Origin of the sequence: Clostridium sp. AM34-9AC (assembly GCF_003480225.1) — a bacterium.
Classification (GTDB): Bacteria; Bacillota; Clostridia; order Lachnospirales; family Lachnospiraceae; genus Acetatifactor; species Acetatifactor acetigignens.
Map to the genome: position 1 here is coordinate 115704 of NZ_QUIU01000004.1, position 57671 is coordinate 173374.

The following is a 57671-nucleotide window of genomic DNA, read 5'->3' on the forward strand; positions in this document are numbered from 1 at the left end:
CATGGGAAATACTCATGGCCAGGGCATCATCTCCGCTGGGGGCTCCGCCGATGCGCACGCACAGTCCGGCACCGACACCGACGAACAATGCTCCCACCAGTGCTGCCAGAAGGGGCATATTTGCCAGTTCCGGCCACAGATGAGGAAATTGCTCGCAGATTTTATAGGTTCCTGAGAATCCTGCGGTAGCCAGAGCCGAATAGGCGATAAATTCCTTGCCTAACAGCTTCCATCCCAGGATATAACATAAAATATTCATAATCCCTCCGGTAAACGCCGGAGAGATTCCTGTCCAATGCTCCAACAGCAACGTGGCTCCCAGCACACCACCCTCCGTCACTCCGGAGATGGAGTGCACGTTATATAATCCAAATGCCAGAATAAAACTTCCCAACAAAGTTATGGCACAATTTTTTAAGGTAATATTTTTCAGTGCCTGTCTCCATTCGTAAATCTGTGTTTTCATTTTTGTACTGCTATTCCTTCTATATTTTTATAATTTTTATCCATATTTTTATATTATAATCCATAACTTCCGAGTGGTGTCAAGCATTATCGGAAACTATTTTGCTTTTCCAGACATCGGAAAGCCCCAGGCTGTTGCGCCTGAGGCTTTCCGATTTTCTTATGAGGGGGGGGAGATAGTGAGTTCATCAACTATCTGAAATACATATTACAGGGTAAATGTGTACAGAGTGTGTACGAATTCTAACTTAATTCTAAAATGTGTCTTGAGGTTTTATAAACTGCGGTAAGTTTCTCTCCGGACACCAAAAAGCCTCAGGCATCGTACCTAAGGCTTTTCGGTTTCTTATGAGGGGGGGAGATAGTGAGTTCATCAACTATCTGAAATACATATTACAGAGAAAATGTGTACATTTTGTGTTCAAAAAATAAAAAATTTAACAATAGTTCTGCATGACGAACTGTACTTCTGTTTTCCCCTTATAGGTATTCTGGCTGACCTGATATACCACGGACAATGGGAAATTCCCTTTCCCGGCATAAAGTACCTCTTCACTTCCAACACCGTATTTTTCATCCAGGAAAGCTCCCAGTTTCTCCAGATCTCCAAAAAATACCACCGTCTGTGTCGTACCCTCCGGTGTCTTCACCCGGAATCTGGCACAGGTCTTGTTGGCACCCATTTTAAAGCCCGCCTGAAAAACCAGCCCCTTCTGGGCAAACAAAGGACGTGGATTCCCGGTGCCGAAAGGCTCCAACAGGGCAAACTCTCCCGCCAGCGCATCATCCGCATACCCCATGGGCATTGCCACATCGATATGTACTTTCGGAATAAAATCATCCTCCGTCAAAGTGCATTTTTTATTCAAAGCAGCTCTCAGCGGTTCAATATCCTCTTCTCGCATGGAAAGGCCTGCTGCCAGCTTATGACCGCCATACTTGGTAAAATACTCTTTTACCTGCGTCATGGCATCATACATGTGATAGGCTTCTATGGATCGTCCGGAACCCTTAACTCCATCTTCTCCCTTGGTCAGAATGAAGACCGGATGATGGTATTTTTCTCTGACTTTTCCGGCAATAATACCGGCAATGCTCTCATGTACCTCCGGCAGATAGATCACCATAACTTTATCTTCTGCAATATGATGTTCCTGAATATACTCATCCGCTCTCTGAATTCCCTGTACTGTCAGGTGCTTGCGGCTCTCATTCAGGTCTTTCAGCTCTCTCGCCGCAGTCATGGCATCCGCCCTGGTAAAGCTCTGCAGCAGTTCCAATGCCCGTTTGGCAGTATCCAGTCTTCCCGTGGCATTCAGGCAGGGTCCCAGCACAAATCCCAGATGATAGGCGCTCAGCCGATCTGGCGCAATATCATTCACTTCCATCAGCGCCTTCAAGCCTTCGTTATATCCCTTCTGGATACGCTTCAACCCTTCCTTCACCAGAATGCGATTCTCATCTTTTAACTCCATAACATCGCATACGGTAGACAGTGCCGCAAATTCCAGTAACTCCTCCTGAATATTTACAAGTCCCGGATTTCCTGTCTTTTCCTTGATCGCCTGGATCAGTTTCAGTGCTACCACGCCACCACAAATGCCGGAAAAAGGATACGTATCGTCTGCTCTCTTGGGATCCATCACTGCCAGCGCCGGAGGCAGCTGTTCCTTCCGCTCTCCGTTTTCTTCTATATATGGAACTTCATGATGATCCGTAACGATCACCCGCATGCCCAGAGAATTTGCCATTGCGATCTGGGGTGCCGCTGCAATTCCGTTATCGCAGGTCACGATCATACCGACACCTTCTCTTTTGGCCTCTTCGATCAGATGCTCGTTCAATCCATAGCCGTCATGGATTCTGTGGGGAATAGCCGTGTCCACCTGAGCCCCCAGCATCTGAAAACCTTTGGTCAGAATATAGGAAGAACAGATTCCATCCACATCATAATCCCCGATGACCCGGATATGCAGCCCTTCCCTTACCGCTTTTAGAATTTCCTCCACTGCCTTATCCATATCCTTTAACAGCCAGGGAGAATAACAATCTTCCAGTTTCCCGTAGAGGAACTTCTGTATCTCACTCTCTTCCGTCAGATCCCGGTTTCTTAGGATTCTCGCCGTCACCGGACTGATATGAAATTCCTTCGCCCATTTATCAAAATCTGCCTTTTTTGCGGCTACATACCATTTTTCCATAGATTCTCCTGCTTTGTAACATTTGGAAATATTTATGCCTATAAGAATCTTTCATTCTATACAGACACATGGCTTATTATAGCATGAAAAAAAGCCTTGTGCATCTTCTCTTTTTATGCTATAGTCAATCCAATTTCTATATTAAATTTCTGATATCTGGCGTTTCGCCATTTTTTCAAGTAACTTTTAATTACACTAAGGAGGATTCTGCCTATGAAACACAAACAAGTATTTTCCATGAACCTTACCGGTCCTATTGACTACGGTTTCCGCAATGACTATATGTTCCGCGCAGCCCTGCAGCTAAGTCAAAAAGCTCTGACCGGTCTCATCAGTTCTCTGCTCCATCTGCCACCGTCCGCAATTAAGTCCGTCACCATTACCAATCCAATCGCCTTAGGTGCAACCATTGAAGACAAAGATTTTATTCTTGATACCAATGTCTTGTTGAACAATAATGCTCTCATAAATTTGGAAATGCAGGTAAATAACCTCTACAACTGGCCGGAGCGTTCTCTGAGTTATCTGTGCCGTAACTTTGATCAACTAAATAAAGGGCAAAATTATTCTGAATTAAAACCTGTGATACACATTGGTTTTTTAGACTACACCCTGTTCCCGGAACGCCCTGAGTTCTATGCTACATATCGGTTACTGAATCTTAAGGATCATTTTGAATATAGTGACAAACTCACACTATCTGTGGTAGACTTAAAGCATATAGAATTGGCTACCGATGCTGACAAAGCATATGGTATTGACAAATGGGCTGCTTTATTCCGGTCTATTTCATGGGAGGAAATTCTTATGACTGCTAAAAATGATGAATACCTGATGGAAGCGACAAAGACTTTATATAATCTGAATGCGGATGACATGGTCAGACAACGTTGTCAGGCACGAATGGACGCAGAGCTTCAGGAACAGTATCTGTTGAAAAAGATTGATACTTTGACGACTGATAATGATAAGTTGACTGCCGATAATGCCGCCAAAGACGCTGAGATCGAAGCTCTGAAAAAGGAACTTGCCAGTTTGCAGCAGAATGTATAACCATAACTTAACTTTAAAAGGAGCCGGAACATTTCGTTCCGACTCCTTTTTTGATTCCATTCTACTATCTGAAATCTTATTTTGCCTTCGGCGCAAACTTCTTTCTCAGTACATACCACAGGGCACCTGCAATACATACGGAAGAATAAGCACCACAGATGATACCTACCATCAGAGGCAGTGCGAAATCGCGGATACTGGTCACGCCCCAGATATACAGCGCACCTACCATTACCAGAGTGGTCAGGGAGGTAAATAAGCTTCGGGACAGTGTCTGGGTGATGCTGTGGTTTACAACATCCTGCAGGTCATCCTTTTTGGTCATGACTGCCATGTTCTCACGTACACGATCGAAGATTACGATGGTGGCGTTGATAGAGTAACCTACGATGGTCAGCAGACACGCGATAAAAGTATTGCTGACGGATACTCTTGCCAGTGCGTAGAAGGTGATCACTACCAGCACATCGTGAAGCAGACAGGCAATACTGCTGACACCGAAACGGATGTCGCTGAAACGGAAGCGGATATAGATCAGCATGCAGATGATTGCTACTGCTACTGCCAGGATCGTATCGGACTTCATTTCATTACTGATGGTGGAACTGATGGTCTCGGAGGTGATCAGCGTCTCATCCACGCCAAAATTATCCACGAACATCTGATTCAGTGCCTGTCTCTGATCCACATCCAGAGAACCGGTCTTGAAGATAACTTCGTTGGAGCCCTGTACGGTCTGGATCTGAACTGCACTGCCGGTGGTGCTCTCGATCAGAGGTACCATCTCGCTGTTGATCTCTTCCAGCGTATAGCTCTTATCAAAAGTGACAGTAGTTGCGGTACCACCCTTGAACTCCAGGCTGTAATTCAGTGCATCTCCGGTGTTCATCTTGTAGACACCCATGGTGATAAATCCAACAGCGATCACTGCCAGAGACAATCCGAAGAAAATACCCTTCTTGCCGAGGAAATTCACAGTCTTGTGTTCCTTACCTACACCATACCACTTAGGATCCTTTAATCCCAGTGCATAGAAAGCTTTCATAATGTACTTGGTCACTACCAGTGCAGTGAACATGGATAAAACGATACCCAGTGCCAGGGTCTGTGCAAATCCCTTGACAGTACCGGGACCTAACAGCCACAGCACTGCTGCTGCGATCAGGGTAGTCACATTACCGTCAATGATAGCGGACAGCGCCTTGTCATAACCGATCTGCATGGCACTCTTAACAGTCTTGCCTGTTGCCAGTTCCTCACGGATACGGGCAAATACGATAACGTTGGCATCCACTGCCATACCGATGGACAGGATGATACCTGCGATACCGGACAGGGTCAGGGTCAGGTCAAAGCCGTTCAGCAGCAATACTACCAATGCCACATAAATACCCAGTGCAATGACAGAAGCAAATCCGGGCAGAAAATATACTGCGATCATGAAAACAGCCACTACGATAAATCCGATCACAGCTGCTTTTAAACTGGTGGAGATTGCTTCCACACCCAACTGTGCGCCAACTACCTTGGAATGCAGCTCTTCCAGCTCCAGCTTCAGTCCACCGATACGGATGGTGGAAGCCAGGCTCTCTGCCTCTTCATAGGAGTTCATAGGAGAGATCTGTGCATTACCATCGGAGAACACACCTTTTACGGAAGGAACACTTACAAAGGATCCATCATAGTAGATACCCAGGGTCTCGCCCTTCTCGTAAGCATTTCTGGTAGCCTCTTCAAACTTCTTAGTGCCTTCCTCCGTCATCACCAGATCTACCGCATAAGTGGAATTGCCCATCGTCTGGTCCTTGATAGATCCTGCGGTAGCAGTCTTGACATCTGTACCCTCCAGCATGATGGATCCATCTGCCTTCAGTTCATCGATGGTCTTATTCAGAGCGTACGCATAGCTTACATTGCCCTGTGCATCGGTTACTGCCTGCATAGAGTAGTTCGCATTGCCGTCCTTGTCTGTCTCTGCAATGAAATACAGGGAACCGGGACGTCCCAGCTCTTCCAGGATCTTGTTGGCATCTGTTACACCGGGAATCTCGATATTGATACGATCGGTACCCTCCTGGTATACAATAGCCTCTTTACTGTAGTTCTCAACACGCTTCTGCAGCTTGGCAATAGTATCTGCCATGTCCGTTGCATCCGGCTCTTCATCGCCTACCACCTGATAAGTGATACTGACACCACCGGCCAGATCCAGTCCCAGACTGATGTCTGAAGCACTGGCAGTTCCTTCCGCATCTACGCCATAAAGATCCACATAGCCGACACCCAGCAGGACCAGAAGGGCGCAGAGCAGAATGATGATTGCTTTACTTTTTTTCATCTTTCCTTTGTCCTTTCTATTCTTCTGAAGCTTCTGCTGCTTCCGCAGCCTTCAGCATGATAGCACATTCGATACGCTTTCTCTGCAGCTCACAGCCGATGTCATACGCATCATTGATATTGCCATGGAAATTATAGGAGTTCGCAGCACATCCGCCGCTGCAATAGAACTTGGCAAAACACTTCTTACACTTGTCCTTTGCATAGACATTACAGCATTTGAACTCGTCACGGATATCATCTCTTACCACACCGGTATCCACATTGCCCATGAGGAACTTCTCGTTACCCACGAACTGATGGCAGGGATACAAGTCTCCCCAGGGAGTAACCGCCAGATATTCGGTACCGGATCCGCAGCCGGAGAGTCTCTTGGCTACGCAGGGACCGCCCTGCAGATCGATCATAAAGTGGAAGAAATTGAAAGCCTTGCCCTCTTTCTTACGCTTGATCATTTCTACTGCCAGTTTATCGTATTCTTCCTTTAAGATCGGAAGATCCTCTTCTCTGATGGCATAATCATCCGTAGGCTGTGCCACAACGGGCTCCACGGAGATCTGTTTGAATCCCAGATCTGCCAGATGCAGAACGTCCTTGGAGAAATCGAGATTATTGTGGGTGAACGTACCACGCACATAATAGTTCATCTGGTCTCTGCTCTCCGCTACCTTCTGGAACTTGGGAACAATGATGTCATAGCTGCCCTGTCCGCCACGGAAAGGACGCATCTTGTCGTTGATCTCCTTACGTCCATCGATACTCAGCACGATATTACCCATTTCCTTATTCACGAACTCCAGGATCTCATCATTTAATAAGATACCATTGGTAGTCAGGGTAAAACGGAACTTTTTATTGTTGGACTTCTCTAAGCTTCTGCCGTATTCTACCAGCTGCTTTACCACATCCCAGTTCATCAGTGGTTCACCGCCGAAGAAATCCACTTCCAGGTTCACACGGTTGCCGGAATTGGCTACCAGGAAATCCAGTGCCTTTTTGCCGACCTCAAAGCTCATCAGCGCTCTTCTGCCGTGGTACTCACCCTCTTCCGCAAAGCAATATCTGCAGGCAAGGTTACAGTCATGGGCAATGTGCAGGCACAGTGCCTTGACTACGGTCTGGCGCTTCTTAAAATCAAAAATGTAATTCTCATAAATATCGGGAGCAAACAGCTGTCCTGCCTTCTCCAGCTCCAGGACCTCGTCCACCGCTTCGGTGATCTCTTCCTGGGGATAGGGGATATTTGCAAGATTCAGTACGGCGGCCTTGATAGTATCCGCATCCTTGATGCCTTCCGTTACCAGAGGCTCTACCAGCGGGATCATATCATACACAATATCATCTACCACATGGACAGAACCACTGTTCACATCCATAACGATATTATAGCCGTTGCTCTTATACTGGTGTATCACAGTTCTATTCCTCTTCTTTCTACTTCTTATTGCTTAAAACACATTAACATTAACTATTCGGAACCCCATTCGTAAAATCGTCCTCCGGACTTTCCTGAATAACATGCCTGCATGTTATTTGCTCATGTGGTTACTTCGCCGTATTTTGCCGGACGTATCCTCTTACGTATGCAAGCATCCGACGAAGAATACGCTGTCAAATTCGGCTCCGAATAGTTAACAGAGAATAAGCAGCGACCTGAATCGCTGCTTACGTTAGTCTCTTCTCAATTTCTTAGATTATTTAATCTTTTCACAACTCTGGTTTCCTACAGTGCAGGAAGTCTTACATGCAGACTGGCAGGAAGTCTGGCACTCACCGCAGCCGCCCTTTTTCATAGATTCCTTTAAATCTCTGGTTGTTAAAGTCTTAATATGCTTCATTAAAAATAGCCTCCTTATGATTTCAAAGCGCCTATAGACGCCAGCGTGTATATAAACATACAGACACGCAACTCATTTTTGCTCATTATATCATGTATTTGGCATTTGTAAAAGCTTTTTTTCTCAAAAACCGTTAAATTCCTGTCCATTTCTGTATTTTACCCCAGCATACCGCCCAGTGTCCCCCCGGCCACACACAATACCATTGTGGTCCAGAAGGAATTGCCCAATGCAGTTTCCGGCGTTTTGATCAATACGGATACCACCGCCAGTATCACGAAATATGCTGCCCCTAGCAGTGCTCCCCAAAGAAACTTCTGCGTCTCCATCTTTTTTCCTGCCAAAAATCCCGCCATAAAGGTAGTTACGACATAAATAGCCGAGATTGCAATGGTCACCATTCCTTCCGTCAAATGCAATTTATACAATAAAAGTGCCAACAGACATAAAAGCAACAGTGTCAGCACATAGGATGCCAGCAGACATTTTGCCAGTGCAAGCACCGGAACCCCTTCTTTTCTCTCGCCTCTTTTTTCCATGTTGCTCCTCCTTTTTACCTATGTAAAATATATATTCAAATCATTCGGAAAACTTGACAACTATTCCTGTCCTATTGTATATTGTTGCTTAATAACTTATAAATGGGGCTTATGCCTACTACTATTATTTAAGAAGGAGTGAACTTTTTTGGATACCTCTGGTGTCATACAACTTGTTTCTATCGTAATTCTGATTTTTCTATCCGGCTTTTTCTCTTCTGCCGAGACTGCGCTGTCCACGGTCAACCGTGTACGGATGCGTACCCTGGAAGAGGAAGGCAGCAAGCGTGCTGCACGCGTCAACAAAGTCCTGGACAATTACAGTAAAATGATCAGTACCATTCTGATCGGCAACAATATTGTCAATCTGACTGCATCTTCCCTGGCAACAACATTAGCTATGCGAATCAATCTGGCTGTAGGTATCGCAACCGGTGTTCTGACCATTGTCGTGCTGCTCTGCGGCGAAATCGTACCCAAGACCTGGGCAATACTGTATTCTGAGAAGCTGGCCCTGACATATTGCAATGTAATCTATTTTCTGATGCAGGTGCTCACGCCAGTCATCTTCATTGTGGATCTGCTGTCCCACGGTATCATGAAGCTGTTACATATCGATCCCAACAAAAAAGCCAGCACCATGACTGAAAGCGAGCTGAAAACCTACGTGGACGTCAGTCATGAGGACGGTGTCATCGAATCCGAGGAACGCAAGCTGATCTACAACGTGTTCGATTTCTCCGATGCCCACGCCAAGGATATCATGATTCCACGCATCAATATGGTGACCGTCAGCCTGGATGCCAGCTATGACGATGTTCTGGAAGTCTTCCGGGATTCCATGTATACGAGACTTCCGGTCTATGAGGATGACAAGGACAATATTATCGGTCTGATCAATATCAAGGACTTTATCCTGACGGAGGATCAGAGTGCTTTCCATGTGGGAAACATTTTGCGTGATGCTTACTATACTTACGAGTACAAGAAAATCGCAGACCTCATGTATGAGATGCGGGAAAAGACCACCAATGTCTCTTTCGTATTGAATGAATACGGTGCTACCGTTGGTATGATCACTCTGGAGGATCTGTTAGAAGAAATCGTCGGTGAGATCCGTGACGAATACGATGAGGACGAGGAAGAACTGATCCAGAAGATGTCAGAAGATACTTATCTGGTGGAAGGCAGCATGAAGTTGGATGACATCAACGACGTTCTTGGAACAAATCTGACCAGTGAAGATTATGACTCCATCGGCGGTCTGATCATCGACTGTCTGGATCGTCTGCCGGAGGATGGTGAGGAAGTTACCCTGGAGAACGGTATTCACTTGAAGGTACAGGGTATCGACCAGAACCGTATCATCAAGGTACTGATGACGATTCCAGAACCCAACGAAGAACATGTGGAACACAGTTCCGAGACCTCTGAGAATCACGAATAACTCTGACGGTTCCGCAGTCCCTGAGGCACACGGACAGTTCTGGCACTCCCGCAGCTTTTGAGATCCACGAACCGCACCGGCACTTCCGCTCTTTTGAGGTCCACGAACTTCACCGGCACTTCCGCTCTTTTGAGATCCACAAACCGCACTGGCACTTACGCTCTTTTGTGAATTATGAATGGGAATAACGAAAGGAATACAAATGTCACAGGATAAAAATACACAAAACAAGAAAACAAAAATGACTTCCAAACAGATCTTCGCGATCATTGGAATTATTCTGCTGGTGCTTTTATATGTCGTGACGCTTTTTGCGGCGATCTTCGACAGCTCCGCCAGCCACGCGCTATTCGCCACCTGCCTGCTAGCCACCGTGGCCATCCCTCTTCTCATCTGGATCTACACCTGGATGTTTGGAAAACTGACAAACCGCTCCACCTTCGCAGACTTCCATCCGGAAGAAAAGGAGAACGAAAATAAATAGCAAGTTAGTTTGGTGCAAAAAGCCCCAAAACAACGAATTCCGTACAAAAAAGTTCCGAAATCAGGATTTTTTGTACGGAATTTCTTTATTTTGCTTGTGTAGCGAAAATAGAGACTTTTTACATAGCAAAATCTTATGTTTTTGTATTTTTTTCGTAGAAATTGGCGTTTTGAATACAAACAGAACTCCCGAAGTGGCAGAAAGCCCTCAGGCAGATATCTGCCTGAGGGCCTTCTGCCGCTCTGGGAGTTCGTCCGGTCTAAGGCTCCCTCCGCTACGAACCATTTAGCAGTCCACGCCGAGCTTACGCAGTTCCTCTTCCGCCTGCTCTTTGGCCAGGAAGTGGATGCCGTTGATACCCTGTTCTTCGGCCGCCTTCACATTCATCAGCGTATCATCCAGGAAAACGCTCTCATCTGCCTTTAATCCATAGCGTTTCAGAAGCAGCTGGTAGATCTCCGGTTCGGGCTTGATCAGCTGATCCTTGTAGGACAGGATGCCACCTTCCATCTCCGGCAGAAAATTCAACGCTTCCGCACATTCTGTCTCTGCCTTGTGTGAGAAGTTGGACAGATAATACACATGGTATCCCTTTGCTTTCAGTTCCTGTAACCAGGGAATAGCGTAAGCTCTGGGGGTTACCATGCCAGCGATATTCTCGAACGCCTGATGCAGTTCTTTCTCCAGTTCCGGTGCATCCTTTACAAATGCAGCCAGAACCTGCTCGTCCGTCCAGGTACCGCGGTCATACTCTGCCCACAGCGGATGCATAATAGATGCCTTTGCGATTTTTTTGATCATTTCCGCATCAAATCCCTTGTCCGCCAGAAATCCCTCCCAGCGATAGTCTGTCAACACATTGCCAATGTCAAAAATTATATTGCGTATCATAACTCTTCTCTCCTATTCGTTTTACTAGTCAAAGCAGTTCCGTTTCCGCCGGTATATCCTCTTTTTGCCGTCACTTTTATATCTTCGCTTCTTCCTGTCTGTCCAGCTCCATGATCTCCAACAGTTTCTCCGCCGCCGGAGCCATAGGCATCTTCGTGTTCCTAACGACACAGAATTGACGCTTCGGTATTATTTTATTGAATCTAAGTTCGAAAAGCAAGCCGGATTCCACATAATCTCTGGCAAAATCCCGCATCACACAGCCAACACCCAGATTTCGTCTCACAAACTGTACGATCATATCGCTGGTGGCCAGTTCGAACTCCGGCTGCACATATACCCCGTTTCCCGCCAGAAATTCATCCATGTAGCTGCGGCTGCTGGTATTTTTCTCCAGGAAAATAAGAGGCAGACTTTCCAGTTTCTGAAAATCCAGCGTCCGGTTCTTGTAGCTGAAAAATCTTCTTCCCGCCACGAAGACATCCTCAATCTCCCGCACCGGTATCATCTGAATATCAGGTCTCTCCGGAAACGGCGTACTGACAATTCCGAAGTCAATGTGTCCCTCTCTTAAATAATTCAATGTCTCCGGTGTCGGCGCATTGGTGACGATCACCTTGATCCCGGGGTACTGTTCATGGAACTTTTCCAGATAGGGAAGCAGATAAAACTGCAATGTCATATCGCTGGCACCGATGCGGACTTCTCCCAGTTCCATATTCTGCATCTGGTGAACCTTCTTCACACCCATTTCGATCTGTTCGTACCCTTTTGCCACATAGGAATACAACAGTTCTCCCTCACTGGTCAGCCGTACTCCCTTGGCCGCCCGGTGGAACAGGGCGGCATCCAGGGTATTTTCCAGCTGCTTGATGGCCTGACTGACTGCCGGCTGTGAAATTGACAGTTCCCCGGCCGCTTTGGTCACACTCCCACATTTTGCCACATAATAAAATACTTTATACGCTTCCAGATTATTGATCATATCTCGCTGTCTCCATCTCTAAATTACTATCAGACACTGGTTTTTGTTCCTTCACAGTAAAAATCTGTAACTATTCAGAGCCATGCAAAACTGCGTTCTGCGAATGCTTGCATTCAGCCAGATACTGTGTAATCAAAATTCCTGCCGGATTCATCGTATACTAAAAAGGACACGGGCTGATCTCATACCAGCACCATGCCCTTTCCATTCTCATTCACATTTTACAGATTTTTTTCCATCAAAGATTATCCTATCTCTCCGCATTTGACAGCATTTATTTCTTCAAAGGACTCTCACGATAGATGATATCTTCCCTTCCCGGGCCGTTGCTGACCATGGTGATAGGGAATCCGATCTGCTCCTCAATGAATTCCACATACTTTCTGCAGTTCTCCGGCAGTTCATCGAAGTTGCGGATACCGCGGATATCGCACTTCCAGCCAGGGAGCTTTTTCAGTACGGGCTTTGCCTTTTCCAGCTTGTAGGTAACAGGGAAATCAGTGGTAACTTCACCGTCGATCTCATACCCTACACATACAGGGATCTCATCCAGATATCCCAGTGCATCCAGTACGGTAAATGCCACATCGGTAGCGCCCTGCAGACGACAGCCGTACTTGGTGGCAACACAGTCGAACCATCCCATACGTCTGGGACGTCCGGTAGTTGCACCGAATTCACCACCGTCACCGCCGCGGTGACGTAATTCATCTGCTTCGTCACCGAAGATCTCAGATACGAAAGCACCTGCTCCTACGGAAGAGGAATATGCCTTACTTACGGTAACGATCTGCTTGATCTCATAAGGAGGGATACCTGCACCGATGGCGCCGTAAGCTGCCAACGTGGAGGAAGAAGTTACCATGGGGTAAATTCCGTGATCCGGATCCTTCATGGTTCCTAACTGGCCCTCTAACAGAATGGTCTTGCCCTCTTTCAGTGCCTTATCTAAGAATGCGGATACATCGCATACAAAAGGTGCGATCATATCGCGATACTCATGCAGGGTATTTAACAGCTCTGCGGGATCGATCATGGGCTTGTGATACAGATGCTCTAAGATGACATTCTTCATCTCACTGACACGCTGTACTTTTTCCTGCAGCAGTTCTTCATCAAACAGCTCACTTACCTGGAAACCGATCTTCGCATACTTATCAGAATAGAAAGGTGCGATACCGGACTTGGTAGATCCGAAGGACTTACCGCCCAGTCTCTCCTCTTCATACTGATCAAATAAAATATGGTAAGGCATTACCATCTGTGCACGATCAGACACCAGAATCTTGGGCATGGGAACATTTCTGTCTGTGATAGACTTGATCTCTTTCATCAGGATCGGAATGTTTAATGCCACACCGTTACCAATCACGCTGGTGGTATGATTGTAAAATACACCGGAAGGAAGGGTGTGCAGAGCAAATTTACCATAATTGTTCACGATGGTATGTCCTGCATTTGCGCCGCCCTGAAAACGTACGATAATGTCCGCTTTCTCTGCCAGCATATCTGTGATCTTTCCTTTTCCTTCGTCGCCCCAGTTGGCTCCTACAACTGCCTTTACCATGTTTTCCTCCATTCTTTACCACAGTTTCTGTGATAAATCTACATCCAATATCTTGTTCCGGGTGATCCAAAGAAACTCCTGCTTCTCTTTCTCACACCGTTTTACAGTATACAACACTTTGTGGTATAAGTAAAATCAATATTTATTATATTTTATATAACCTACATCTATATTCAAAACGCGTAGCGTTTTGCCATGCGAAACTTAGAACTTCTTCACGAAAGAGCCTATGCTCTGAGTGATTAGAAGTTCTTTTCGCATTATTCTCTGCCGTCCCAACAGTAGGTGCACAGCTTCTCTCTGCCGATGCCCACGGACTCAATCATATCATCCAATCTCTGAAACTGCAATGTGGTGAACTTCAGCTGTTTGCAGATCCGTCCTACCATCTCCTCGTATTCCGGAGTATCGGGATTCACATAGTTCTTCAGATCGATTTCTCTGCCCTCCTGCTCAATCTCCTTGATCACACGGCGGGTGATCAGATCCATCTCGGAAGAAGATCTGGAAAAGTTCAGGTACTTGCAGCCATATAACAGAGGCGGACAGGCCGGACGGATATGTACTTCCTTTGCACCGCTCTGGTACAGGAATTCCGTGGTCTCTCTTAACTGTGTGCCGCGGACAATAGAATCGTCGATCAACAACAGACTCTGATCCTGGATCAGATCATGTACCGGGATCAGTTTCATCTTTGCGATCAGATTTCTCTGGGTCTGGATCGTCGGCATAAAGGACCTGGGCCAGGTGGGGGTATACTTAATAAACGGACGGGAAAAAGGAATTCCCGAACGGTTGGCATATCCCACTGCATGAGCGGTACCGGAATCCGGCACTCCTGCTACGATATCCGGTTTTACATTATCACGCTCCGCCAGCTTGGCACCGCATTGATAACGCATCTTCTCTACACTGATGCCTTCATAGGATGAGGACGGATATCCGTAATAGACCCACAAAAACGTACAGATCTTCATATCCTTGCCGGGCTTCACCAGGGTTCGTACACCTTCCGGTGTCACCACGGCGATCTCTCCCGGTCCCAGCTCTCTCACGGGCTGGTATCCCAGATTCAGATAAGCGAAGCTCTCAAAGGAGACGCAATAAGCCCCCTCCTTTTTGCCTACTGCCACCGGAGTACGGCCCATCTTATCTCTGGCCGCATAGATTCCCTTGGGTGTCATGATCAGTAAGGTCATGGAACCGTCGATGATCTCCTGGGCGTACTGAATGCCCTCCACCAGATTGTCCTTCTGGTTGACAATGGCCGCCACCAGCTCCGTGGCATTGATGTCACCGCCGCTCATCTCCAGAAAATGAGAATGCCCCTTCGCAAACAGATCCTTGATGATGGCATCCGTATTGTTGATCTTGCCCACGGTGGTAATAGCATAAGTTCCGTGATGGGAACGCACCATCAGCGGCTGGGGCTCAAAATCGGAAATACAGCCGATGCCCAGATGTCCGTGCATCTCATTGACATCCTTGTCGAACTTCGTACGGAACGGTGCATTCTCTATGTTGTGAATGGCTCTGTTGTAACCTTCTTCTTTGCTGTAGACTGCCATGCCGGCACGTCTGGTTCCCAGATGGGAATGATAATCCGTTCCAAAGAACAGATCAAACACACAGTCTTCTTTTGCTGCGACTCCAAAAAATCCACCCATTTTCGTCTCCTGCTTTCTTATCATTCTGTAACGATTCAGAGCCATGTAAACATCAAAAGATCACCGATGAATGAGGTTCTGAATAGTTTTCGTTTCCACAAATTACTTCAGCAGAAAACGTTTATACGTTGATCTCGGCCTTTACACCCAGTAAGTCCTTGTTGGCCTCTAAGATCGGGCTGATCACATTTTTCAGGAAAGCTTCCACCTGCTCTTTGGAACGTCCGATATACTTGGACGGATCCATGGATGCTTTCAGTTCCTCCAGTCCCATGGGGAATGCGGGATCTGCGGCGATCAGCTCCAAGAGGTTATTCTCTTTTCCTTCTACCTTCACATTGCGTCCGGCCTCCATGGAAAGCTCACGGATACGCTCATGCAGTTCCTGACGGTTGCCGCCTAACTTTACGGCATCCATCATAATATTCTCGGTAGCCATGAAAGGAAGCTCGCTCATCATGTGTTTTTCAATTACCTTCGGATATACTACCAGTCCGTCTACCACATTCAGGCACAGATCCAGAATACCATCGATGGCAAGAAAGCCTTCGGGAATAGACAGTCTCTTGTTGGCAGAATCATCCAGCGTTCTCTCGAACCACTGGGTTGCGGAAGTAATGGCGGGATTCAGTGCATCCACCATCACATAACGGGACAGGGAAGCAATACGCTCACTTCTCATGGGATTACGCTTATATGCCATTGCGGAGGAACCGATCTGATTCTTCTCAAACGGCTCTTCCACTTCCTTCAGATGCTGTAACAGGCGGATGTCATTGCTCATCTTATGAGCGGATGCCGCAATACCGGCCAGCACGTTTGCTACTCTGGTATCCACCTTGCGGGAATAAGTCTGGCCGGATACAGGATAGCACTCCTTGAATCCCATCTTGGCTGCGATCATGGGATCGATCTTGTCGATGGTCTCCTGATCTCCGTTGAACAGTTCCAGGAAAGAAGCCTGGGTTCCGGTGGTTCCCTTAGAGCCTAACAGCTTCATGGTACCCAGAACGTGATCCAGATCCTCCAGATCCAGTGAGAACTCCTGTAACCACAGCGTTGCTCTCTTGCCTACGGTTGTAGGCTGTGCAGGCTGAAAATGAGTAAATGCCAGGGTAGGCTGTGCCTTATACTTATCAGCGAAATCCGCCAGTTCCTTCATAACATTGATCAGCTTTTTTCTGACAAGCTTCAGTGCCTCGGTCATCACAATAATGTCGGTGTTGTCACCCACATAGCAGGAGGTTGCGCCCAGATGGATGATTCCGGCTGCCTTGGGGCACTGCTGTCCGTATGCATACACATGGCTCATAACGTCATGACGTACCAGTTTTTCACGCTCTTTTGCCACATCGTAATTAATGTCCTCAGCATGGGCCTTCAGTTCCTCGATCTGCTCATCTGTGATAACGGGCTTACCGTCCTGGGACAGTCCCAGCTCTTTCTCCGTCTCTGCCAGTGCAATCCACAGCTTTCTCCATGTACGGAATTTCATATCCGGGGAGAAAATATACTGCATCTCCTTGCTTGCATAGCGTTCGGATAACGGGCTCTGATATCTGTCTGTACCTGTACTCATTTGTCTGCTCCTCTTATTTTCTAATTTATTGCAACCATTCAAAACCCATCCCTCACATTCACAAAACCGTATGCTTCTCATACTTTCCCGCTGCTTCGCAGCTAATTTTGTTCATGTGTGGGATGGTGACTCTACTCGAGTCACCTTACAAATAAGAAAACTGCTACTTACATGCAGGCATGACGTATCAGTTTTTCTTATTCTGCGGTTTTCTGAATAGTTATTGTTTATTTGTCAAATTCTCCGCGGATATCTTCCGCAGGCGGTTCCATCGGGTATTTTCCGGTAAAGCAGCCCTTGCAGATGCCAAGATTACCGCCCACCAGTTCTTCCAGTCTCTCAATCTTCAGATAATCCAGGCTGTCCGTGCCGATCAGATCACTGATCTCCTTGATGGAACGGTTATATGCGATCAGCTGGTCTCTCGCCGGAACGTCTGTGCCGAAATAGCAGGGCCACAGAAACGGCGGTGAACTGACTCTCATATGTACCTCTTTGGCTCCGGCTTCCCGTAACATCTTTACGATACGGTCGGAGGTGGTGCCGCGGACAATGGAATCATCGATCATGATGACACGCTTGCCCTCCACGGCTTCCCGGATAGGGTTCAGTTTGACCTGAACGCTGCTTTCTCTGCTCTTCTGCTTCGGTTTGATGAAGGTTCTGCCCACATAGGCATTTTTCACGAAGCCCATGCCGTAAGGGATTCCCGACTGCATGGAATATCCCATGGCTGCGCAGTTGCCGGATTCCGGTACGCCGATGACCAGATCCGCATCCACCGGGGAATCCATAGCCAGGAACTTTCCGGCCAGAATACGGGAATCGTATACGCTGACGCCGTCGATAAAGCTGTCGGGTCTGGCGAAATAAATATACTCAAAAATACATCTGGCGGTCTCCGCAGGCTTTAATACATGGGTGGTATCGGACTCAATTCCTTTCTCCGGGGAAATGGTCACGATCTCGCCGGGAAGCACATCCCGGACGAACTCGGCACCTACCGTATCCAGAGCGCAGGTCTCGCTGGACAGAAAATACGCATTGTCTCTCTTGCCGATGCATAACGGCTTAAATCCATAAGGATCTCTGGCGCCGATCAGCTTTCTGGGAGACATCACCACCAGGGAATAGGCTCCCTTGATCTTCGTCATGGCTCTGCCCACAGCTTCCTCTACCGATTTGGAATTCAAACGCTCTCTGGCAATATGATAAGCAATCACCTCGGAATCAATGGTGGTCTGGAAAATAGCACCGGTATACTCCAGTTCTCTTCGAAGCTCCGGCGCATTGATCAGGTTACCGTTATGGGCCAGTCCCAGAGTACCCTTTACATAATTCAGTACCAGAGGCTGTGCATTCTCTCTGGTGGATCCTCCCGCTGTAGAATAGCGGACATGTCCCACACCGATGTCACCTTTTAACTTCTCCAGCTGTTCCGGTGTAAATGCCTCATTGACCAGTCCCATGTCTTTGCTGCTTAAGACTTTGCCCTTGGGCCCATTCGTGTCACTGACGGCAATACCGCAGCTTTCCTGGCCTCTGTGCTGCAATGCCAGAAGGCCGTAATAAATCGTGGATGCCACGTCGTGTCCGTCGAAATCATACACGCCGAAAACGCCACATTCTTCCTTTAATTTGTCATTATTTTCTGTCTGAATATAAATGTTGTCCGTCACTTGTAAGCCTTACCTTTCCTGCCTGCCCCGTGAAAAAAAACTAAAAAACCGTCCCCTACAGATCCTTGCCTGTCAGCATCTTGTAAGCCTGAAGGTATTTGTCAATGGTCTTCTCCACGATGTCCTCCGGCAGCTTCCAGCCTTTTTCAGGGTTGGCTTTCAGCCAGTCACGGGCGAACTGTTTGTCAAAGGAAGGCTGGCCATGTCCGGGCTCGTAGCCGTCTACCGGCCAGAAACGGGAGCTGTCGGGAGTCAATACTTCATCCCCCAGTACCATGTTGCCGTTCTCATCCAGTCCGAACTCGAACTTGGTATCTGCGATAATGATTCCTTTGGTCAGTGCATAATCCGCACATTTTTTATAAATAGCGATGGTATAGTCACGAAGCTTGGCCGCATATTCTGCGCCCTTGCCGGGGAAACGCTTCTCCAGATATTCCACACTCTGCTCATAGGAGATATTCTCATCATGATCTCCGATCTCTGCCTTGGTGGAAGGGGTATAGATGGGCTCGGGAAGCTTATCTGCCTCCTTCAGACCTTCCGGAAGCTTGATACCGCATACGGTACCATTCTTCTTGTAGCTTTCCCAGCCGCTTCCGGTAATGTATCCACGAACGATGCACTCGATGGGAAGCATGTTCAGCTTCTTGCACATCATGCTGTTGCCGTCGAATTTCGGCTGTCTGAAAAATTCGGGCATATCCTTAACATCAGCGGATACCATATGATTGGGAATCACATCCTCAGTCATATCAAACCAGAATTTCGACATCTGGGTCAATACAGTTCCTTTCTTTGTTACTGTGTTGTCCAAGATCACATCAAAGCAGCTGATACGGTCAGTTGCCACCATGATCAGGGTGTCTCCGTTGTCATAGATCTCACGAACTTTGCCTTCCTTGATCGGTTTCATTTCCTGTACGCTCATACCATCAGTCCTCGCATTCTTATGTTTTTCAGTCTTTTATTGAAACAGGTGTGGGCAAGATACACCCACACCTAATAGATAAACAGATTTGCGAAAAAAAATCAATATATTTTTACTGCAACTTTCCGATAAATTCCCGAACCCGGGCATTTTCCGTTGTAAAAAGTGCTTCGGGAGAACCTTCCTCCACGATCACACCCTGTTCCATGAAAATAATGCGGTCGGATACTTCTCTGGCAAACTGCATCTCATGGGTTACGATGATCATGGTCATATGTTCACTTGCCAGCTGTCTGATCACCTTTAATACTTCTGCCGTCAATTCCGGATCCAGTGCCGAGGTCGGCTCATCGAAGAACAGGATCCTGGGCTGCAGTGCCAGTGCCCTGGCTATGGATACTCTCTGCTGCTGTCCGCCGGACAGCTGGTAAGGGTAGGCATCTGCCTTATCCGACAGTCCCAACTGTGCTAAAAGCTTCTCCGCCCTCGCCACGGCTTCTGTACGGCTTACCTTATCCACATGGATCGGCGCATCGATGATATTTTTCATCACCGTATAATGGGGAAAAAGGTTAAAATTCTGGAACACCAGTCCGAAACATTTCCGGATCTTATGTAATTCTGCCTTGGACGCATATTCGCACTGTATTCTGCCGTTTTTATCCGTTTTCTCCGAAGCTGCCGTCTGCCCTAAATAGATCAGCTCACCACCGTCCATTTTCTCCAGAAGCGTTGCACAGCGAAGCAATGTGGATTTGCCGGAACCGGAGGGGCCGATGATGGAGACAACTTCTCCTTCGTTGACCTTCAGGGATATATCCTTCAGCACCCCATTGCCGTCAAAACTTTTTTTCACATGATTCATTTCCAAAAGGACCATATTTCCGCACTGCTCCTATCTGTAATAAGATGTCTTCTTCTCCAGATACTCCATGAAAGAAGCCACCACGAGATTGAAGATATAATAGAACACACCTGCTGCCAACAGGGGAAGCACACTGGTCTGTGCCGCTCCGATCTGCTTTGCCACCGTGAACATTTCCGCAATGGAAATGGTAAATGCCATGGATGTATCTTTGACCAGCGTAATGGTCTCATTGGTCACTGGCGGGAGAACCCGCTTCACCACCTGCGGCAGAATGATCTTCACGAAAGTCTGTGCCTTGCTGTAGCCCAGCACCTCCGCAGCCTCATACTGCCCCACCGGTATGGACTCAATGCCCGCACGGTAGATCTCTGCAAAATATGCTGCATAATTGATCACGAATGCCAGTATCACCGCCGGGAAACGATACCCCGTTCCCACCTGCATGCGGAATACATAAAAGGGGGCAAAATACACCACGATGATCTGTAACATCAGAGGGGTTCCTCTCATGATGGATATGTATATTTTGGATATAATGCGGATCACCTTACATCCTGACATTCTTCCGAAGGCTACGATCAGCCCCAGAGGAAGGGAAAACAAAAGGGTCAGTACAAATATTTCCACCGTTATCAGAAAGCCCTCTGCCAGTTGGGCACTCATGGTCAGCAAACTCATGAATTCTACTCCTTAACTATCCTTAGTTGATTATTTACCGAGACATACGCTGTCGGTCAGTCCCCATTTTTCAGCGATCTGTGCGAAGGTACCATCCGCTGCCATTTCGTCCAGTGTCTTCTGTACGGTATCTCTCAGTTCATCATTACCCTTCAGGAAACCTACTGCATACTGCTCTACAGCCAGCTTGTTGTCCTCGCCCTGCAGCATAACGAATTTTCCTTCTTCTCTCTGCGCAATCTGATACTGTGCCACACCGATATCAATGGCTACGGCATCTACCGCACCCTGCTCCAGATCCATGAAAGCGGTATTGTAGTCCGCATATTCGATCAGCTGGGAGAAGGAATCACGCAGTGCAATGTTGTCTGCATTTTCTTCATCGTTCAGAGCAGCCAGCGCAGAGGAATCCTTCTGTACTGCTACCACCTTGCCTGCCAGTTCTTCCTTGTTCTGTACACCGGAAGCAGACGCTACGACGAATACCTGACTGTTGTCGATATAGGGCTCTGTCCAGGTGTAGGCATCTTCTCTGCCGTTCATGGTGAAACCGTTCCAGATACAGTCAATGGCTCCGGAAGAAAGCTCCATATCCTTGGCATCCCAGTCGATAGGCTGCTTTACCAGCTCCCAACCCTGTCTCTTGCATACTTCTGCTGCCAGATCCAGGTCAAAGCCTACATATTCTCCACTGTCATCACGATATCCGTAAGGGGGAAATTCCGCATCGAAACCTACGGTAAATGTTTTCTCAGATTCTTTAGAACCACAGCCGGTAAGAACACCTGCTGCCATGCTGATTGCCAGTAATGCCACTAATACTCTTTTCATAATGCATCCTCCCGTTCTGCCACTCACTGTTGGCCGCGTCGTATGCTTTAGCATGGTAAATTGCTAACACGGTGTCATAGTAACACAACGAGAGGTGTCTTGTCAATTCTTTATCGGTCGTACCGCTCCACCATGGCCAGGATCTCCTGGGCATATTTCGGATAGGTGGCTGCGATGTCTTTTACTTCGTTTCTTGCACTCTCCGCTACTTCCTGATTGTAGTCCATCTGTTTACGGAGCACCTGTCTTCTCTGGATCAGTTCGTGACGGATTTCCACCATTTCCCGCTTGTCCAAAAGCGCAGCTGTCTGGCTGATCCAGCGCTCCGGCATCTGCACACGGTAACCGGCCAGCTGCTGTACCAGCTGCTTCTGGTAGTACTCGATCTTAGCTTCCGCCTCTGCGAACTGCTTCCGCTCTTCCTTTTCGTCCTGATACATTTTCCACTGTTTTTCCAGCTTTGCTGCACTGTCCGTATTGTACTTCAGATACAGATATTCCATCAGCTGACAGTTGTTCACATAGCGGATCTTGACTTTATTCTGCAGCTGGATGATCTTGTTGATGGTCTTCTCCACCCGCTGCAGTTCCCGTCCTGCATCCATGTACCGGATGCAGACATAGGAGATGGCTACAGCTCCTGCACCTACTGCCAGAAAAAGTCCCACATAGACATCCATTTCAAAAGCATACTGCAGGATCACCAGCATGATCACACAGACGATCAATGCCGTAAGGAAAATGACAGCCATGCCCCGTTGGTTGTTCATCAGATTCTCCAGCTCATTTCTCCGGTATTCGTAGGCATGTCGTTCTCCGTCCAGTCTGTGCAGATCCTGCCTTATCAGATTGCCGTATTTCTCGCCGTCCCGAATCTTCTGAATGCCTTCTTCAATCTCGTTCTCTCTTTTGCGGATCGCATAGAAGTCCGCATCACGCATACGGTTCTTCTTTTCCCGGTATCTGCTGCGTTCCTGTTCCAGCCCGGCCAGCTTGCCGGCCACCCGGTTGACCTCTTCTCTCTGCTCTGCTGGCAGGGCCTCAATCTCATCCGTATCCGTCAGATAAGAAGTCACCAGCGTATACTCTCCCGTCAGGAGGTCGATCTCCTTGGAAGCCTCTGCGATCTGCTCCAGGCAATTTACAATGTAACGTTTTCTCTGGTCTTCCTCATCAAAATTCACACCGTTGCGGGTATAGACCAGCTGTTCCCAGTCCTCTTCCTGCTGTATCGGTTCTTTTTTCTTAAATAAACGGTTCCACCACGCCATAATTCTCTCCTGCTGTCTTCTCTATACGCTGACACTTGTCCGGTAACTGTTTTTCAGTGCCTGAGTCAGTCTCTCATTTTCCGCATCGTATCTCACCCTGTCGTTCACCCGCCAGTCACCACGCAGCCGTAGCTGTCGGTACTCTGGCTGCTGTTCCCATTCCCATTCAAATTGCTCGATCCGCTTTTCCAGTTCCAGGGACTCCGTATAATTTTCCGGATTCTGCGCTGCAAATGCCACATAGGCATCCTCCGTCAGTTCCATTCTCTTTGCCGCCAGATAGGCATCCAGGTGTTCTCTGTCCGGATCGGTCTTCCAGGCTTCGTTAAAGTAATATGCCGCCTTGCCATAAAACATCAGCCCTGTCAGCGCCACACCCTTATTGTGCAGGATCGCCGCCCGGACTTTTCCCGCCGGAAGTTCCTTGCCTTCCTGTTCCAGATGGTTCCAGGTCTCCAGCAGCATATCATATCCGCGGATGGCTGCCGCATATTTTCTTTTTTCCACCATATAGTCGATCTGGCTCTTGCGTTTCTCCAGATTGCTGAGTCCGGCTCCTTGCTTCAGTACCTGCTCCACCTGCAGGATTTCTTCCGGATCGTACATCCCCACATATTGCAGGATCGTCACCACGAACACACTTAAAGATCCCTGCTTATGTACCATGGGGTAGAGCTGTTTTGCCAGTTCCCACACTTTACATTCTTCTCCGATCCAGTCCACCAGCTTATCGTTCATGATGGACAGGTCTAACAGGAATGCATTCTCCTTTAGGCAATAGCACAACTCTTCCATACTATAGACCCGGATATCCAGGCCTTCCACATTATAGGCATTCTCGCAATATTCTCCTACACACAGACTTGCCTTCATTTTTCATCCTCATTTTCTCTGCCCCGGGCAGATCTACAACTCTATTTCTTCCTTCCAGATATGATGCGTAGCTGTTCGGAAGCTGCCAAAACCAAGATCCTCCAGTTCCACCTGCAGATGTGTTTCATCCTTCATCTCCACCTGAATCCGCAGTCTGGTGATTCCTTCCTGCAATTCTTCCGGCACGATTCTGGCGATCCGGCTGCCCTTTCCCGTCAGGGACGTGATCAGGATCTCCACCGCTCTTCCTTCCAACAGGTAAAACTCCATGGTATTCTGCGCCTCATACCAGTTGATTCCGGCGTCTAACAGTGCCTGATAGGATTCCTCTCCCTGTCTGCGCACTTTCATACCGATATTGGATTTCAATTTATCCTGTCCCAGATAGACATGATTTTGTCCGTTTTCACTGGGATGCAGTCGCTCCATCATGCTGTAGCAGGCACCCTTGCTGAACAGGTTGTTCCCCTGAAAGACTCTCCGTCCACGGCACAGATAGCGTAGCGATTCTTTCATCCATTCTTGAGAAAACTCTTCCCCGATCAGATATACCGAGGACACCATCCGGTTCTCACATAGCTGTGTGGCGATCTCCAGGAACTTTTCATCCGATTTTTCCACCGGAAAAGGGAATTCCCGCTCTTCGATGTACGTTACCACCGGCGTCGTATGGCGGTTGCATTCCATATAATAAGTCTGGATGGAACTGTCCCTATACTCGCACAGCACGCTCCCCTGCTTCCACAGATTTTCCGGCTGATACAGATTGTAATAATAAAAGCTCTCCCGATGGCTCTGAAAACAGACAGCATCCGTCTTCAGGTGTAATGCCTCCACTGCCTGCGTCAGCACCTCCAGCATTCCTGCATCCAGTTCCTCGCAGGTGATCATCAGGGCCCCGATCCGCTCTGTGGAAGTCATCTGGGACAGCATTCCCAGACTACGCTTGAGAAAAAGAGTCAGTAGTGCCACCGGATCCAGAGTCGTTCCATCGATCTGCACCGGTTCCCCATCTTTTGCCAGCTTCAGAAGATGCTCCACCAGGATTCCCTCTTCTTCCTCCGCATGCCGGAGGGCTTCACTTCCATAGAACCACTGGTTGACTCCCTGTCTCTTGCTCAGGACCAGGGGAATCGTATAGACCTGTGAGCCTGCAACGGAAGACAATGTGGTGATCTCTTCTTCCTTGCCTGTGACATAGCAGCTGATCTGCGCATAATCCTTCCCCAGGTCATAACCCACTATAACTTTATCACTTCCCGGCAGTCGCATGTTCTTCCGCCTCCTCTCCTGCTGTCTTTTTTTATTTTTACTGCAATGTGAACAATCTGTGATCCAGATATTCCCTGCGGTAATATTCCTCGATCAGATGATCCAGTGTCGTATCGTCCTGCAGTGTCATGCTGATCATCATATCATTGATGATCTCGTATTTGCTGTCCGGACTTTCATTCATAATATCGCTCTTCTGCAGGCTTCCGCTTTCTGTCAGCTGTTCTTCGTTCTCTGATTCTTCCATAATGTAATATTGAAGATTCTCCCCGAAAAACAGGACGAATTCCTTGAAAAATACACCGCTGTATACTTCCTGCATATATTCCGACAGGTAATCCTCCGCCTGCCCGTTCTCATGCATCATCACATAATGAATCCTTGCACGGACGCCGCCTCTTGTGTGATACTCCACGATAGTCTTGTCCTTCATCTCCTGCAGCTGTGGCAGGCAGTCCTGATATTCCCTGAAAAAGTTCAGATGAATGTGGTCCTTCATCATTTCCTCCAGGAAATTCCGGACCAGAGTTTCATCTTCCCGCTCCAGCTTGTCCTTATTCTCCGCATAGAATTTCAGATAAGCCAGCTTGCAGATCCGCTGGGTCTCTTCTCCCCGCAGATAGCAGTTACGGATCTCCCGGAATACATATTCCTCCGTGATCTTCTCCCGGCAGAAATAATCATAAGAGCTCTGTACAAGCACAGCTTCCTCGATCTCCTGTCTGGCTCCCTGGGATACATAATAACGGAAAATATCCATCCGCTCTCCCACAAATGCCCCGGAGAACAGCATCTGCAGCAATATCTTTTCACTTAAGCTGTAGCAGTCTATCTCAAAGGATCTTGCCGCTTTCCAGATGTCACGCAATTCCTTCGTGGTACCGGTGGCATAACGCACCAGATACTCTAAAATTCCACCGTTGTATTTTCCCTTACGGAACGCCGTCAATGCCGCCGCATACAGGACTGCCTCTCCCTCATGGACCGACTGCGTGATCACACCGTCCGTAAGCCGCAACAGGATCTTGGCCTCCACAAAATAAGGGGTATATGCTTCGATCCAGGCATATGCCTTCTCATAATTTCCCCGCAACACCAGAAAACGCAGGATCAGTTCCCGCTGTTCCTCCGTAAAGCCGTCCCCCTGCAGCTCCTGCAGGTATTCATCCAGTGCCTGCAAATTATCCGCGTCGAAATAGGCCTGTACCAGCTGTACCGCAATCTCACTGCGCAGCTTCGGCTCCACGGCATCGCTTTCCACCAGTCTTGCCATCCGCATCAGCTTTGTGGAAGATATGGTCTCTTCTGTTCTGCCGTTCTCCATAAAATACAGATCCAGTTCCGCCGTATCCGGCACATAATGTTCCAGAAGTCTGAGATATTTCCCCGGTACCAGCAGTTTTTCCAGGATATATTCCACATTTTTAAGGAACCTGTTACCATATGCATCCTCAAAAGCAATGGTATAATCATTCCCGTAGACTGCCACCCAGGCCGTGCCGTTTTGCAGAGGCGTCTCGGACAGTATCAGATTCCCCGGCTGGCTGACGATCACCTTACGCATTCTGCTGTCATCCACTCTTACCATATGGGCAAACAACAGACGGGACAGAGGCTTCGCCATAGTTTCCGTTACAATGGCCGGAGACAGGAATTCCTGATACAGTATTGCCAGATGTCTGTTAATATGCTGCTTCTGGATCTGGTCAATGACGAACCGCTCCATTCTCGGCTCGTAATGTTCGTACAGTTCCTCATAATCTTTCCGGTGTTTTAACAGATACGCATACAGGAACGCACTATGTTCATAATCCAGATTGCTCTGGAAAGAAAAATACATCAGAATCACTTTCGGAAGCTCCAGCACAGCATCCAGATCTACCGACGCCATATAATATTCATAGAGATTCGTGATCCTCAGATGGCTTTCCACACCCATATGATACCACGTGAAGGCATCCGGTCCCGTCTTACTTCCCTTGATCAGAAGGCTGCACACCTCCTGCAGGATCCGCACATCCTTCTTTTTCTCATACAGTCTTCGTAAAATTCTGCCCAGTAGTGGAGAATACTCTCTGACTCTTCCCGACAGATACAACAGCTGTTCGATCAGGCTGTCGTTTACCGCATCCTGACGGACACCGAAGTTCAACACCTGCAGTTCAAAACTGTTCAATTTACGTAGCAGCGCCGGATTGCCGTTCAAAAGGGCCAGTGCTTCCAGGTAGATTACCGGACTGGTGCAGCCGTACTGGTACTGTTTTTCTAAGAACATCCATTTCCCGGAGGTTGAACGATTGTATTCCTCCGACAGATACAACAGCAGCCATGCCACACGCCAGCGGGTCCTGTCATAGCGGTAGATCTGTTCCACCTGCTCCGCCATTTGCAGTGTATACTGGGGATCCCTGTGGATCAGTGTGGTCAGATACAGATAGTAAGCCCACTGTTCTCCGCCGGTAGCTCCCTGGGCTTCCAACATGTCCGCCGCGTGATCCAGGATCCATCCGGCTTCATTGTAGCGTTCCTCTGTGATCAGAAGCTGTGCCTGGAACAGTCTCGCCGGCACATCCTTCTCATCCATGGTCACCATGCGCTCCACCAGTTTGCCGGTCTCCGCGAGCCAGGTTCCCGTACCGATCTTTTTCAGTCTCGATTCTTCATAATATTTCATGATCTGGGTGATGCACTGCATATGACTGTGATCTGCATGCCGGGCCACTACACCGTCTCCCAGCTGTACCATGACCGGGATCTCCAGTGAAGTATAAGCATTATATATGTAGACTTTACCGAAATTTTTGCCAGATCTGCACAGGCTGCTGTCGATGTAGACCGGCAGGCGGCAACGGTTTCCCAGAAAATCATCGTCTGTAATGTTTTCCTTTTCCGTAAAGACAAATTCACCCTCACACTCGATCTGGAGATTCGTATATCCCCAGCCGTTCCTCACGATGGTCAGATTGTTCTCCGTAACGCCGTAATTATCTGCGCTGCGAGGCAGTTTTTTCACCAGTTCTTTCTCTTCCGTCAGGAATTCCAGCTGTTGCTTTTTATTGATACAGATCAGGAATTCTTCCACATTCTGTTCGTTGCCCTCATAAGTGGACAGGATCCGGTAACTGTCATAGAAATGGGCATCGTTTCCCTGGAACAGCCGCAGAAATTCCGGATCATAGAACAGCCGCACAGCTTCCTTCCAGTTGCTCTTCGCCAGGTTGGCAAAATGGAACAGATTCCGGATAGCCCCGATGGAAGAATTCAACATCCCATGCTCCACCGTCACCACAAAAGGAAGATTGTATTCTCCTCTGTTGCTGACTACGGAAAAAGAGCCCTTGATCACATCCCCTTCCTCCAGATCTTCTCCGTGGAAGCAGTAAAAAATTTCTGCATCGGAGCCGGTAAACTGATCCGTCATACATTCCATCCGAAGATGGTCCGAGATCACGGATCCTTTTACATAGCCTTCCGACGCAGAAAGAATGTGAAAAGAGCCCTCATATATTGTCCCCTGTGACAGGGAAATCTCTATTTTAGCGCAGGAGAATTCCAAAGAACCGTTCTCATAATCGAAGTTTCCTCCTAAAATTCTATCAATAATCTCCTGCATGTACCTTCACCCGTTCCCTGTTGTCATTTGGATTTATTATACCAAATTTACCAGTTGAGAGCAAGGTGTAGACCCGGTTAGTCCAGGTTTAATTTTCGGTTCATGATGTAATAAGATACGCCGTACATGATGGCCGCAATGAGCAGACTGGTGATCACGTTAATATCATAGGCCGAATTGGTGCTCACGGAAATTCCGTTGGCACTGCTCATGACATTTGTACCGAACATGAAGACGCTCTGTACGGTGCTGCCGATGATGGAAGACAGGATCGTCAGGCCGGCATATGCCAGGATTCCCATCAGGCCTTTATGTTTGGAGGAAAGCTGTCCGATGGTCAGCGCTCCGAACAGGGTGACCATGGTAATGAACGGTCCTGCCACATAGGTTAAGAGTAGTGTAATCCCATAATGCAGCAGATTGATTCCCATCTCTTCTTCGTATGTTCTGCCAAGTTCATAAAAAGCATCTGCCAGAAATTCCCAGATATTCCCATTATATTGTGTCAGTACACTACTCAGTTCACCGATATTTAAAAGGCCTGTCATCAGAGACACGTTCAGTGCCACCACTGAAATACCGATGCCTATCGTAATGAACAGATACCAGACACCGGAGACCAGTACCTTGCTTAAAAACAGCTGGTTAGCTGTTACCGGCAGGGTGTGGGACAGATAGCCTTCATCGGTATACATACTGCGGTAGAAACGGATGCCCAGAAAGATCAACATGCCCCAGGTGGACGCCAGCAGCATGATCACATACAGGATCAGTGTTGCCACAAAGGAAGAGAGTACAAACCAGCTCTGTGTCGCATTCATGTTATTGCCGTCCGCAATCTCCGTTACCAGTCCTCCCGGCATGCGTAATACCACGCAGCCGATCACGGTGACCACAAGCATTCCCAGAAGCATCAGTGTACCGGCTTTCCAGATATTTTTCCATTCATATTTCATTAACTTTCCTAACATGCGAACACCTCCCTGAAGTAAGCATCTACAGACTTACCTTTCTCTTCTCTGATATTGTCAACGGATGTATATAACACCAGCTGACCATAACGCATGAAGATGACTTCATCCAGTACCTGTTCCACATCCTCGATCAGATGGGTAGAGATCAGTACCGTTGCTTCCGGATTGTAGTTGTTGATAATGGTGCGCAGGATGTAATCTCTCGCTGCCGGATCCACACCGGCAATCGGCTCATCCAAAATATACAGGCTGGCATTCCTGCTCATCACTAAGATCAACTGTACCTTCTCCTTCGTACCTTTGGACAATGTCCGCATTTTCACTGCAGGATCGATCCCCAGACTCTTTAACATCTCTTCCGCACGTTCCCTGGAAAAGTCTGTATAAAAGTCCTGAAAGAAATCCAGAATCTCCCGGATTGTCTGATTCATGGTCAGATACGTGCGGTCCGGCAGATAAGCTACCTTGCTCTTGGTCACCGGTCCTACATAATTTCCGTCGATCATAATAGTGCCTTCCGTCGGTGTCAGCAGACCGTTCAGCATTTTGATCAGTGTCGTCTTACCGCTGCCGTTGGGTCCCAACAGGCCAATGATCTTCCCCTTGGGGAGACTTACGGTCAGATTGTTCACAGCCACATTGGCACCATATTTCTTGGTCAGATTTACAATTTCTACCAGATTATTCATTTCTATTTCCGCCTCTCTTTATTTTCATCATAAATTTGCACCCCTGTCAGGCCTGTACCTTATCGAAGAGATTCCGGATCTCCTCTCTCTGATATCCCAGTTCCTGCATGTTGTTGATAAAATTCCGGACATGCCCGGCTGCCAGCTGTTCTCTGGTATTCCCGATCAGCTCAGTGTCCTCCGTCACGGTTCTGCCGCTGGTGCGCTGTGTCACGATCAGGCCGCTCCGCTCCAGTTCCGCAAAAGCTTTCTGCATCGTATTCGGGTTCACCGCCGCCACGGCCGCAAGATCTCTGACACTCGGCAGCTTCTCTCCCGGCTGATATTTGCCGGACACGATCTCTTTCTGGATCTGCTCCACCAGCTGCGCATATATGGGTCTGTCAGCATCCAATTCCCACGCCATTCCTATCATCCTTTCTTGTTTCTTATTTTCTGTTTCTTATTACCTGTCACGCATCGTTTCTATCGATGCCTCCCCGGGTCCCTCATTGTCTTGTTGTTTTACTGTATTATTTATTTAATACAATAATACGTTATTTATTTTTATCTGTCAAGCGGATTTTATCCTTGTCCGGGAAAATTGTTGGAATTACACTTGTTACAACATGGTAAATGGGAAGTTACGCGGCTCATTGCTCGCGTAACTTCCCATTTACTACGCATCCGGCTCCGAAATACGTGTCACCCCCACATAAATATCCGAGATTTCAAACCATGTAGGATAATCCACGATTCCGGTCTGAGGAAGATTAAATATCTTCTGGAACGTCCGGACAGCCTCCGCAGTACCGGAGCCATAGATTCCGTCGGGTGTCAACGTAGGAATCGCCGGATAATTTCTGGCGATCCGGTTCAACTGCTGTTGCAGCTGACGGACTTTTTCCCCGGAAGAACCGATAGTCAGATCATACCCCGGCCAGGAAGAAGGCACTCCCGAAATAATATCTGCGGAATTGATATACATATCATTGCCGTAATAATAATGAATGATATCAATAGCGGAATATCCCTGATCCGCCAATGACTTGGAGCCCCACTGGCTCAGCCCCCGGCAGGTAGTCCGATTACCGTCACAATACGATGTGAAAATGGGCTGTCGTACACCGGGCCTTGACAAATAGTTGGTAAAAATGGAATCTACCAGATAGTCGATCTCTTCGAACACATTTCTGCCATAGATCCATTTTTGATCATACGCCGTAGAAGAAGTTATCGTAAAATCGTATCCACGTCCCCTGTACCACTCCGTATATATACGGTTTAACGTAAATGATTGAATGACCAGAATATTAGCATAAATTGCACTCTCCGGCCAGGTGGAATAAATCTCGCTGGAGGCCACATTTTTAATGTAATCCTTATAGCGCACCCAGTAATTCCGGGCAGTGGGATCCTCCGGGACACCGTCATGTACGATCACATATTCCGGAATCACCACACGGCTCAGTACGATCTCCCCGGTCTCGTTCATAGGTTTGATTTCTTCTTCCGGAATCTTCGGAGGATACTCTCCGAAAAGCGTATGTGCAGGTATTACTACTACTTTTTCTTCCTCCTCTGTTACATTCAGCGGATTCATGCGGATCGGTTGTAGGGAAAATTCGCCTGCCAGAATTTCGGAACCAGATACCAGTACCGGTTCAAAGCCTTCTGCAGTCACCTGAATGTTGTACTCCGAATAGGGCTGTGCCGTAATATCCGGAGATAAAGAAAGCTCTCTCGGCGGCGCATCCAGTGTTATCGTAGGGGTTTGCCCGGATTCGTCAGTAGTCATCGTCTCCAGCGGGGAATCCGGATCCCCGGTATAGGAGACGGTGACGGTCGCGCCGGGTATCGGTGTCATCCTCAGAGCGGAGACAACGCTGATCTGAAGTGTTCCTGTATAAGTAGTGTCCATGGACAGAGGTCCTTTCTGCCTATGCCGTTTTGTCTGTCTTGATCCGGTCAGGCAACAAATGTTCCTTACAGAATATGCAAAGTCAGAAAAATATGTGCATGTTCCCATATACTAAGTAGACTAACTTCTATCCGTTTTGTCTTCATCATACATCTACTTGATTAACAGACGGGTGATATGCATTCACTAAATACTAATTCCGGTACCGGTCTGCATCTGTCCCCGAGCCGCCGTGTAGCCCAAAAAAGGAACCACAAACCGTTCCCAGATTGTGATTCCCTTTGTTTTTAATCCGTCATTTTTATTTGGTCAACAGCATCATAATGTCATTGCTTCTTGCCACGAACTTGGTCATGGCATCGGCGGACAAGGGTGCATGCTGGAGCTTTGCCAGATCGTACAGCTGCTCGCAGATCATTTCTGCGTTCTCGCCGTCCTGGTGCTCGGTGATGTACTGTACCAGAGGATGGTTGGCATTCAGAATCAGGGTCTCGCCCTCACCGCCGAAAGCACTCATATCCATGCCGGGCATGGAGTACATCTTCATCATATCCTGCATACGTCTGCTCTCTTCGGACAGAGTGATCATGGAAGAGATCTTCTTGTTCTTCAGCTCCTCTACCTTGACAGTGATCTTGTCGTTCTTCAGAGCTTTCTTCATCAGCTTGCTGATGCTCTCTGCCTGCTCTTCCATCTCTTTTTCAGCCTTCTTGGAAGTCTTGGACTTCAGGGCATCGGTCACATCCGCATCGATACGCTGGAACTTGATTCCCTCATTCTTCTGCTCTAACTGGGAGATGAAGGGCTGATCGATATTGTGGGTCAGGATCACAGCATCCATCTTGGCAGCCTTGAACATATTGATGTACTGGCTCTGCTGCTGTTCATCCGTTACATAGTAGATGGTCTTTTCCTTCTTCTCTTCCCCGGCATTCTCCTCAGAAGCCTCATCTTCAGATTTATCCCCTACGACCTCAGCTTCTACCTTGTTGCCGTTCTCATCTACAGCATTTTCCTTATTCTCTTCCTCGTCCTGAGGCTTGATCTCCAGACACTCGGGCAGAGTCAGATATTTGCCGTCCAGATTCTTGAAGAGGATATAATCATTCATCTTCTCACAGAACTTGTCATCCTTCAGGCAGCCGAACTTGATGAAGGGACTGATGTCATCCCAGTATTTGTCATACTCTTCCTTATCCGTCTTGCACATACCAGCCAGCTTGTCCGCTACCTTCTTGGTAATGTACTCGGCGATCTTCTTGACAAATCCATCATTCTGCAATGCACTTCTGGATACGTTCAGAGGCAGATCCGGGCAGTCGATGACACCCTTTAACAGCAGCAGGAACTCAGGAATGACTTCCTTGATGTTATCTGCGATAAATACCTGATTGTTGTACAGCTTGATGGTACCCTCGATGGACTCATACTCCATGTTGATCTTCGGGAAGTACAGGATACCTTTCAGATTAAAAGGATAATCCATATTCAGGTGGATCCAGAACAGAGGCTCCTTGTAATCCTGAAATACCTTGCGGTAGAAGTCCAGATACTCTTCCTTCGTGCACTCATTGGGATGCTTGGTCCACAGAGGCTGTGTCTCGTTGATCAATTCAGGACGCTTTCTGATCTTCAGCTTCTTAGGCTCTTCTGTTCCCTCGGCAGCTTCAGCGTTTTCACCTTCTGCCGCTTCCTTCTTCTCCGGCTCGATCTCTTCCAGGACTTCATCATCGGGAAGCTTTTCCTCTTCCTTGATGATCTGGGTCTCCTTGGTGTTCGCCTTGGACAGATAGATCTCGGTAGGCATGAAGGAACAATACTTCTTCACGACCTCACGAGCCTTGTACTCATTACAGAACTCCAGACAATCTTCATTTAAAAACAGGGTAATGGTCGTACCGACATCCGTCTTGTCTCCGTCTTCCATGGAGAACTCGGTGCCGCCGTCGCACTCCCAGTGCACTGCCTTGGCGCCGTCCTTGTAAGATAACGTATCAATATGTACTTCATCCGCTACCATGAATGCGGAATAGAAGCCCAGTCCGAAATGACCGATGATCTGGTCGGAATTGCTCTTGTCCTTATATTTCTCAATGAAATCCGTAGCACCGGAAAATGCGATCTGGTTGATATACTCTTCCACTTCGTCGGCGGTCATGCCCAGACCGTTATCCTTGAAGGTCAGTGTCTTCTTCTCAGGATCCACGATGACATCCACACGTCCCTTATAACCTTCCGGAAGAGAATATTCTCCCATCATGTCCAGTTTTTTCAGCTTGGTCACGGCATCACAGCCGTTGGAGATCAACTCTCTGTAGAAAATATCGTGATCGGAATACAACCACTTTTTAATGATCGGAAAAATGTTTTCACTGTTAATTGACAAACTGCCGCTTTTTGCTGCCATTATTACCACATCCTTTTCTAAAATTGCACAGCCATGGCTGACTGTTTCCTAACTGATTCTAAGTGTAGGACTGTAAAATTGAAAAGTCAAGACAAATTTAGCACTCATTATAAATGAGTGCTAACAATCAGTCAAAAATCCAGTATTTATCAATATTTCCGTAATTCTAAAATTTTAATAAAGCGTGTAAAAAACCAGAAATTACTCCTCCGGAAAGTACTTTGCATACACATCAAAAAAGTTGTCCGTAGTCACCTGTTCGTCCATGATCAGCGTGATCTCGTCCCACAGCTTGTCATTGAGCTGACGCACCAGTGTATTCACAAAGCTGTCATACTCCTGCCCGAAGACTTCCCGTTTCCGCTCTTCTACAATCTTTAATTTATTAGCGTCCGTCTCTTCCCGATCCAGCGTATTGATGCATTTGATAATGTAATAGCCTCGTTCACATTTCACAACCTGGCTCACCTCGTCTGTTGCCAAATTGAAAGCCGCTTCCTCATAAGCGCTCTCCGCTTCTCCTTTGCCAAAGGAATAGGTGATCTCGGAATCGTCGCTGTATTTGGATGCCAGTTCCGTGAAATCGTGTTCTCCGTCCACCGCCAAGTCTCTTACCTCGCAGGCTTTCTCATAGGCACTCTGAATGGAGCTTTCCGAATAAGGCTTCAGGTTTCCGTCCATATCCGTGGATGCTGTTGCAAAAAAGATCTGCTGCACCGTAATTTTGCGAGCCTCGTCATCACTGATCTCCGGATTGATGTCCTGTATAATCAACTGATAGACCTTGTCTGCCATGGCATATTCCCGATACAGATTCTCCACAATCTCCTCCGTGGCACCCATAGCCTCGATCTCCGTATCATTTAAGGAAGAATAATACTCCTGTGCCGCCTGGACGACCTTTGCCTCCTCGGCTTCATCCAACGTGACCTCTTTCTCTTTTGCCAGCAGGTACATGGTCTTGATCTGAGCAATCCTTGCCAGCACTGTCTCCTTGACATTATCCTCCAGAGTCACTCCGTTCAGGGAAGTATTCCAGATCTCCGTCCCGTAGACATTCTCATATTGATTCTGGGTCGTGGTCAGGTAGATCATGATCTCCGCCTTAGAGCAGGACTCGTCCCCGATCCGAAATACCTCATTTTTCCCAAATCCTGTGGTAAATACCACTTTTGTGCCGTCACTGCTGCCGCAGGCGGTCAGTCCCGTCACCATACTTATTCCCAGCACTCCCGCCACCAATACCGCGGTGATATGACATCTATTTTTTAAAAACATAACATTTCCTACTTTCTCAAAGTCTCTAAATTCTGATTATACCCTATTTTTTTCTTCTGTGCCACGGTTTCTTGGAAGTTCAGAAAAATCTAAGAATTCTACAGATAAAAAAATGCGTGCGGATATTCTCCACACGCATTTTTAATATTATTCAATTTTGATACCAGATTACTCAATTACATGGATCCAGCCCTTAGGAGCTTCGATCCTGCCCATCTGGATACCGGTCAGAGTCTCATACAGTTTCTTGGTGACAGGTCCCATCTCGGTCATGCCGCTGGGCAGGCAGATTTCTTTGCCGTGGTCAACGATCTTGCCTACAGGGGAGATCACTGCTGCGGTACCACACAGACCAGCCTCTGCGAAGTCTTTTACTTCATCCAGGTATACTTCTCTCTCTTCTACTTCCAGTCCCAGATATTCCTTGGCAACATATACCAGAGAGCGACGGGTGATGGAAGGAAGGATACTGTCGGACTTGGGAGTTACAACCTTGTTATCCTTGGTAACGAACAGGAAGTTCGCACCGCCGGTCTCCTCTACCTTGGTACGGGTAGCAGCATCCAGATACATATTCTCATCGTAGCCTTCCTTGTGAGCGGATACGATTGCATGTAAGCTCATAGCATAGTTCAGGCCAGCCTTGATGTGACCGGTTCCGTGAGGTGCCGCACGGTCAAAGTCGGTGACACGGATGGTCAGAGGCTTAACGCCGCCCTTGAAGTAAGGTCCTACAGGAGTGCACAGGATACGGAACTGATATTCGTCCGCAGGCTTTACACCGATGACAGGATTGCTGCCGAACATATAAGGACGAATGTACAGAGTTGCACCGCTGCCGTAAGGAGGTACGAAAGCATCGTTGGCCTTAACCGTCTCGGTAACAGCCTCCACGAAACGCTCCTTGGGGAAAATGGGCATCTCCAGTCTTGCTGCGGAAGACTCCAGACGTTCACCGTTTAAGTCAGGACGGAAGGTTACGATATGTCCATCTTCTGTGGTGTAGGCCTTCAGACCCTCGAATACGGTCTGTGCATACTGCAATACACCTGCACACTCATTTAATACGATGTTGGGATCCTGGGTCAGCTGACCGTCATCCCATTTGCCGTCCTTGTAATTGGACACATATCTGTAATCCGTAGGGATATAACCGAAACCGATGTTACCCCAGTCAATGTTCTTCTTTTCCATTTTGTATTCCTTCTTTCCTCGGTTTACCACTCTGCCTGTTGATTTCTCTTAACAGAATTTATTGATTTTCATTATTATACCATTTGTAATAAAAGTCAATATACACATTTATGCTTTCCAGTGCTTTTTTCAGCGAAAATGTGGCTCATTTCTCCTTTTAGCTGAAAACTCAAATTAAATTCACTACAATTATTTTTCTCCGGTAGCTTCCTGATATGCACTGTTCGCTACCACTGACCATCCGGTCTTATCCCCCGCAATGACCTGCAGATCTTCACTGCGGACCGCATAAAACTCCACGATCTGTGCTGCCTCTGTGGACAGATTCTCTTCCGGATTCCGGTACAGCACGAAAATCTCACATTTTCCGTTCTGCGAGGTACGATTGTAGACCAGCGTGTATGCATAGGTCTTTCCCGCCTGCTCCTGTTCTCCCAGCTGCAGATAGAAATTGCCTTTGGCATTGTAGCAGACTTCGAAGGAAAAGCCCTGTTGTTGCAGCACAGCATCATATACTGCCTGTGCGTAAGGCTCTAAGGGATCCTGTACATCTTCCGCGTTTTCCGTCTCCGACGCATAGTATTCCGCAAGCCACTGTTCTTCCATCGCCTGCTTTGCTACCGTTTCTGCATCCTCCGGGTGGGTATTTTCTTCCTTGTCCATCAATTCCGTCAGATAAGTAATGTAATCCTCACCGGCAAGCTCCGTCTCTCTCCGAAACAGCACGCCCTCTGGACGCCAGTAGGAATACCAGTGCCTGTCCGGGAACTCCATCTCTTCCACACTGATCAGATTCTCTGTGAGCCGCGTCTCCGAAGGGATGTCATTTTCAAACCAAATCCAGGCAATTCCGGCAAACGTGACGATCAGGCACAGCACTGCCCACAAAGCAATGCCGATATCCTCCAGCCACTCCCATTTCCCTGGAGTTCCCCACTTGTCCCGTATTTTCCGGTGCAGCCTGATGGGTACTCTCAGATATACATAAAACAGGAGAAGCAGCAGACACAGCAGATCCCCCAGTAACAACACATAACTGCGAAAACTTACGGGACCACCCCACAGAATCATTCTGGCTGCCACATATATTCCTGCCAGAGTAAGCAGTAAAACCGTAACTGCCAAATATATCTTCTTTTTCATCGTTTTCCGCACTCAGGCTTTCTTGCGCTCGTACTTTAAGAACTGATAGGTAATGTCAAAATAGACCTGCTCGTCACTGTCTGCGGTAATCTCCCACTCAGGATCACTGTCCAGATCCGGGAAATAGGCATCCGCCTCGTAGGCATGGTCAATCTTCGTCACATGGGCCACGTCACAGTAAGGCAGCATCTGGCGGTAAATACTCTCTCCGCCGATGATATAGATATTCTCTTCGTCATATTTCTTCAGTTCTTCCAGCAATTCTTCAATAGAGTGTACCACGATCGCATCCTTGACCTGATAATTCGGATCTTTGGACAAAATAATGTTGATGCGGTTCTTTAAAGGCATGCCCTGCGGGAAAGTCTCCAAAGTCTTGCGTCCCAGAACCACTACCTTACCTGTCGTCTCTTCGCGGAAATGCTTGTGATCGTTGGGGATGCGGATCAGCAGTTCGTTCTTGCTGCCGATGGCCCAGTTGTTGTCTACTGCTACAATTAAATTCATGGTGTACCTCGTTTCTGTTTGTTTCTATGATAATAACCGGTTTCTCCGTTCTTCGCACTCACGAAACCGTACTGATATTCGTATTCCGGGCTACCGCCCTACTTACTCATGTCAGATTGCAATCGGAATATCCCTGATCTGCTCCCCGGTCTGGTAACCCTCCAGCTTCACATCATCCGGTGTGAACTGATAGAAGTCCCTGATCTCCGGGTTCAGCCAGAACTTCGGCGCCGGGAAGGGGTCTCTGCTGATGAGCTCCTTAATGGCATCCACGTGGCGGTCATAGATATGGGCATCCGCAATGACATGCACCAGCTCGCCCACGTTCATATCGCAGACCTGTGCCAGCATATGCACCAGCACCGCATACTGTACCACATTCCAGTTGTTGGCTGCCAGTACGTCCTGGGAACGCTGGTTTAAAATGGCATTCAGGGTCAGCCTGTCCTCTCCCTTTTTCTGCGTCACATTAAAGGTCATACCGTAAGCACAGGGATACAGATTCATCTCGTGCAGATCCTGATGCACATAGATATTGGTCATGATCCGGCGGCTGAAGGGATTGTTCTTCAGATCGTAGATCACGCGGTCCACCTGATCCATCATGCCTTCCTTATACTGATGCTTCACCTGCATCTGATAGCCGTATGCCTTACCGATCGAGCCGTTTTCATCTGCCCACTCATCCCAGACGTGGCTGTTTAAATCATGAATGTTGTTGGACTTGCGCTGCCAGATCCACAGCATCTCATCTGTGGCGGATTTTAATGCCGTCCGGCGCAAGGTCAGGATCGGGAACTCCTTCGACAGATCGTACCGGTTCACTACTCCGAATTTCTTAATAGTGTAGGCAGGGGTACCATCCGGCCAGTGGGGGCGCACTTTCTCGCCCTCCGTGCTGGTACCGTTGGTTAAAATGTCATTGCACATATCGATAAAAATATGATCCGCTAAACTCATGTTGTCTCCTTATTCTGATTCCAATATAATATATAAACGATTTCTCCGTGCTTCGCACTCTCGAAATCGTCCCCCCTTCGTATTCCGGACTATCGTCCTACATACTCAGGGTTGTTTGTGCCTATGGATGCACTTATATCTCCCACTTGTCACATAGGGAATTGATCTGGTCCGCGAACTTCGCCATATCCTTGTTGGTCATGACGCCCTCGCTCTTCGTAACCAGTGCCAGTAAGCGTCTCGCAGAGGCAAGCAGTCGTTCGAAGACTCCGGTAGCAGGCTTCGTCTTTTTCTGCACGGCAACAGGTGCTGCCTCATAGGTGAACTTATTGCCTGCCAGATCGAACTCCGTACCGCTGTAAGGAGCGTAGGCTCTCTGCCCGTACTCGATCTTCAGGCACTCAGCAAATCCGGTACATACGCTGTCCTCTCCATGTACCACGAACACCTTCTTCGGTTTTTCTTCAAAGGCCCGGATCCAGTCGATCAGGCCTTCCTTATCCGCATGACCGCTCAGTCCCGTCATTTTCCGGATCTCGGCGCGCACTGAAACCGTCTCACCGAACAGCTTCACCTCATCAGCACCCTCTACCAGTGCCCGGCCCAGTGTTCCCACCGACTGATAGCCGACGAACAGGATCGTACACTCCGGTCTCCACAGATTATGCTTCAGATGATGCCGGATACGTCCTGCGTCACACATACCGGATGCGGAGATAATGACCTTGGGTGTCTCGTCGAAGTTGATGGCTTTGGATTCCTCACTGGTGATGGACAGCTTTAATCCCGAAAAAGCAATGGGATTAATGCCTTCTTTTACGAATTCCATGGCCTCATCATCGAAGCATTCCCACCTGTTCTCCTGGAATACGCCGGTAGCCTCTACCGCCATGGGACTGTCCACATACACCGGGAAATCTTCATGACCCTTTACCAGGCGCCCTACCTTGATCTTCCGCAGGAAATACAGGATCTCCTGGGTACGGCCCACAGCAAAAGACGGGATCACCACGTTACCACCCCGGTCTAAGGTCTCCTGCAGCACCTTGGTCAGTTCTGCCACATAATCCAGCTTATCCTTCGGATGCAGTCTGTCACCGTAGGTAGACTCCATCACGACATAATCCGCTTCCTTCGTAGGTGTCGGATCCTTAAGTAACGGCTGGTGCTTGTTGCCGATATCGCCGGAAAATACGATTTTTTTCGTATTGCCGTCCTCCGTCAGCCAGACTTCGATGCTGGCAGAGCCCAGCAGATGTCCGATATCCGTAAAACGGATTTTTACTCCCTCGCATACTTCCACGATCGTATTGTAATGACAGGGAACGAACCGGCGGATCACACCATCTGCATCCTCCATGGTATACAGCGGCTCCACCACTGCATTATTCGCAGAACGTTTTGCCTTACGATTCTTCCATTCCGCTTCGGCACTCTGGATATGTGCACAGTCACGCAGCATAATGCTACACAGATCCGCTGTAGCATCCGTGGAATAGATCTGTCCTCTGAAGCCTCTGGCATACAGAAGCGGCAGAAGACCCGAATGATCCACATGAGCATGAGTCAGGAATACATAATCAATCATGGATTCCGCCACCGGCAGTGGCACATTTTCAAATACATTGACACCCTGCTCCATACCGTAGTCCACTAAAATATGTTTCCCGGCAACCTCCAGATAATGACAGCTTCCGGTTACTTCATGGTCTGCCCCCACAAACACAAGTTTCATAGCTCTACCTCCGTTTTTGTAATGTTATTTCAAAGCATTGGCTGTTTCATAGAACTGATAATAGATCCCTTTTTGTTCCATGAGCTGGTCGTGATTGCCTTCCTCCACAATGCCGTCATCCGTCAGCACCAGGATCCTGTCGGAATTGCGGATACTGGAAAGTCTGTGGGCGATAGTCAGAGTAGTACGCCCCTCCGACAATTCTCCCAGAGATTTTGCCACGGCGAACTCACTCTCATTGTCCAGTGCGGAAGTGGCCTCATCCAGAATGATGATGGGCGGATTTTTCAGAAATACTCTGGCAATACTGATCCGCTGTTTCTGTCCGCCGGACAGCTTTACACCCCGTTCTCCCACATAAGTATCATAACCGTCCTTCAGTCCCATGATGAATTCATGAGCCCCGGCACGCTTTGCCGCATTGATCACATCTTCTTTCGAAGCCCCGGGACGTCCATAAGCGATATTTTCATAGATCGTACCGGAGAAAAGATACACATCCTGCTGTACGATACCGATATTGCCCCGCAGACTCTTTAACGTAAAATGCTTAATGTCCTGGCCGTCCAACAGGATCCTGCCTTCTGAGACATCATAAAATCTCGGGATCAGATTGCACAGCGTTGTCTTACCACCACCGGAAGGACCGACGATGGCCACCTTTTCTCCCGCGTGGATCTGCAGGTTCAGATCGGTGAATACCTTGTTATGGTCATCCGGATATTCAAAGCTTACTTTTTCAAAAGAGATTTCTCCCTTCGGGTCCTTCAGTTCTATGGCATCTGGCTCATCGAAGATCTCGATATCCGCATCCACGATCTGTAAAAAGCGCTCGATACCGGTCATGCCCCGCTGGAACTGTTCGGCAAATTCGATGATACGCCGGATTGTTGCGATCAGGGTGGATACATACAGCATATATGCCACCAGGTCACCAGCGGCAATCCGTCCGTTTACCATAAAAATACCGCCTGCCACCAATACCACCAGATACATCAATCCGTCAAACAGCTTCACTGTGGTATTGAATGCCGCCATGTAACGGTAGGTCAGCTTCTTAATATCCAGAAAAGTGCCGTTATCTTTCTCAAACTTGACATTTTCCACCTCTTCATTGGTAAATGCCTTGACCACCTTATGGCCCAGCAGACTGTCCTCGATCCGGGCGTTCAGCTCTCCGATCTGGTTACGCTGCTTGCGAAAGGCACTTCGCATCCGGAAATTCAGGATCATGCACACACCGCACATCAGCGGCACGCACAGAAAGATCATCAATGTCAGCGGCAGATTGATATTTGCCAGAATGATAAAAGAGATTACGGTCTTGATTCCGGCGATGAAAAATTCTTCTGGGCAATGATGGGCGAATTCCGTCACATCAAACAGATCATTGGTGATCCGCCCCATGATCTGACCGACTTTGGTATTGTTATAATAAGTATTGGACAGCTTCTGCAAATGGTTGTATGCATCTCTGCGCATGTCCGTCTCGATCTTCGCGCCCATGACGTGTCCCATATCGGACATATAGTAACTGGCGATGCAATCCACGATACGAAGTCCGAAATACAGAACTCCCAGTGAAAGTATGGTCTTCACCGACAGGGACGCAAGATCCCGCAGCCCTTCATTGGTAATGTAGCGCATAATTAACGGCAACACCAGTTCACAGACCGTGGTCAGTGCTGCACAGAACAGATCCATCCACAAGGTAAAACGGTATTTTTTAAAATAAGGTGCAAACCTGCGAAACAATTCGCGGGTGGAATATTGCTTGTTATCCATTGTTGTGTTCCTTTTATTTTGGTTGCAGAGCTATAGGTATTGTCCTTCTCCCACATAGAAGCGTACTTTTCCTTTTTGCTCATTTTTCTGGTCATAAAGTGTTTTGTCCGCAGCCGACAGGAAATCCCACACTCGGTTTGGTTCCTTCGGAATAGCGCAGACACCACCCACGGAAATCGTAAGCCAGGGTTCCACAGAAGAGTCTTCATTGGGAATCTCACATTCCCGGATGCCCATACATAGCTGTCTTGCATGTTCCTCTGCATACTCCCTGTCACGTCCCGTCATGACCACCAGGAATTCATCTCCGCCGTAACGCGCCACATAGTCCTCCGGAAAACATTTTTTCAGAGTATCCGCTACCGCGCAGATTCCTTCATCTCCCCTTCCATGTCCATAGCGATCATTCAACTGTTTGAAATGGTCAATATCCAGGAACAGAATGCCCAGTTCCTTCTCATTCAGAAGACAGTCTTCAAACACATCCTCCAGATAACGATTCAGGCTTCTCTTATTATAGAGTCCTGTCAGCTCGTCATGGTCTGCCTGATACAACAGCCGGTTTCTCTTACGTTCCTGTTCCTTCTGCTCCTCTTCTGCCGCCTGTAATCGCTTTCTAAGCTCCATCATATACATGACCTGACTGTTTTCTGTCAGCTCCCAGCTGTCTTTCAAGTGGAAGAAGGTGTCTGCGCTCTGTTTGAATTCTTCCGGAGTCATTCTGGAACTGCAATAACGCATCCGCAAAGACAATAGCTGCAATAGCAGACTCTTATTCTGTTCAATGGCAGCTTTGGGTTCCAGACAGTTCAATACTTCCTCTATCTGTTCCGTCTTGCCTATCTTTTCCACATATTGCAGCAGATTCTGAATACTGTCGTATTCGGAAGAGACCTGTGTCATATCCTCTAATGCCATTACCGCTGTACGTACATGCTCTTCTGCCTTCTTCCGGTCTCCGTTTCGCTCCGCCAGATAAGCCAGAAATACATTGACACCCAGCCTTGTCTCACGTATGACCTCCTTGCTCTGCCCGGTCTCTTCCAGTTTACACAGTACCTTTTCCGCCTCGTCATCCATATGCAGATGCAGCAGGCAGCATCCGTACTCTGCCAGCATTTTCCGGAAATTGATCCTGCTGTATGTACTGTTGTCATCCGCCTGTTCAAATTCGCGGATACATTCCGCATGGCACTGCACAGCTCTTTCATAAGCTCCTATGAGATAATACGCATCCGACATATTGCTCAGTACAATGCTGTGCACCATCTTATCATCGTATTTTTCCGTATAATCCAATGCTTTATCGTACTGTTCCATGGCCAGCGACAGGTTGTTCTGCATATGTGCCACAATACCGATCATATTGTACACTCTGGCTACATGATGCTCCTGATCCGTTCCCAGAAGACACCTGACGCTCTCATCCAGATAATGCAGGCAGCCCTCCTGATTCCCTGTTGTCAGTTGATAAAAGGCAGCAAAATAGCAGATCCATCCGTGGATTCCCTTATCATCCTGTTCTGTCACAGAGGTAAGTGCCTGTTCCAGAGTCTCCCAGGTAAAAGGAATTCCGTCTGTCATCTGCTGATTCAGGTGTTCTGCTGTCTCTAACATCTGCTGTCTCGTTGCGCTCATATCTATATCCATACCGTCCTGTTATTCTCTGCCAGTTCCGCAAATTGCGGTTCGCCGGTTCCTATGCCCAGCCCGTTGGGCATAATCTATATTCACTTATTATTGTATTATTTTATATCGCAGTACGCAAGTTTTTTTCCTGAATAAAATGTTTCCCAATCTCCCGCAAAAATGTTAAAATGGAGTTATATTTCGTAAACTAGTACAAAAAGGCATGGTTATTTCTATGGAAAATATAACAGTTAATAAAGAGTTTCATGAACTGCATTTTGACAGCATCCAGGCTTTACGCGGTCTGGCTGCTCTTTTTGTGGTATTTCAGCATGTCCGTTTTCTGAACTTTGGAGCTTTCGGTGTGGACATCTTTTTTTGTATCAGCGGATTCATGATCATGTTTACCACGGAAAAAAGTACCAAATATTTCTTCCGCAAACGCCTGGTCCGGATTCTTCCGCTTTACTACCTGATGACACTGGGCACCTATCTGTCGCTGTTGTTGTTTCCTTCCATGTTCCAACAGACCAGACACGATTTTTCCTATCTTGTCAAAAGTCTGCTGTTTATTCCTTTTGATATCGGCAGCGGAGCGATCCAGCCTTTGGTACGGATCGGCTGGACCATTAACTGTGAAATGCTGTTCTATCTGCTGTTTTTCATTGCCTTTCACATCAGCATGAAATACCGCGGTCTGATCTGCAGCGCATTTCTGGCGATTCTGGTGGGAATGGTACAGATATTTGCTCCGGCGATCTCATCCTGGCAGTCTCCGATAGGTAATGTACTTTCTCCTTTCCTCATTTTTTACGGAGATCCTGTCATGCTGGAATTTCTCTTCGGAATTCTGGCTTACTATCTGCTGCGGTATTTGTATCGCAGGCATACCCTTCATCCGGTTTCGCGGACAGTAAGCCTCATATCCGCGGTATGTATCCCGGTAATCTTTTGTCTGCTTGCTTACTTTACGCCCCGGATCAATGTGATTGGGTTCCTCAGGCTTCCCCAGTGGGGGCTCCCGGCTCTGCTATTGTTAATCCTTGCTTTTCTCGCAGGCCTGCAGCTTTCCATGCCCCGCTTTTTTGTGCAGTTGGGAAATATCAGCTATTCCCTGTATCTGGTACACTACTATCCGGTTATGTTTCTGGACCGTGTGGTATTTGACTTTTCCACCCTATCCGTATTGTCTGTTGTCGGACTGATCGTAAGCGTTGTAATAAGCATTGTTCTGGCTTATCTGTGCTGGATCCTGATAGAGCGGAAATTCACCGGATGGCTGCGTAGAATACTGCTGCGTTAATTGTATATGCAATTTACAAAAAAGATGCACACTTTTTTTATTGACATTTCCGGAGCCCTATAGTATATTATAACTTGTCCGTAAGATATGCGCGAGTGGCTCAGCGGTGGAGCACCTCCTTGCCAAGGAGGGGGTCGCGGGTTCGATCCCCGTCTCGCGCTTGAAAAAAGAACGATACCAAATCGGTATCGTTCTTTTTTTCGAGCCCTGCCAGGGCTCGAAAGTTCGATGTCTACGCTCCGCTCCGGTCCGCGCAGTCCGAGGTCCCCCGGACCTCGTGCGCCGTCTCGCGCTTCTTTTATTTGCAGCGGAAGCCTTGATTTTACAGGGTTTCCGCTCTTTTTGTGTCTGCATGAAATTGTAGACAGCTGGTTCTACAACGAATGTGGTTAAAACTAAAAAAGCCACCACAAAATGGTGACTCAATAACATAAGCAAGAAACCATCCGGCAGGCGTCGCCTCTCCTGCATCTCTTTTGACCCATAGGGTGCGTGGTTGCAACGAAATTTACCACCTCGGATAGTTCCTCTCTTATTGTATATAGATTATACCCTGTTTATTCCCTACTGTAAAGAATTTCTTTATTTCGCAAGTAATTCTGCAATCTTCTCTCACTAATTTTCCAGCATGAAATCACAGAATTTTTATATCCATGTTCATCCCCCGAAGTACATAATCTTAATACAATCTATAAAAAACCTTCTTCCGTTTGTATTCTTTTAATAATCAGTCCCGTATATGCATGCTTATCCCTAATAATATAATCCGGGGTACTTATTGTCTCCTGTATATTTTTCAATACTTTATTATATGCCTCTGGATGTCTGTCCTTAATATGTTGAATCTGATTTTCTGTGATAATAACCTCTTCGGTAATAATATCCTCTGTTATACATTTATATATTTTTTGATTTATTTTTCCTATGCTATACACTTCACTCTTTTCACCACCTTCATTTTAACTTCATGTTTCTTTCTTCCATTCACGTCTCTGGGAAAACGACTATAGATCGCTAGTCAACGATATGAGAATTTGTAAGAGAAATATTGCTCTTATTGCTAAGATAACATGAACGGCAATTTTTTACAAGAAAAAAGACGACTGCACTCACATGCAATCGTCTTCTATCTTCTTTACTGTTCCAGTTTATCCGCATATTTGATACGGTAGATTCTCCGCAGGGAATCATTGATGCGTTCCTCGGAAATGGTGCCGTTCTGTACAGCCTCCAATACTCCGTTGTATGCCGTCTCAAAATTCTCCGGTGCATAGATCATATCACAGCCTGCGCGAAGTGCCAGTACCGCAGCTTCATCTGCTCCATAGTAATTGGAGATTGCAGCCTCATTCATGGCTCCGGACACGATCACACCGCGGAAATTCAGTTCATTTCTTAAAATATCCGTTACCACCGCGCTGGAGAACGTGCAGGGGGTATTGTCTCCGGTCAGGGAAGATGACGCCATATTGCTGATGCGGATCATTTTGGTCATGCCATTGTCGATACAAGTCTGGAAAACCACAAATTCATTGGCTCTGAAATCTTCCGCACTTCTGTCTGTAGATGCCATGCCGTCCTTCGTGCTCTGGGTACTGCTGCCGATACCAGGGAACTGTCCGATACATGCGGTCACCTTCTGCTCCTGTAATCCTGCCTGCATATATCCTACAAAGGATGCCACATTGTCCGCTTCCGATCCGTAAGAACTGCTGCCTGCCGCATTTCCATCCACTACACTGAGATCTGCAGAAGGTGCGAAATCAAGATTAAAGCCCAGCTCTGCCAGATAAGTTCCCACCGTGGTTCCCGCTAGGTACGCATTGTTGGTATCTCCGGTAGCCCCGATGCTCTGGGGTGTGTCCACTTTAGTGCCAAGGCCTGCCGCAGCTACCGCATCTGTATCGCTTCCCTCTCCGTCAATGGCAATAAACAGGGGATAGCTGGTATATAATTTGGTATTATCGATCATCTGCTTCAGCTGATCTGCAGACTGGATGTTTTTCGCAGCGTATACGATTCCACCTACCGGGTATTGGGATAACGCATCCTTGGTACCGTCTCCCGCCTGTACTGCCGCAGACACACCGGTGATCGATTCCGGCGTCGTAATGAATAATCCGGCTACCTTATCTTCCAGAGGCATGTTCTGGATGATTGCCTCATTGATAATGGTATCCAGCTTCTGCTCATCCGTGAGTTCCACCACTGTCTCCTGGCTTTCCGTCGGCGCCTGGATTGTCTCCTCATCCGAAAGGATCTCATCCACCTTGTTCTGCTGTTCTTCCTGATTACGACTCATGCTGGTAATCTTACTTACAGCAAAAGCAATTCCCACCGCCAGCAACAGGATCATAATACCTACAACCGTATATGCAATGATCTGATTTCTCTGTCTTCTCTTATGTCTGAGTTCTCTTTTGTCCTGCTGATTCTGTTCGTTTGTGTCCATTTTCATAACTCCTCTATCTGTACTATTCTTCTATTGTACATGATATCGGTAGGTTTTTCCACTGGAAAATTGTACAACTATTCAGAACCTCATTCGCAAAATAAAAAATCCAATATGGACTTACAAATGCAAACATTTGACGACCATCCTGATTTTTTACCTGGCTCTGAATAGTTATATAACATTAAGAGAGCGTACCGATCATTCCTTCAATCAGTACGCCCTCTCAGACTACAGGCTCCAATGGTTTGCCCTCTCTTTCTTAAATTTGATCTTCCATTTTGTCTTTTGTTCTCTTTCCACTTTTCTTTTGTACGTATGTACTGTAATGTGAGATAATTCTTATCTTCTGTTGTTCATTACTTTTTCTTCTGTGTACTTGATGTTCTCTATGTAAATTGGTTCTCTTTGGTAGTTCTATTCAGTTGTACATCATGGAAGACTGTGGTAGGACTTTACTTGTTAGGTGGACTGTACCTCTCTTTCTATAGATTCTTTTGTACTTCTCTCCCAACCTTCTTTGTTGGGTTGTTCCGTTTCTCTTTTGTTAAGTTTAATATACTACAGGGATGTATATTTGTCAACACATTTCTTTAAATATTTTAGTTTATTTTCAATATTTTTACTGTGTTGGTGTATTTTTACAATTTTCGACATTTTTCTATATATTATCTGTCTTTTTTTAAAAAGAAAAAGGAAAGGGCGAAGGGCGCGCCGCTGCCGGGGGTACGTGTAACGAGCCATGCCTGCATCCGCCAAAAGCCCTGGCGGGCTTTCGGCGGATGACGGCTGTCGCCGTATAAAGGCAAAAAAAGAACCGGTTTGGTTAGCAAGCTACCAAACCGGTTCTTTCCTTGCCTTTGCATGTCTCGTTACACGGCAAACTGGCTGTTGTACAGATTCGCGTAGAAACCGCCCTTTGCCAGCAGGGTCTCATGGTTGCCCTGTTCGATGATGTTTCCGTCTTTCATTACCAGGATGACATCAGCGCTCTGGATGGTGGAAAGTCTGTGGGCTACGATGAAGCTGGTGCGGCCTTCCATCATTTTGGCGAATGCGTTCTGGATTTTGATCTCGGTACGGGTATCGATGGAGGAGGTTGCCTCATCGAGGATCAGCATGGGAGGCAGGCACAGCATGACTCTGGTGATACACAGAAGCTGTTTCTGTCCCTGGGACAGGCTGCCGCCGTCTTCGGTGATCACGGTGTCATACCCTTGGGGCAGTCGCTTGATAAAGCTATGGGCATGGGATGCCTTGGCTGCTACGATGATCTCTTCCTCGGTAGCGTCCGGTTTACCCATGCAGATGTTGTCACGGATAGTGCCGGAACGTAACCAGGTCTCCTGCAGCACCATACCGTAATTGGTACGGAGACTTCCTCTGGTGATATCCCGGATGTCGGTACCATCCACCTTAATGGAGCCGGAGTTCACATCGTAAAAACGCATCAACAAATTGATCACGGTGGTCTTACCGCATCCGGTAGGGCCTACGATGGCAACTCTCTGCCCGGGTTTTACCTGCAGGTTAAAGTTCTGGATCAGCTTCTTCTCCGGTACATACTGGAAATATACATCCTTCAGATCTACGTTGCCCTGAGCCTCTTCTAATACTCTTGCATCCGCAGCATCGGGCACCTGAGGCTCCTCGTCGATCAGTTCGAAGATACGTCCGGCACAGACTAAAGCATTCTGCAATTCTGTTACCACGCCGGAGATCTCGTTGAAGGGCTTGGTGTACTGGTTCGCATAGCTTAAAAAGCAGGACAGACGGCCTACGCTGATACCGCCCTTGATCGCTACGAGCGCACCGAACACACCGACACCGGCATATACCAGACTGTTAACGAAACGGGTCGCCGGGTTCGTAATGGAGGAGAAAAAGATAGCTTTCAGAGAGCATTTCTGCAATCTGCCGTTGATCTCTCCAAACTTGCTCTTCACCGCTTCTCCTCTGGAAAAGGTATTTACAATCTTCTGGTTGTCGATCATTTCCTCAATCAGGGAAGTCTGCTCGCCTCTGGTCTCGGACTGCTCCTTGAACATGGAGTAGGTCTTGGTTGCAATGAATTTTGCCACCAGGAAGGATACCGGAGTGATACATACTACTACCAATGTGATGGGCACATTGGTCACCAACATGAAGCCCAGCGTACACAGGATCGTCAGTACACCGGTGAACAGCTGGGTAAATCCCATCAGCAGACCGTCTGCGAAAGTATCCACGTCCGCAATAACACGGCTCACGATATCACCGTAAGCATGGGCATCCAGATATTTTAAGGGCAGGATCTCCAGCTTTGCAAAAGCATCCGTACGGATATCCCGGATCACATGATAGGTAATATAGTTGTTGCAGGTGTTCATGACCCACTGGCCGACTGCTGTGATGATCATTGCGATGGCAATTTTTTTCATAATAGAAAAAATACCCGGCATATCTACCTGTCCCTTGCCGATGATCAGATCCACCGCATTACCGGTGAGGATAGGGATATATAAGGTCAGTAACACGGTCAGGCCTGCTAACAGTAGGGAGAGTACCAGTGCCGGTGTATATTTCCGGATATATTTCAATACCCGCTTCATCGTCTCTTTGTTATTTTTCTTCTGCATTACCGAACACCTCCTCTCTGTTCAGGGTACTGGGAATAATAAATCTCCTGATATACGGTGCAGTCCTTTAACAACTCATCATGGGTTCCCATACCTGCGATCTCTCCATCATCTAGAACGATGATCTTGTCCGCATGGCGGATCGTGGAGGCGCGCTGGGATACGATAAAGGTTGTGGTCTTATCTTCCAAAGTCCGGATTGCTGCACGGAGTTTTGCATCCGTTGCGTAGTCCAGTGCGGAGGCACTGTCATCCAGGATCAGAATCTCGGGATTTCTGACCAAGGCTCTTGCGATCGTCAGACGCTGTCTCTGTCCACCGGAGAAGTTCTTACCGTTCTGTGCCACAGTTGCATCTAACTTTCCGGGCTTACCGTCTACCACTTCCGATGCCTGTGCCAGTTCCAGTGCTTTCCACATCTCCCCTTCGGTAGCGTCTGGCTTGCCCCACTGGAGGTTGCTGCGGATCGTTCCCTTGAACAGGACTGCCTTCTGCGGTACGACGCCGATACGTCCGCGCAGTTCCTCATCACTCATGGTCCGGATATCTCTGCCTTCCAACAGGATCTCACCTTCTGTCGCCGGGTAGAAACCGGGGATCAGGTTCACCAGGGAGGTCTTACCGGAACCGGTACCTCCGATGATACCTACGGTATCGCCACGGTTTACGGTGAAGTTCATATCCTGCAAAGTAGGTGCTCCGGCTCCCTGATAAGTCAGGGATACATGTTTGAAGTCTAAGAAAGGTGCGCTCTTATCTACCTTATCCGCCAGTTTCTGATCCTGTACTCCCACATATACAGCATCTGCGCCAATATCGAAAACGGAAGCTACACGTTCTGCACAGGCCAACGCCTTGGTCATGGTCACGATCAGGTTTGCCAGCTTTACCAGCTCTACCAGTATCTGGTTCATATAGTTGATGATCGCTACCACCTCACCCTGGCTTAAGTTACCGATATTGACCTGTACCGCACCGGTATAGATTAGGGCAATGATAGCACCGTTTACGATGACATAGGTCACAGGATTCATGCAGGCACTGATCTTACCTACGAAGATCTGCATGGCGGACAATGCCTCATTGTTCTCCCGGAATCGCTCTTCTTCCTTCGCTTCCTGATGGAATGCACGGATGACACGGACACCGGTCAGATTCTCTCTGGTGATGCCCAATACCTGATCCAGCCTGGACTGCACCTTTTTGTACATAGGGATTGTGGATAAAATAATACCGAATACCACAATGGACAACAAAGGAATCGCCACTACAAAGATCAGGGCACATTTCACATCAATGGTGAATGCCATGATCATGGCACCAAAGACAATGATCGGGGAACGTAAGAACAGACGCAGTGTCATGTTGATACCGGACTGCACCTGGTTCACATCACTGGTCATACGGGTGATCATGGTGGAAGTTCCCGCCTTATCAATATCCGTAAAGCTCAGATCCTCAATATGATCAAACAATGCCTGACGCAGCTTGGTAGAAAATCCCACTGCCGCCTTGGCTGCGAAAAACTGCGCCGTAATGGACGACGCCAGTCCCACTACACCAAGGAGCAGCAGGAGCAGTCCCATTTTCCCGATATACCCCATGTTCCGGTTGGAAATACCATAGTCAATGATATTTGCCATTACCAGAGGAACCATCAGTTCGAAAAATGCTTCCAGCAGTTTGAACAGTGGTGCCAGTATGGACTCTTTCTTATAATCTTTCAGATACATCATTAATCTTTTCATAAAGTCCTCATTTCTTCGCGCTTTCCATGTAAGGCGCATCCGCTTTTCATGCTTCCTATCCCTGTACAGCTTTCTCGTTCCCTATCTTTTACGCTTCTGCTGTTCCGTAACAGACCGCCAGCGAATAGCTATCCTCCAGAACCCGTTCCCGGAAACATATCTGCTTTTCCTGCCAGTTCTGTTCGTCGGAGAAATCTTCTCCCACTGCACTGCCGATCCCCTGGCCGGTGTATTTGCCGTAGGCTTCTTTTCTGCTCCACAATCGGTAAAACAGTTCCGTGCGCTGTGACGCAGGCAGTTCCTGCAGCAGTTTCCATTCCGTTGGCGCAAAAAAACGCTCTGCCGTCCGTTCCTTATAGGGAACCCATTTCTGAATGTCCGCTCCCACTTCTCCGTCTCCTACCGCGCAGACCACATAGTCTCCGGAATGAGACAGATTGAATTTTTTCGGGATATTCACGATCTGTGGCTTCCCCAGTTCTCCATATTCGTAGGAAAAGGATAACGCCCCCGCCTTGTCCCGGTGCATCCGCTCCTGTAACACCGCAAGCAGCTCATCCTCTTCCAGAAACAGGATTCCGGTATTCTCCGTACCGTCTATCAGATCCAGAGCCATCTTCTGCAACAGCATTCCCGCGCCGAGACTGGCTGCCTTTGCTCCGGTGCTTTTCAGCCGTTGTACCTTCTTACACCGCACCGGATCCACATATTCTGCAGCTTTCCGCAGGAATGTCCGCCTGATTTCTTCCTCACCTGGGTGCAAATGCAATACATAAATTCCTACAGCCATATTCTTCTCCTGACAAATTGCCATATATACCCAACATAAAGGCTGTCACACAGAAATCGTGCGACAGCCTCATTATTATTCTTCCGGCTTGGCGGTGATGGCCAGATGCAGTTCATCCAACTGCTTCTGCTCTACCGTACCCGGTGCTCCCATCATAATGTCCATGGCATTCTTGTTCATGGGGAAAGGAATGATCTCACGGATGCTTTCCTCACCACAGATCAACATGATCATACGGTCTACGCCGGGAGCGATTCCTGCATGAGGGGGTGCTCCGTAACAGAATGCATTGTACATGGCAGGGAACTTTGCCTTCACATCGGCTTCGCCTAAGCCTACCAGTTCGAATGCCTTGATCATAATCTCAGGATCATGGTTTCTCACTGCGCCGGAGGACAGCTCTACGCCGTTGCAGACCAGATCGTACTGGTATGCCAGAATCTCCAGAGGATCCTGATTGTTCAGCGCATCCATACCGCCCTGGGGCATGGAGAACGGATTATGACAGAATTCCAGTTCGCCGGACTCTTCACCGATCTCATACATCGGGAAATCCACAATCCAGCAGAACTCGTAGCAATCCTTCTTCATATGTTTCTCGCTGGCTGCACCCAGCAGCTTTCTGTATACACCTGCTGTCTTCTGCGCTTCCAGCTTCTTGCCTGCGGCAAGCCCTACAAAGTCACCGTTCTTAAGGCCGAGAGCCTTGATGACTTCTTCCTTGCGATCCTGCAAGAACTTGGAGATACCGCCTACGAACTCTCCGTTCTCGTCTACACGGAACCAGAATCCCTTGCGTGCGGTCTGTACTTCTACCTCTGCGCAGATAGCATCGATCTGCTTACGGGTAGCGGTGAAGCCATCCACCACGATAGCCTTTACCGTCTGACCTTCGAAAGCAGCAAAGCCACAGCCCTGCATTACCTCGGTGGCATCGGTCAGCACCAGATCGATACGCAGATCCGGCTTATCGGAGCCGTACTTATCCATAGCCTCCAGATAAGGGATGCGTACGAAAGGCGCCTTGGAAGCTTCTTTATAAATGCCATACTTTTCAAATACGGGAGGCAGCACCTGCTCTACGATGGAAAATACATCTTCCTGGGAAGCGAATGCCATCTCCATATCCAGCTGATAGAATTCTCCGGGAGAACGGTCTGCTCTCGCATCCTCATCACGGAAGCAGGGAGCGATCTGGAAATAACGGTCAAAACCGGAAGCCATCAGGATCTGCTTGAACTGCTGGGGTGCCTGGGGCAAAGCGTAGAACTTGCCGGGATGATTTCTGGCAGGAACCAGATAATCTCTCGCACCTTCCGGGGAAGAACAGGTCAGAATAGGGGTGGTGATCTCCATGAAGTTCAGAGCATACATTCTCTGACGCAGCTCTGCCACGATCTGACTTCTCATCACGATATTCTTCTTCATGTTCGGATTTCTCAGATCCAGATAACGGTATTTCAGACGGGCATTCTCGTCTGCATCCTTGGACTGATTGATCTCAAAAGGAAGTGCATTGTAGATACACTTACCTAAAATCTCGATCTTGTCAGGCACTACTTCGATCTCTCCGGTAGGCAGATTGGCATTCTTGCTGGAACGCTCTCTTACCACACCTTCCACGGAGATGGTGGACTCCTTGTTGATGCCATCCATCACGTTCATCATCTCTTCGGTCTCTACTACCAGCTGAGTGGTTCCGTAGAAATCACGCAAAATGACAAATCCGAGATTCTTGCTGACTTTTCTCATGTTCTCGAACCAGCCGACCAGTGTGACTCTCTCGCCAACGTTGCCGATCCGAAGTTCATTACAATTATGGGTTCTGGACTGAATCATTGCTTTTGCTCCTTCGTCTGTTGCTTTTTATCTCTTTAATTCTTCTTTATAGAATTCCACGAATTCTTCGTAGCCTTCCTTGTTCAGCTGTTCTTTCTGGAATTTCTTATTCTTGTTCATGCGGGCTACCAGTACCTGAGTACCGTCCTTACGGGCTTCCTGGGCCTGTGCGATCACCTCACACAGTCTTTCGCCACTGACACCCTTCTCGATCAGATATGCTACCTGCTTCGGTCTCGTAGGCACCTGGAACCCCCTCTCCATGAGCAGCATGATGATACGCTCGAAGCCGATGGAGAATCCGCAGGCGGGCACATCATTGCCGGTAAACTTGCCGACCATCTTGTCGTAACGTCCGCCGCCACCGCAGCTGCCACCGAATTCCGGCATAGCGATCTCGAAAATGGTTCCGGTATAATAAGACATACCTCTTACCAGCGTAGCATCGAACACGATCTCGAAATCGGAAGCCTTCGTCGCTCTGACGCTGTCCATGATCTCTCTGAGGCTCTGGGCGATCTCGGGCTCTAAGAATCCTTCCAGGGTATCCGCCAGATAAGCCACACCATCCTCTGCACTCTCCAGACCCTTGAACAGTTCCAGATACTTGTCTACACATGTCTTATCAAAACCGTTCTCCAAAAGCTCAGCTTCCACGCCTTCCAGACCGATCTTGTCCATTTTGTCCAAAGTGATGAATACACTGTCATAGGACTCTTCGGGGAATCCGCTGTAAGCAGCCATTGCCTTCAGAATACGGCGTTCATTGATACGGATCTGGAAATTTTTAAATCCAAGCCTGCCCAGTGTGGTGGTGGTCGCCAGGATCAGTTCGATCTCCGCTAAGTTAGACGGCTCACCGAGAATATCGATATCACACTGCATGAACTGACGATATCTTCCTCTCTGAGGTCTGTCCGCTCTCCATACATTGCCCATCTGCAATGCCTTAAAAGGAGAAGGCAGGGATGCCGCATTATTGGAATAATAACGTACCAGCGGTACCGTCAGGTCATAACGCAGCCCACTGTCGACTACCTCTTCCTCGGTGGTCGCAGCTGCTACATTCAGTTTCTCGCCGCGCTTTAAGATTTTGAAGATCAGCTTCTCATTGTCACCGCCCTGCTTACTGCTTAAGTTTGCAATATTTTCCACACAGGGAGTCTCAATGGAAGTAAAACCGAATTTGCCGTAGGTGTCCTTGATGACGCTGATCACGTAATCACGGATCTGCATCTCCTCCGGCAGGATATCTTTCATGCCCGTTGTAGGCTTCTTGCTAAGTGCCATGGTTTTCTACCCTTCCGCTCGTATATTTTATATCTGCAAATTGCCTTTCCCGCAATTTTAGCTCAATATCTTATATATGATACTTTTTTTCCCGATAACTGTCAACCCTCCCGTGCCCCGCTTCTGCCAGAAATTCAAGCATTTTTCTATAGAAAAACAGGACAGTGATCTCTCACTGTCCCGCCTTCTCTTTCATCTTCTTCAAATAGGCATCTTTCAATGCACATTTTTCCTCTAACTGACGGATCTGCTTCTTCAGATCCTCCAGATATTCCGCGGTGACTTTCACGCCTCCGCGGACCGCTACATCTTCATGTCTGCTCATATCCTCCAGCCATTGTCTGATGGAGTTTTCCCGCAG

Annotated in this window: 46 protein-coding genes and 1 tRNA gene (2 of these 47 cut by a window edge); 5 read left to right on the top strand and 42 right to left on the bottom strand. The window is 47.8% G+C overall.

Annotation, left to right across the window (positions count from 1 at the left end; all coding sequences use genetic code 11):
* Together DW835_RS03805 and recJ are read right to left on the bottom strand one after the other, a co-directional pair.
* Nucleotides 1-466 carry the 5' portion of a YitT family protein gene (locus tag DW835_RS03805; RefSeq protein ID WP_118668734.1) on the bottom strand. It extends 212 nt beyond the left edge of the window, so only the first 466 of its 678 coding nucleotides appear in the window; its start codon is at nt 464-466; the stop codon falls past the left edge of the window.
* A 436-nt stretch (nt 467-902) separates the two neighbouring features.
* Nucleotides 903-2666, bottom strand: coding sequence for a single-stranded-DNA-specific exonuclease RecJ (gene recJ / locus DW835_RS03810; RefSeq protein ID WP_118668736.1), 1764 nt, complete (start codon nt 2664-2666; stop codon nt 903-905).
* 213 nt (nt 2667-2879) lie between these two features.
* On the opposite strand from recJ, the gene DW835_RS03815 reads away from it, so the two are divergent.
* Nucleotides 2880-3719: an Rpn family recombination-promoting nuclease/putative transposase gene (locus DW835_RS03815; protein WP_118668737.1), complete on the top strand. Its 840-nt coding sequence runs from the start codon at nt 2880-2882 to the stop codon at nt 3717-3719.
* A 76-nt stretch (nt 3720-3795) separates the two neighbouring features.
* Here the strand turns inward: DW835_RS03815 and secD are convergent, their stop codons facing one another.
* From secD to DW835_RS03835, 4 genes are all read right to left on the bottom strand, one after another.
* Nucleotides 3796-6057 carry a protein translocase subunit SecD gene (secD, locus tag DW835_RS03820; protein WP_118668738.1) on the bottom strand — a complete coding sequence of 754 codons (2262 nt, stop codon included), beginning with the start codon at nt 6055-6057 and terminating at the stop codon, nt 3796-3798.
* Between the two features lie 16 nt (nt 6058-6073).
* The gene (scfB, locus tag DW835_RS03825) at nt 6074-7471 is read right to left on the bottom strand and encodes a thioether cross-link-forming SCIFF peptide maturase (protein WP_117464732.1); all 1398 of its coding nucleotides are present in this window, start codon (nt 7469-7471) and stop codon (nt 6074-6076) included.
* 279 nt (nt 7472-7750) lie between these two features.
* Entirely contained in the window at nt 7751-7894 is a 144-nt protein-coding gene (gene scfA / locus DW835_RS03830) for a six-cysteine ranthipeptide SCIFF (RefSeq protein ID WP_022154192.1), read from the bottom strand.
* Between the two features lie 158 nt (nt 7895-8052).
* Nucleotides 8053-8433: a TIGR04086 family membrane protein gene (locus DW835_RS03835; RefSeq protein ID WP_117464731.1), complete on the bottom strand. Its 381-nt coding sequence runs from the start codon at nt 8431-8433 to the stop codon at nt 8053-8055.
* A gap of 148 nt (nt 8434-8581) precedes the next feature.
* On the opposite strand from DW835_RS03835, the gene DW835_RS03840 reads away from it, so the two are divergent.
* Nucleotides 8582-9880, top strand: coding sequence for a hemolysin family protein (locus DW835_RS03840; protein WP_118730714.1), 1299 nt, complete (start codon nt 8582-8584; stop codon nt 9878-9880).
* Here the strand turns inward: DW835_RS03840 and DW835_RS17900 are convergent.
* Entirely contained in the window at nt 9871-10020 is a 150-nt protein-coding gene (locus DW835_RS17900; RefSeq protein WP_182430227.1) for a hypothetical protein, read from the bottom strand. The genes DW835_RS03840 and DW835_RS17900 overlap by 10 nt on opposite strands.
* Before the next feature lie 62 nt (nt 10021-10082).
* Between DW835_RS17900 and DW835_RS03845 the strand changes: the two genes are divergently transcribed.
* Entirely contained in the window at nt 10083-10364 is a 282-nt protein-coding gene (locus DW835_RS03845; RefSeq protein WP_022312297.1) for a hypothetical protein, read from the top strand.
* A gap of 285 nt (nt 10365-10649) precedes the next feature.
* On the opposite strand, the gene DW835_RS03850 is transcribed toward DW835_RS03845, so the two are convergent.
* The 27 genes from DW835_RS03850 to DW835_RS03975 form a co-directional block, all read right to left on the bottom strand.
* Entirely contained in the window at nt 10650-11255 is a 606-nt protein-coding gene (locus DW835_RS03850) for an HAD family phosphatase (RefSeq protein WP_118537323.1), read from the bottom strand.
* A gap of 76 nt (nt 11256-11331) precedes the next feature.
* Entirely contained in the window at nt 11332-12240 is a 909-nt protein-coding gene (locus tag DW835_RS03855; protein ID WP_022312299.1) for a LysR family transcriptional regulator, read from the bottom strand.
* Nucleotides 12241-12514: 274 nt separating this feature from the next.
* Nucleotides 12515-13807 (bottom strand): adenylosuccinate synthase, encoded by a 1293-nt coding sequence (locus DW835_RS03860; protein ID WP_117466207.1) that lies wholly within the window; start codon nt 13805-13807, stop codon nt 12515-12517.
* A 260-nt stretch (nt 13808-14067) separates the two neighbouring features.
* Nucleotides 14068-15474 carry an amidophosphoribosyltransferase gene (locus tag DW835_RS03865; RefSeq protein WP_022312301.1) on the bottom strand — a complete coding sequence of 469 codons (1407 nt, stop codon included), beginning with the start codon at nt 15472-15474 and terminating at the stop codon, nt 14068-14070.
* A gap of 121 nt (nt 15475-15595) precedes the next feature.
* Entirely contained in the window at nt 15596-17053 is a 1458-nt protein-coding gene (gene purB / locus DW835_RS03870) for an adenylosuccinate lyase (RefSeq protein ID WP_022312302.1), read from the bottom strand.
* A 227-nt stretch (nt 17054-17280) separates the two neighbouring features.
* Nucleotides 17281-18732: an amidophosphoribosyltransferase gene (gene purF / locus DW835_RS03875; protein ID WP_022312303.1), complete on the bottom strand. Its 1452-nt coding sequence runs from the start codon at nt 18730-18732 to the stop codon at nt 17281-17283.
* A 55-nt stretch (nt 18733-18787) separates the two neighbouring features.
* A complete protein-coding gene (locus tag DW835_RS03880) occupies nt 18788-19663 on the bottom strand; it encodes a phosphoribosylaminoimidazolesuccinocarboxamide synthase (protein ID WP_117466209.1) in 876 nt (291 codons plus the stop codon).
* Between the two features lie 112 nt (nt 19664-19775).
* The gene (locus DW835_RS03885; protein WP_117466210.1) at nt 19776-20543 is read right to left on the bottom strand and encodes an amino acid ABC transporter ATP-binding protein; all 768 of its coding nucleotides are present in this window, start codon (nt 20541-20543) and stop codon (nt 19776-19778) included.
* A 15-nt stretch (nt 20544-20558) separates the two neighbouring features.
* Nucleotides 20559-21209 carry an amino acid ABC transporter permease gene (locus DW835_RS18310; protein ID WP_022313394.1) on the bottom strand — a complete coding sequence of 217 codons (651 nt, stop codon included), beginning with the start codon at nt 21207-21209 and terminating at the stop codon, nt 20559-20561.
* A gap of 30 nt (nt 21210-21239) precedes the next feature.
* Complete coding sequence (locus DW835_RS18315) at nt 21240-22040, bottom strand: amino acid ABC transporter substrate-binding protein (protein WP_243037040.1); 801 nt, start codon at nt 22038-22040, stop codon at nt 21240-21242.
* 110 nt (nt 22041-22150) lie between these two features.
* Entirely contained in the window at nt 22151-23311 is a 1161-nt protein-coding gene (locus tag DW835_RS03895; RefSeq protein WP_117466212.1) for a hypothetical protein, read from the bottom strand.
* Nucleotides 23312-23332: 21 nt separating this feature from the next.
* Nucleotides 23333-24184 (bottom strand): hypothetical protein, encoded by an 852-nt coding sequence (locus DW835_RS03900; RefSeq protein ID WP_118730715.1) that lies wholly within the window; start codon nt 24182-24184, stop codon nt 23333-23335.
* A gap of 33 nt (nt 24185-24217) precedes the next feature.
* Nucleotides 24218-25456 carry a DUF5716 family protein gene (locus DW835_RS03905; RefSeq protein ID WP_117466214.1) on the bottom strand — a complete coding sequence of 413 codons (1239 nt, stop codon included), beginning with the start codon at nt 25454-25456 and terminating at the stop codon, nt 24218-24220.
* A gap of 37 nt (nt 25457-25493) precedes the next feature.
* Nucleotides 25494-29069: a DUF5717 family protein gene (locus DW835_RS03910; RefSeq protein ID WP_118730716.1), complete on the bottom strand. Its 3576-nt coding sequence runs from the start codon at nt 29067-29069 to the stop codon at nt 25494-25496.
* A gap of 77 nt (nt 29070-29146) precedes the next feature.
* Nucleotides 29147-30040, bottom strand: coding sequence for a hypothetical protein (locus tag DW835_RS03915; protein ID WP_118730717.1), 894 nt, complete (start codon nt 30038-30040; stop codon nt 29147-29149).
* On the bottom strand, nt 30034-30732 hold the full coding sequence (locus DW835_RS03920) for an ABC transporter ATP-binding protein (RefSeq protein ID WP_117466219.1): 699 nt from the start codon (nt 30730-30732) through the stop codon (nt 30034-30036). Before DW835_RS03920 ends, DW835_RS03915 begins: the two co-directional genes overlap by 7 nt.
* Nucleotides 30733-30778: 46 nt before the next feature.
* On the bottom strand, nt 30779-31138 hold the full coding sequence (locus DW835_RS03925) for a GntR family transcriptional regulator (protein WP_118668743.1): 360 nt from the start codon (nt 31136-31138) through the stop codon (nt 30779-30781).
* 252 nt (nt 31139-31390) lie between these two features.
* A complete protein-coding gene (locus tag DW835_RS03930; RefSeq protein WP_118668744.1) occupies nt 31391-32632 on the bottom strand; it encodes a peptidoglycan-binding protein in 1242 nt (413 codons plus the stop codon).
* A 301-nt stretch (nt 32633-32933) separates the two neighbouring features.
* On the bottom strand, nt 32934-35039 hold the full coding sequence (htpG, locus tag DW835_RS03935; protein WP_118730718.1) for a molecular chaperone HtpG: 2106 nt from the start codon (nt 35037-35039) through the stop codon (nt 32934-32936).
* Nucleotides 35040-35240: 201 nt separating this feature from the next.
* Nucleotides 35241-36317, bottom strand: coding sequence for a peptidylprolyl isomerase (locus DW835_RS03940; protein ID WP_118730719.1), 1077 nt, complete (start codon nt 36315-36317; stop codon nt 35241-35243).
* A gap of 168 nt (nt 36318-36485) precedes the next feature.
* Nucleotides 36486-37541, bottom strand: a complete 1056-nt coding sequence (locus DW835_RS03945) for a branched-chain amino acid aminotransferase (RefSeq protein ID WP_227063998.1) — start codon at nt 37539-37541, stop codon at nt 36486-36488.
* A gap of 159 nt (nt 37542-37700) precedes the next feature.
* Nucleotides 37701-38654: a hypothetical protein gene (locus tag DW835_RS03950; RefSeq protein WP_022313539.1), complete on the bottom strand. Its 954-nt coding sequence runs from the start codon at nt 38652-38654 to the stop codon at nt 37701-37703.
* A gap of 12 nt (nt 38655-38666) precedes the next feature.
* Nucleotides 38667-39161: a dihydrofolate reductase gene (locus tag DW835_RS03955; protein WP_022153191.1), complete on the bottom strand. Its 495-nt coding sequence runs from the start codon at nt 39159-39161 to the stop codon at nt 38667-38669.
* A 111-nt stretch (nt 39162-39272) separates the two neighbouring features.
* A complete protein-coding gene (gene thyA / locus DW835_RS03960) occupies nt 39273-40121 on the bottom strand; it encodes a thymidylate synthase (RefSeq protein WP_117466224.1) in 849 nt (282 codons plus the stop codon).
* A gap of 133 nt (nt 40122-40254) precedes the next feature.
* Nucleotides 40255-41856: an MBL fold metallo-hydrolase gene (locus DW835_RS03965; protein WP_117466225.1), complete on the bottom strand. Its 1602-nt coding sequence runs from the start codon at nt 41854-41856 to the stop codon at nt 40255-40257.
* Nucleotides 41857-41880: 24 nt separating this feature from the next.
* Nucleotides 41881-43641 (bottom strand): ABC transporter ATP-binding protein, encoded by a 1761-nt coding sequence (locus tag DW835_RS03970; RefSeq protein ID WP_117569088.1) that lies wholly within the window; start codon nt 43639-43641, stop codon nt 41881-41883.
* A gap of 30 nt (nt 43642-43671) precedes the next feature.
* Entirely contained in the window at nt 43672-45291 is a 1620-nt protein-coding gene (locus DW835_RS03975; protein WP_117466227.1) for a diguanylate cyclase, read from the bottom strand.
* Between the two features lie 214 nt (nt 45292-45505).
* Between DW835_RS03975 and DW835_RS03980 the strand changes: the two genes are divergently transcribed.
* Complete coding sequence (locus DW835_RS03980) at nt 45506-46573, top strand: acyltransferase (RefSeq protein ID WP_182430229.1); 1068 nt, start codon at nt 45506-45508, stop codon at nt 46571-46573.
* 89 nt (nt 46574-46662) lie between these two features.
* Nucleotides 46663-46734: transfer RNA gene (locus tag DW835_RS03985), tRNA-Gly, on the top strand.
* A 528-nt stretch (nt 46735-47262) separates the two neighbouring features.
* Here the strand turns inward: DW835_RS03985 and DW835_RS17905 are convergent.
* From DW835_RS17905 to DW835_RS04025, 8 genes are all read right to left on the bottom strand, one after another.
* On the bottom strand, nt 47263-47508 hold the full coding sequence (locus tag DW835_RS17905) for a PBECR2 nuclease fold domain-containing protein (RefSeq protein WP_117466229.1): 246 nt from the start codon (nt 47506-47508) through the stop codon (nt 47263-47265).
* A gap of 200 nt (nt 47509-47708) precedes the next feature.
* Nucleotides 47709-49025, bottom strand: a complete 1317-nt coding sequence (locus tag DW835_RS03995; RefSeq protein ID WP_181968701.1) for a glycoside hydrolase family 3 N-terminal domain-containing protein — start codon at nt 49023-49025, stop codon at nt 47709-47711.
* Nucleotides 49026-49897: 872 nt separating this feature from the next.
* Nucleotides 49898-51643, bottom strand: a complete 1746-nt coding sequence (locus DW835_RS04000) for an ABC transporter ATP-binding protein (protein ID WP_118730721.1) — start codon at nt 51641-51643, stop codon at nt 49898-49900.
* A complete protein-coding gene (locus tag DW835_RS04005; protein ID WP_118730722.1) occupies nt 51643-53391 on the bottom strand; it encodes an ABC transporter ATP-binding protein in 1749 nt (582 codons plus the stop codon). Before DW835_RS04005 ends, DW835_RS04000 begins: the two co-directional genes overlap by 1 nt.
* Before the next feature lie 88 nt (nt 53392-53479).
* Complete coding sequence (locus DW835_RS04010) at nt 53480-54181, bottom strand: 4'-phosphopantetheinyl transferase superfamily protein (RefSeq protein ID WP_182430231.1); 702 nt, start codon at nt 54179-54181, stop codon at nt 53480-53482.
* 75 nt (nt 54182-54256) lie between these two features.
* Nucleotides 54257-56020 (bottom strand): aspartate--tRNA ligase, encoded by a 1764-nt coding sequence (gene aspS / locus DW835_RS04015; protein WP_118537340.1) that lies wholly within the window; start codon nt 56018-56020, stop codon nt 54257-54259.
* 27 nt (nt 56021-56047) lie between these two features.
* Complete coding sequence (gene hisS / locus DW835_RS04020) at nt 56048-57310, bottom strand: histidine--tRNA ligase (RefSeq protein ID WP_118730724.1); 1263 nt, start codon at nt 57308-57310, stop codon at nt 56048-56050.
* Nucleotides 57311-57482: 172 nt separating this feature from the next.
* Nucleotides 57483-57671, bottom strand: partial view of a hypothetical protein gene (locus DW835_RS04025; protein ID WP_022313285.1) — the 3' portion only. Its footprint extends 36 nt past the window's final position; 189 of the gene's 225 nt are visible here — the last part of the coding sequence; the start codon falls outside the window, past its right edge; the stop codon is at nt 57483-57485.

Excerpts from the sequence above, each read along its gene's own strand:
- recJ (WP_118668736.1), bottom strand. The coding sequence starts at position 2,666 with ATGGAAAAATGGTATGTAGCCGCAAAAAAGGCAGATTTTGATAAATGG.
- DW835_RS03815 (WP_118668737.1), top strand. The coding sequence starts at position 2,880 with ATGAAACACAAACAAGTATTTTCCATGAACCTTACCGGTCCTATTGAC.
- secD (WP_118668738.1), bottom strand. The coding sequence starts at position 6,057 with ATGAAAAAAAGTAAAGCAATCATCATTCTGCTCTGCGCCCTTCTGGTC.
- scfA (WP_022154192.1), bottom strand. The coding sequence starts at position 7,894 with ATGAAGCATATTAAGACTTTAACAACCAGAGATTTAAAGGAATCTATG.
- DW835_RS03835 (WP_117464731.1), bottom strand. The coding sequence starts at position 8,433 with ATGGAAAAAAGAGGCGAGAGAAAAGAAGGGGTTCCGGTGCTTGCACTG.
- DW835_RS03845 (WP_022312297.1), top strand. The coding sequence starts at position 10,083 with ATGTCACAGGATAAAAATACACAAAACAAGAAAACAAAAATGACTTCC.
- DW835_RS03850 (WP_118537323.1), bottom strand. The coding sequence starts at position 11,255 with ATGATACGCAATATAATTTTTGACATTGGCAATGTGTTGACAGACTAT.
- DW835_RS03855 (WP_022312299.1), bottom strand. The coding sequence starts at position 12,240 with ATGATCAATAATCTGGAAGCGTATAAAGTATTTTATTATGTGGCAAAA.
- DW835_RS03860 (WP_117466207.1), bottom strand. The coding sequence starts at position 13,807 with ATGGTAAAGGCAGTTGTAGGAGCCAACTGGGGCGACGAAGGAAAAGGA.
- DW835_RS03865 (WP_022312301.1), bottom strand. The coding sequence starts at position 15,474 with ATGGGTGGATTTTTTGGAGTCGCAGCAAAAGAAGACTGTGTGTTTGAT.
- purB (WP_022312302.1), bottom strand. The coding sequence starts at position 17,053 with ATGAGTACAGGTACAGACAGATATCAGAGCCCGTTATCCGAACGCTAT.
- DW835_RS03880 (WP_117466209.1), bottom strand. The coding sequence starts at position 19,663 with ATGAGCGTACAGGAAATGAAACCGATCAAGGAAGGCAAAGTTCGTGAG.
- DW835_RS03885 (WP_117466210.1), bottom strand. The coding sequence starts at position 20,543 with ATGGTCCTTTTGGAAATGAATCATGTGAAAAAAAGTTTTGACGGCAAT.
- DW835_RS18310 (WP_022313394.1), bottom strand. The coding sequence starts at position 21,209 with ATGAGTTTGCTGACCATGAGTGCCCAACTGGCAGAGGGCTTTCTGATA.
- DW835_RS18315 (WP_243037040.1), bottom strand. The coding sequence starts at position 22,040 with ATGAAAAGAGTATTAGTGGCATTACTGGCAATCAGCATGGCAGCAGGT.
- DW835_RS03895 (WP_117466212.1), bottom strand. The coding sequence starts at position 23,311 with ATGGCGTGGTGGAACCGTTTATTTAAGAAAAAAGAACCGATACAGCAG.
- DW835_RS03900 (WP_118730715.1), bottom strand. The coding sequence starts at position 24,184 with ATGAAGGCAAGTCTGTGTGTAGGAGAATATTGCGAGAATGCCTATAAT.
- DW835_RS03905 (WP_117466214.1), bottom strand. The coding sequence starts at position 25,456 with ATGCGACTGCCGGGAAGTGATAAAGTTATAGTGGGTTATGACCTGGGG.
- DW835_RS03910 (WP_118730716.1), bottom strand. The coding sequence starts at position 29,069 with ATGCAGGAGATTATTGATAGAATTTTAGGAGGAAACTTCGATTATGAG.
- DW835_RS03915 (WP_118730717.1), bottom strand. The coding sequence starts at position 30,040 with ATGTTAGGAAAGTTAATGAAATATGAATGGAAAAATATCTGGAAAGCC.
- DW835_RS03920 (WP_117466219.1), bottom strand. The coding sequence starts at position 30,732 with ATGAATAATCTGGTAGAAATTGTAAATCTGACCAAGAAATATGGTGCC.
- DW835_RS03925 (WP_118668743.1), bottom strand. The coding sequence starts at position 31,138 with ATGGCGTGGGAATTGGATGCTGACAGACCCATATATGCGCAGCTGGTG.
- DW835_RS03930 (WP_118668744.1), bottom strand. The coding sequence starts at position 32,632 with ATGGACACTACTTATACAGGAACACTTCAGATCAGCGTTGTCTCCGCT.
- htpG (WP_118730718.1), bottom strand. The coding sequence starts at position 35,039 with ATGGCAGCAAAAAGCGGCAGTTTGTCAATTAACAGTGAAAACATTTTT.
- DW835_RS03940 (WP_118730719.1), bottom strand. The coding sequence starts at position 36,317 with ATGTTTTTAAAAAATAGATGTCATATCACCGCGGTATTGGTGGCGGGA.
- DW835_RS03950 (WP_022313539.1), bottom strand. The coding sequence starts at position 38,654 with ATGAAAAAGAAGATATATTTGGCAGTTACGGTTTTACTGCTTACTCTG.
- DW835_RS03955 (WP_022153191.1), bottom strand. The coding sequence starts at position 39,161 with ATGAATTTAATTGTAGCAGTAGACAACAACTGGGCCATCGGCAGCAAG.
- thyA (WP_117466224.1), bottom strand. The coding sequence starts at position 40,121 with ATGAGTTTAGCGGATCATATTTTTATCGATATGTGCAATGACATTTTA.
- DW835_RS03965 (WP_117466225.1), bottom strand. The coding sequence starts at position 41,856 with ATGAAACTTGTGTTTGTGGGGGCAGACCATGAAGTAACCGGAAGCTGT.
- DW835_RS03970 (WP_117569088.1), bottom strand. The coding sequence starts at position 43,641 with ATGGATAACAAGCAATATTCCACCCGCGAATTGTTTCGCAGGTTTGCA.
- DW835_RS03975 (WP_117466227.1), bottom strand. The coding sequence starts at position 45,291 with ATGGATATAGATATGAGCGCAACGAGACAGCAGATGTTAGAGACAGCA.
- DW835_RS03980 (WP_182430229.1), top strand. The coding sequence starts at position 45,506 with ATGGAAAATATAACAGTTAATAAAGAGTTTCATGAACTGCATTTTGAC.
- DW835_RS03995 (WP_181968701.1), bottom strand. The coding sequence starts at position 49,025 with ATGGACACAAACGAACAGAATCAGCAGGACAAAAGAGAACTCAGACAT.
- DW835_RS04000 (WP_118730721.1), bottom strand. The coding sequence starts at position 51,643 with ATGCAGAAGAAAAATAACAAAGAGACGATGAAGCGGGTATTGAAATAT.
- DW835_RS04005 (WP_118730722.1), bottom strand. The coding sequence starts at position 53,391 with ATGAAAAGATTAATGATGTATCTGAAAGATTATAAGAAAGAGTCCATA.
- DW835_RS04010 (WP_182430231.1), bottom strand. The coding sequence starts at position 54,181 with ATGGCTGTAGGAATTTATGTATTGCATTTGCACCCAGGTGAGGAAGAA.
- aspS (WP_118537340.1), bottom strand. The coding sequence starts at position 56,020 with ATGATTCAGTCCAGAACCCATAATTGTAATGAACTTCGGATCGGCAAC.
- hisS (WP_118730724.1), bottom strand. The coding sequence starts at position 57,310 with ATGGCACTTAGCAAGAAGCCTACAACGGGCATGAAAGATATCCTGCCG.